The sequence below is a fragment of the Capnocytophaga sp. G2 genome (genome assembly GCF_035282625.1).
Taxonomy (GTDB): Bacteria; Bacteroidota; Bacteroidia; order Flavobacteriales; family Flavobacteriaceae; genus Capnocytophaga.
In genome coordinates this window covers 1-47,378 of the sequence record NZ_JAYKBU010000020.1, presented here as the reverse complement: position 1 = coordinate 47,378, position 47,378 = coordinate 1, and the positions used below count along the sequence as shown (strand labels likewise).

The 47,378-nt window shown below is 34.8% G+C and carries 42 protein-coding genes and 2 pseudogenes; 14 read left to right on the top strand and 30 right to left on the bottom strand.

Going from position 1 to position 47,378, the window contains the following annotated elements; translation table 11 throughout:
- Window positions 1-4,628: hypothetical protein (locus VJJ03_RS10560; RefSeq protein WP_323975517.1), on the bottom strand; the 4,628-nt coding region annotated here is incomplete at its 3' end.
- A gap of 445 nt (window positions 4,629-5,073) precedes the next feature.
- Here VJJ03_RS10560 and lipB point away from each other — a divergent pair.
- Window positions 5,074-5,769, top strand: a complete 696-nt coding sequence (gene lipB, locus VJJ03_RS10555) for a lipoyl(octanoyl) transferase LipB (RefSeq protein ID WP_009746149.1) — start codon at window positions 5,074-5,076, stop codon at window positions 5,767-5,769.
- A gap of 8 nt (window positions 5,770-5,777) precedes the next feature.
- Here lipB and VJJ03_RS10550 read toward each other — a convergent pair whose 3' ends face one another.
- On the bottom strand, window positions 5,778-7,457 hold the full coding sequence (locus VJJ03_RS10550; RefSeq protein WP_323975516.1) for a L,D-transpeptidase family protein: 1,680 nt from the start codon (window positions 7,455-7,457) through the stop codon (window positions 5,778-5,780).
- A gap of 105 nt (window positions 7,458-7,562) precedes the next feature.
- On the opposite strand from VJJ03_RS10550, the gene VJJ03_RS10545 reads away from it, so the two are divergent.
- Both VJJ03_RS10545 and VJJ03_RS10540 read left to right on the top strand, forming a co-directional pair.
- Window positions 7,563-10,553 carry a VIT domain-containing protein gene (locus tag VJJ03_RS10545; RefSeq protein WP_323975514.1) on the top strand — a complete coding sequence of 997 codons (2,991 nt, stop codon included), beginning with the start codon at window positions 7,563-7,565 and terminating at the stop codon, window positions 10,551-10,553.
- A gap of 5 nt (window positions 10,554-10,558) precedes the next feature.
- Window positions 10,559-11,305, top strand: coding sequence for a hypothetical protein (locus tag VJJ03_RS10540; protein WP_323975512.1), 747 nt, complete (start codon window positions 10,559-10,561; stop codon window positions 11,303-11,305).
- Between the two features lie 91 nt (window positions 11,306-11,396).
- Here the strand turns inward: VJJ03_RS10540 and VJJ03_RS10535 are convergent.
- Window positions 11,397-12,965 (bottom strand): annotated as a pseudogene (locus tag VJJ03_RS10535) (flotillin family protein).
- Window positions 12,966-13,025: 60 nt separating this feature from the next.
- The gene (locus tag VJJ03_RS10530; RefSeq protein ID WP_009746154.1) at window positions 13,026-13,589 is read right to left on the bottom strand and encodes a hypothetical protein; all 564 of its coding nucleotides are present in this window, start codon (window positions 13,587-13,589) and stop codon (window positions 13,026-13,028) included.
- A 234-nt stretch (window positions 13,590-13,823) separates the two neighbouring features.
- On the opposite strand from VJJ03_RS10530, the gene cdd reads away from it, so the two are divergent.
- The 3 genes from cdd to VJJ03_RS10515 are packed head-to-tail and all read left to right on the top strand — an operon-like array spanning window position 13,824 to window position 16,715.
- Complete coding sequence (cdd, locus tag VJJ03_RS10525) at window positions 13,824-14,303, top strand: cytidine deaminase (protein WP_009746156.1); 480 nt, start codon at window positions 13,824-13,826, stop codon at window positions 14,301-14,303.
- A 51-nt stretch (window positions 14,304-14,354) separates the two neighbouring features.
- Entirely contained in the window at window positions 14,355-15,998 is a 1,644-nt protein-coding gene (bshC, locus tag VJJ03_RS10520) for a bacillithiol biosynthesis cysteine-adding enzyme BshC (RefSeq protein ID WP_009746157.1), read from the top strand.
- Window positions 15,999-16,016: 18 nt separating this feature from the next.
- A complete protein-coding gene (locus VJJ03_RS10515) occupies window positions 16,017-16,715 on the top strand; it encodes a metal-dependent hydrolase (RefSeq protein ID WP_009746158.1) in 699 nt (232 codons plus the stop codon).
- 117 nt (window positions 16,716-16,832) lie between these two features.
- Here VJJ03_RS10515 and nadD read toward each other — a convergent pair whose 3' ends face one another.
- The 6 genes from nadD to rplM form a co-directional block, all read right to left on the bottom strand.
- Window positions 16,833-17,420 (bottom strand): nicotinate (nicotinamide) nucleotide adenylyltransferase, encoded by a 588-nt coding sequence (nadD, locus tag VJJ03_RS10510; protein WP_323975509.1) that lies wholly within the window; start codon window positions 17,418-17,420, stop codon window positions 16,833-16,835.
- 14 nt (window positions 17,421-17,434) lie between these two features.
- Window positions 17,435-18,004: a guanylate kinase gene (gmk, locus tag VJJ03_RS10505; protein WP_323975507.1), complete on the bottom strand. Its 570-nt coding sequence runs from the start codon at window positions 18,002-18,004 to the stop codon at window positions 17,435-17,437.
- Window positions 18,005-18,096: 92 nt separating this feature from the next.
- Window positions 18,097-19,062 carry a translation elongation factor Ts gene (gene tsf, locus VJJ03_RS10500; protein WP_323975505.1) on the bottom strand — a complete coding sequence of 322 codons (966 nt, stop codon included), beginning with the start codon at window positions 19,060-19,062 and terminating at the stop codon, window positions 18,097-18,099.
- 74 nt (window positions 19,063-19,136) lie between these two features.
- Window positions 19,137-19,865 (bottom strand): 30S ribosomal protein S2, encoded by a 729-nt coding sequence (rpsB, locus tag VJJ03_RS10495; RefSeq protein WP_323975503.1) that lies wholly within the window; start codon window positions 19,863-19,865, stop codon window positions 19,137-19,139.
- 128 nt (window positions 19,866-19,993) lie between these two features.
- A complete protein-coding gene (gene rpsI, locus VJJ03_RS10490) occupies window positions 19,994-20,380 on the bottom strand; it encodes a 30S ribosomal protein S9 (RefSeq protein ID WP_009746163.1) in 387 nt (128 codons plus the stop codon).
- A complete protein-coding gene (rplM, locus tag VJJ03_RS10485; protein ID WP_323975500.1) occupies window positions 20,380-20,835 on the bottom strand; it encodes a 50S ribosomal protein L13 in 456 nt (151 codons plus the stop codon). Before rplM ends, rpsI begins: the two co-directional genes overlap by 1 nt.
- Before the next feature lie 201 nt (window positions 20,836-21,036).
- Between rplM and VJJ03_RS10480 the strand changes: the two genes are divergently transcribed.
- Genes VJJ03_RS10480 through hemW form a run of 3 tightly spaced genes read left to right on the top strand, consistent with a single transcriptional unit; the run spans window position 21,037 to window position 23,702 of the window.
- The gene (locus tag VJJ03_RS10480; RefSeq protein WP_009746165.1) at window positions 21,037-21,999 is read left to right on the top strand and encodes a type I phosphomannose isomerase catalytic subunit; all 963 of its coding nucleotides are present in this window, start codon (window positions 21,037-21,039) and stop codon (window positions 21,997-21,999) included.
- A gap of 14 nt (window positions 22,000-22,013) precedes the next feature.
- A complete protein-coding gene (gene ruvC / locus VJJ03_RS10475) occupies window positions 22,014-22,559 on the top strand; it encodes a crossover junction endodeoxyribonuclease RuvC (protein WP_009746166.1) in 546 nt (181 codons plus the stop codon).
- Between the two features lie 9 nt (window positions 22,560-22,568).
- Entirely contained in the window at window positions 22,569-23,702 is a 1,134-nt protein-coding gene (hemW, locus tag VJJ03_RS10470; RefSeq protein WP_009746167.1) for a radical SAM family heme chaperone HemW, read from the top strand.
- Between the two features lies 1 nt (window position 23,703).
- Here the strand turns inward: hemW and VJJ03_RS10465 are convergent, their stop codons facing one another.
- From VJJ03_RS10465 to VJJ03_RS10380, 18 genes and pseudogenes are all read right to left on the bottom strand, one after another.
- Complete coding sequence (locus VJJ03_RS10465) at window positions 23,704-24,729, bottom strand: DUF3078 domain-containing protein (RefSeq protein ID WP_009746168.1); 1,026 nt, start codon at window positions 24,727-24,729, stop codon at window positions 23,704-23,706.
- 23 nt (window positions 24,730-24,752) lie between these two features.
- A complete protein-coding gene (locus tag VJJ03_RS10460) occupies window positions 24,753-25,349 on the bottom strand; it encodes a DUF5683 domain-containing protein (protein WP_323975496.1) in 597 nt (198 codons plus the stop codon).
- Window positions 25,339-26,241 carry a ParB/RepB/Spo0J family partition protein gene (locus VJJ03_RS10455; protein ID WP_009746170.1) on the bottom strand — a complete coding sequence of 301 codons (903 nt, stop codon included), beginning with the start codon at window positions 26,239-26,241 and terminating at the stop codon, window positions 25,339-25,341. Before VJJ03_RS10455 ends, VJJ03_RS10460 begins: the two co-directional genes overlap by 11 nt.
- Before the next feature lie 9 nt (window positions 26,242-26,250).
- Window positions 26,251-27,015, bottom strand: a complete 765-nt coding sequence (locus VJJ03_RS10450) for a ParA family protein (RefSeq protein WP_009746171.1) — start codon at window positions 27,013-27,015, stop codon at window positions 26,251-26,253.
- Window positions 27,016-27,150: 135 nt separating this feature from the next.
- Complete coding sequence (gene fabG, locus VJJ03_RS10445; protein ID WP_323975493.1) at window positions 27,151-27,903, bottom strand: 3-oxoacyl-[acyl-carrier-protein] reductase; 753 nt, start codon at window positions 27,901-27,903, stop codon at window positions 27,151-27,153.
- A 22-nt stretch (window positions 27,904-27,925) separates the two neighbouring features.
- Window positions 27,926-28,621 (bottom strand): carboxypeptidase regulatory-like domain-containing protein, encoded by a 696-nt coding sequence (locus VJJ03_RS10440; RefSeq protein WP_323975491.1) that lies wholly within the window; start codon window positions 28,619-28,621, stop codon window positions 27,926-27,928.
- 465 nt (window positions 28,622-29,086) lie between these two features.
- The gene (locus VJJ03_RS10435; protein ID WP_323975489.1) at window positions 29,087-29,443 is read right to left on the bottom strand and encodes a hypothetical protein; all 357 of its coding nucleotides are present in this window, start codon (window positions 29,441-29,443) and stop codon (window positions 29,087-29,089) included.
- A 156-nt stretch (window positions 29,444-29,599) separates the two neighbouring features.
- Window positions 29,600-30,109, bottom strand: coding sequence for a hypothetical protein (locus VJJ03_RS10430; RefSeq protein WP_323975487.1), 510 nt, complete (start codon window positions 30,107-30,109; stop codon window positions 29,600-29,602).
- Complete coding sequence (locus VJJ03_RS10425) at window positions 30,106-30,918, bottom strand: hypothetical protein (RefSeq protein WP_323975485.1); 813 nt, start codon at window positions 30,916-30,918, stop codon at window positions 30,106-30,108. Before VJJ03_RS10425 ends, VJJ03_RS10430 begins: the two co-directional genes overlap by 4 nt.
- Window positions 30,919-30,923: 5 nt before the next feature.
- Window positions 30,924-31,241 carry a hypothetical protein gene (locus tag VJJ03_RS10420; protein ID WP_323975483.1) on the bottom strand — a complete coding sequence of 106 codons (318 nt, stop codon included), beginning with the start codon at window positions 31,239-31,241 and terminating at the stop codon, window positions 30,924-30,926.
- A pseudogene (locus VJJ03_RS10415) lies at window positions 31,169-31,428 on the bottom strand (hypothetical protein); the annotation flags it as partial. The gene VJJ03_RS10420 and the pseudogene VJJ03_RS10415, both read right to left, overlap by 73 nt.
- Window positions 31,429-31,729: 301 nt before the next feature.
- Window positions 31,730-32,548, bottom strand: a complete 819-nt coding sequence (locus VJJ03_RS10410) for a hypothetical protein (protein WP_009746181.1) — start codon at window positions 32,546-32,548, stop codon at window positions 31,730-31,732.
- Window positions 32,549-32,693: 145 nt separating this feature from the next.
- A complete protein-coding gene (locus VJJ03_RS10405) occupies window positions 32,694-33,248 on the bottom strand; it encodes a hypothetical protein (RefSeq protein WP_323975481.1) in 555 nt (184 codons plus the stop codon).
- Between the two features lie 53 nt (window positions 33,249-33,301).
- On the bottom strand, window positions 33,302-34,381 hold the full coding sequence (locus tag VJJ03_RS10400) for an LptF/LptG family permease (RefSeq protein WP_323975479.1): 1,080 nt from the start codon (window positions 34,379-34,381) through the stop codon (window positions 33,302-33,304).
- Window positions 34,382-34,403: 22 nt separating this feature from the next.
- Window positions 34,404-35,534 (bottom strand): tRNA guanosine(34) transglycosylase Tgt, encoded by a 1,131-nt coding sequence (tgt, locus tag VJJ03_RS10395; RefSeq protein ID WP_323975477.1) that lies wholly within the window; start codon window positions 35,532-35,534, stop codon window positions 34,404-34,406.
- Between the two features lie 43 nt (window positions 35,535-35,577).
- Window positions 35,578-36,618: a DUF445 domain-containing protein gene (locus tag VJJ03_RS10390; RefSeq protein ID WP_323975475.1), complete on the bottom strand. Its 1,041-nt coding sequence runs from the start codon at window positions 36,616-36,618 to the stop codon at window positions 35,578-35,580.
- 31 nt (window positions 36,619-36,649) lie between these two features.
- Window positions 36,650-37,525: a hypothetical protein gene (locus VJJ03_RS10385; protein WP_323975473.1), complete on the bottom strand. Its 876-nt coding sequence runs from the start codon at window positions 37,523-37,525 to the stop codon at window positions 36,650-36,652.
- A gap of 5 nt (window positions 37,526-37,530) precedes the next feature.
- Window positions 37,531-38,130 carry a riboflavin synthase gene (locus tag VJJ03_RS10380; protein WP_323975472.1) on the bottom strand — a complete coding sequence of 200 codons (600 nt, stop codon included), beginning with the start codon at window positions 38,128-38,130 and terminating at the stop codon, window positions 37,531-37,533.
- Window positions 38,131-38,200: 70 nt separating this feature from the next.
- On the opposite strand from VJJ03_RS10380, the gene pdxA reads away from it, so the two are divergent.
- Entirely contained in the window at window positions 38,201-39,271 is a 1,071-nt protein-coding gene (pdxA, locus tag VJJ03_RS10375; protein WP_323975470.1) for a 4-hydroxythreonine-4-phosphate dehydrogenase PdxA, read from the top strand.
- A gap of 29 nt (window positions 39,272-39,300) precedes the next feature.
- Window positions 39,301-40,977: a putative transporter gene (locus VJJ03_RS10370; RefSeq protein ID WP_009746189.1), complete on the top strand. Its 1,677-nt coding sequence runs from the start codon at window positions 39,301-39,303 to the stop codon at window positions 40,975-40,977.
- 37 nt (window positions 40,978-41,014) lie between these two features.
- Here the strand turns inward: VJJ03_RS10370 and VJJ03_RS10365 are convergent, their stop codons facing one another.
- The gene (locus VJJ03_RS10365) at window positions 41,015-41,776 is read right to left on the bottom strand and encodes a class I SAM-dependent methyltransferase (RefSeq protein ID WP_323975468.1); all 762 of its coding nucleotides are present in this window, start codon (window positions 41,774-41,776) and stop codon (window positions 41,015-41,017) included.
- Window positions 41,776-42,582: a type I methionyl aminopeptidase gene (gene map, locus VJJ03_RS10360; RefSeq protein ID WP_323975466.1), complete on the bottom strand. Its 807-nt coding sequence runs from the start codon at window positions 42,580-42,582 to the stop codon at window positions 41,776-41,778. Before map ends, VJJ03_RS10365 begins: the two co-directional genes overlap by 1 nt.
- A 220-nt stretch (window positions 42,583-42,802) precedes the next feature.
- Here map and VJJ03_RS10355 point away from each other — a divergent pair, with 220 nt between their 5' ends.
- The 3 genes from VJJ03_RS10355 to VJJ03_RS10345 form a co-directional block, all read left to right on the top strand.
- Complete coding sequence (locus VJJ03_RS10355) at window positions 42,803-44,998, top strand: N-6 DNA methylase (protein WP_323975464.1); 2,196 nt, start codon at window positions 42,803-42,805, stop codon at window positions 44,996-44,998.
- 3 nt (window positions 44,999-45,001) lie between these two features.
- Complete coding sequence (locus VJJ03_RS10350) at window positions 45,002-46,501, top strand: hypothetical protein (protein ID WP_323975462.1); 1,500 nt, start codon at window positions 45,002-45,004, stop codon at window positions 46,499-46,501.
- Window positions 46,502-46,509: 8 nt separating this feature from the next.
- Window positions 46,510-47,378 (top strand): restriction endonuclease subunit S (locus VJJ03_RS10345; protein ID WP_323975460.1); only part of this gene is annotated, 869 nt, incomplete at its 3' end.

The following is a 47,378-nucleotide window of genomic DNA, read 5'->3' as shown; positions in this document are numbered from 1 at the left end:
TCTACTATCGCTCGCATCTTCCCATCATTCACCCCATAACAACTCTGCGCTACTTCTTGATGTGATGAGATCTTGAATTTCTTGCTTTCTGTCTTCTCTACATGAACAGTAAGATCAACATAACTGCTAGCACAGGCTTTAGGTTCTTGATATACATAAATATCATCTAAAGCAAGGTCATTACCACTAATAACAGGGCTCATACTAACAATTTCTATACGAAGTGAAGTAACTCCCGGAGATGCTAATTCTCCAGAGAACTCATACCAAGCATTTGGGTCATGTCCGTTCAATGGTGGAGCTAAGGTAGAGGAAGGAGGTACCAAATTAGCTCCTGTTACCTTATCTACCACACGTATCTGGAAAAGAGGTGCACCACAGGAAGTACAGAAACATAAATTATACACATACATCTTGAACTTAATAGGTTGTGTAGGGACTACATCTTCTACTTCTTTAGTATATATGGGCTTATTATATCCTATACTTCCCACATTCATTGCTAGATAGCGACCATTAGGGAGTCCTGTATGGTCACGTGGAGTTGTCCAACAGCCATTTGCTAAAGTATTCTGATTATTTTCAGCAGAAGTAACTACATAATAACCATCATGTATAACAGAATTAAGTACACATCCATAAGCTGAATACACATTAGGGTCACATCTGTTAACTCCCTGACCAAAATCTTCTTGTAATAATACTATAGGATTTGGTGAAGCAGTTTCCTTATAAAACACCCTAATAGTTTGATTACCTGAAGAGGTAATGTTAGGGAAGGTAGCCGGAGGCACTGTACCAGCAGTAAAGCCTGATGGAGGCACTGTAGGCAGAGTACCTGGTGTATGAGAGAGGCTATAACTATACGTTCCTTTATCGGTGGTAATATTTGCCCTAGCAATACCGTCACAGTCATATTTGATACTTGCATTAAGCGTAGGACGAGCAATAGGAGCCATCACCTGTATATCTTTGTTCCATTCACAGACAGGCCCTCCTGGAGTAGCAGGTACATTCTGCACTTTTACATGATAAAGACCAGGAGTAAGATTATCAAAAGTATTAGAAAGCTGCCAAGTAACACCATTATCTATACTATATTGATAAGAATTAGTAGTTCCTCCTTTTACATTTGCTACACGAATAGAAGCAGAGTTTGCCGGAGTTTCACAAGCAAGCTGTATTACTCCAGCAAAGGCACGAATAGGTCCATTTCCTTCAGAGATAGTTTGCTCTATGGGATCTGTATGAGGTGGGTTACATTCAGTATGTGTTCCTCCTCCATGTACAGTATAGGTAATACAATCCTCTGGATAGTGACAGGTAATAGTTCCCTTAGTATAATAAATCCGCGCTTGATACTTTCCTACTGCTAAATCACGGAAAGTATTATTTGACTGACGTATTTGACTATCCCAATCAGGCCAAGTACCATCAGCATTTTGCTTACGTATAACATACTGTACCTGTGTATAATCGGAAGCATGGAAATTGGTATTAGTAATACTTACCTTGAGTTGTCCTGAAGTAGCACTACATACGGCATCTACTACTTTATCAAGAGTAAAGATAGGCTTTTCTTGATATTCATAGGTGATTTCCTTGGTGGCTTCACAATTATTTTCATCATATACAAATACCTTATATATTTTGGAGCCAGGACCTACCCAAGTATCCTTTACTTTTAAAGTATAAATATGTACTACAGGGGTTCCCCCTGCACCTTCAAACACCTCTACATCATCATAGGTGATAGTACCTGCTTGATTCTTTACAATAAAAGAATACCTACCATTAATAGGATTAAGCTTACCTCCTTGTACTTTGATAGTTATTTCTTTCTCCAGACCACAGGCAATACTTTTAGCTCCCCCTGCATTTATCTTTAGTTCAGGAACTTGATCAATAGTAATATTATTGTGAGTTACAGAACAGCCTGTACGATAGGTAGGCTCCACAACCACCTTATAATTATTAGCTGCTGGTAAGGCATAGAGAACATTCCTTACCGTAGGAATATTATCAGAATTAAGTTTGGTAGTATTGTCCACCACATAACTTGTCACTATAGTAGTTCCCTGGGTTACAGTTACTTTTACCGGTAGTGTAACATCAGAATTCACCACTACACGAAGTTTCCCAGAAGCAGGATTACTACTTACACACTTGACTTCTTCCACTTGGGTAACAGTGAAGGCAGTGTCATCAGTAACAGAAGCTACATCTACATCCTTTATATATTCACATACATTCTCTTGGAAATTTGCCACCTTAGCACGTATATATACTTGATAAGCTCCTGCTTGGGTTACTGGAATATCAAAATGAGTAGTGCCTGCAGCCAAATCTGTATAGGAAGTAGAGCCTGCAGGACCGGAAAGTTTCCATTGATAAGTTCCATTAGGCAAACCGGCAACTTTTATCTTTCCTATGCCACAGATAATATTCTCTACCGTAGCACTATAGGTAAGGTCTCCCTTATAAGCACGGAAGTGATAGGTAAGTGGACAGTTAGGATGACCTATTCGTACGGCATATTCAGAACCATTAGCATGTATATCTACCGCCTTAAGAGTAAAGGATTTCCCTGTATGTACAAGTTGCCACTGACTATCAGATTGAATGCTCCCCCCTAAAACAACAGGTGGGCAACCATCAGTAGGTTTGGGACGCTGTATCTTATATTTATACCAAGTTACTTGTCCATCAGTAAGGGAGGCATCGGTAATAGTGAGGATTTGTTGACCATTGCACACAGCAATACCAAGATACTCTTTACCATCAATATTACATACCTCGCGTTCGGTAATATAAGGAGCATTTCTCAAAGGGTGTAGTTCATCTCCTGTACGGTTATATACATCATACTTAATACGCAATGTATTATTACAGCGATTACCTCCTGGAGGAGGAGTACGCTCTACCCAATACACTCCAGCAGAAGAAATAGGTAAATCCTCAGTGGTAGCAATTACACCTGCTTGCCCCTCCTTAGTCCATTTCCATGAAACAAAGCCGGAACCTCCTTTAAGCACCATACCCCCACAAAAAGGAAGACGTTGTGAAGCACAGGAGTCATCCTTAACAAAAAAAGTAGTCGCTTCTTCACTATTCTGATCACAAGCACCTCCTGTATTAGCAAAAGAACCTGTACGATACTCCTTATTGTCCAACGAAGCATGATAGAGCATTTCTGCTTGATTCTTCATCTCATTAGAACAAAAATCAATAAGATCAGCACAATCAGGATTTACCTTTACATTAAGCACTATAGGAGCTGAAAAAGGAGCCGTAGGAGAGTACTGTAGAAGTGATGGATCTACCTGGAACTTTATCATGGTACGTCCTGTGTTATTATAATTAGGAGTAGCAGAAATAAAGGTTACTCCCGAAGGCAAAGGTTGTTCAAAATTCTCATAAGTAATCCCCTTCGGAAGTAAATCCTCAAGAATAGCATCACGTACATTGTCATTTCCTATATTACGAAATTTTAAACGATATTTGAGCGCATCGCCAAAAGCCACTTGTTTATTAGTAAAATCCTTCCACTGTCCTGCCTCCAAGCCAAGTACTTCTTTTTGAGTCTCTACATGCGGAGCTATCGCATCCACAGAAAAGGGAACTACAAAAGTAATATAAGCATCTTCTGCCACAAATTCAATATTTAAAGAAGTTGCTCCATTAGCAATAACTGTATTATTAGGATTAGAAATATCAAAAACATCTATATCTACAAAAGTTGTTCGCAATGGAGTAATGGGATTTCTTGGCATGGCTGTCAAAGAGTGATTTAAGGAGACTGAAGCATCCATAAAGTCATCATTTCTATTAGGAACTGAGGTTCCATTCCCTTGTACATGCCCATTAATTTTTAATTGGTCAAAAGAATCCATATTTCCAGCCCCTGTGAACAGACCTATACGTGCTTTTATAGGAGCAGGTGCAGGGGGTGTTTGAAATCCTGTAATAGGGATTGTGCGTGTCTGCTTTCCTGCATACTGAAAGAAATTCCAACGAGAACTATCATATATGTATATACGTTTACTTGTATTTGCATTTACATCCTCATATACTACAACTAAATTCCAGCCTCCCCATCCCTGATCAAATTCATCAGAATAGATATCTCCAACAACATATTCTCCATTATTGAAATTAGAGCCAATACTTTGCAATAAGGAAGTTACGTCCTTAAAAGAATTATAAGCATCTTCTATATTTGCAAAATTAGATTGCATGTGTACATCTGCCGTAAGACTATGATAATAATTTTGACCTGGTAATTTAAATTTGACCTGTCTTTTTCTAACATCATTATTTCCCATTTGTACAGGTGCAGCCCAATATAAGCCAGCCCATTTCACACGTAGACAAGAACTTGGAGAAGATATTCGTAAGGTTGCTGCACTTGCATTCATCGTAGGTCTATTTCCATGAGAAGGATCTGAAATATTAATTAGATTTCCTCCCACTTTACGTAAATTACCTATAAGCATAAAATCTCCTTTGATAGCCTGTCCATTATTATCCCATCGCAATTTTATAGGAGTATCTGCCACCTGCCCTCTCATGTTATCAGTTAAAAAGAAACAACAAAGAGCCACTAAAAGATATAAATACTTTTTCATAATGATTATGGTATTCGTTACGGTAAAGATTCTAATATATTATGTTAAACAACTGATTTATAAAAAAATAAAAAAGAATTTTTTTCTTAAAATATCTTTATTTTATATAAGTATATACAAAAGTAAAAGTATTAAAAAAATTCAATTAAAAAAAATAATTTTCTTTTTTTTTCATGAACTGTATTATTTCATACACTAATGGAAAAAATGTTAAGAATAAATATAAGAAAGATTCTAACTACTTTTCATAGCTATTATAATTATTTTGATATGACTTTATTTATAATAAGTAGTAAAATTATCTACAGGTATTTTCTTCTTAAAAAAGCCTCACTATATAATACTTTGCAAATTAACGATAGCCAAGAAACAGGATTATACCTTTTTAGTTAGGAAGATTTCCTATTTTTATGTACTTTTGCAATTCTTTATCACAATAGATGTTATGAATAAGAAAATTACTCTAATAGACTGGGGATTAAAAGATTATAAGGAAGCTTGGGAGGCTCAAGAGGAGTTATTCCAATCCATTATTACTCAGAAAATGACCAATAGAAACCTCCCCATACCTATCCCTACCCCTAACTATCTGATTTTCGTAGAACATCCCCATGTACTTACCTTAGGAAAAAGTGGAATAATGGAGCACTTGCTCATGAGTGAGGATTTCCTAAAACAGAAACATATCTCTTTCTATAAGGTAAACCGTGGAGGGGACATCACCTATCATGGGCTGGGACAGGTGGTTGGTTATCCTATCTTAGACTTAGATAATTTTTTCCCTGATATCCACCAATACCTACGCTATTTAGAAGAAGTAATCATCCTTACCCTTGCAGACTATGGACTCAAAGGGGAACGTAGCAAGGGAGAAACGGGAGTCTGGATAGATGTAGGTACTCCTTTAGCTCGCAAAATATGTGCAATGGGTGTAAGAGCTTCTCGCTGGGTTACCATGCATGGTTTTGCCCTGAATGTAAATACAGATTTATCTTACTTTAATTATATTGTCCCTTGTGGAATTGCCGACAAAGCAGTTACCTCTCTTGAAGCAGAACTTGGACATTCTGTTTCTTTAGAAGATGTTAAGGAGCATATTATCCACCATTTCTTAGAAGTATTCTCCGCCACGCTCAACTGAGAGAACAGTTACATAGTTTTATAGTGATTAAGTACCTTAAGTTGTTCTTTGTCAAACTGATAAGGATCATTACGGATAATAAGATTCCCCTTCTTATCTACCCAAGCAGTAAGATAGGATATATCTATCACAAAGTGCTTCTTGGGATGCACTCTGTACTGGTTTTTCCCTGTATCCATTGCCTCTCTGACCTTCTGTTCATCCCAATCTTCAGAGGATTTGAGTAGATAAGTAGCAAATTGATCAGGATATTCTACACGAATACAGCCATGACTATAGGTACGCTGTGTATTTCCAAAAAGTCGCTTGGAAGGGGTATCATGCAGGTAGATACTCATATCATTATAAAGGACAAACTTCACCAAACCTAAGGAATTACGTTCGGAAGGATCTTCTACAAAATAGAAAATACGTTTATGTAGCTGATCATCCTTCCAATTAACTTGAGTGGGATCTATCTCCCTATTATTCTCATAAAGTTTATATCCACGCTTAGCATATTTAAGTGAATCTCCACTACTTATAATATTAGGTATCATTTCCTTACGTACAATACTCTGTGGTACCGACCAAGTGGGACGAAACTCTATATACCTAAGACTGTCAGAGAAAATAGGGGTAGGCGTTTTAGGATTACCTACCACTACCCTAGTTTCAAACATTAAAGAATCCTTATGAAATAGGCGTAGGCAATACTCAGGAATATTCACCAATATATAATCCTCTCCTAAATCTTTATTTTGCCAACGTAAGCGCTCCATATTCAGGAGTAACAAATCACGTTTCTGCTTAATGTTCATCTGCAAATAATTCATAGTTAATGCACCAGGTATTCCATCTGCAGGAATCCCTATACTCCTTTGAAATTCTTTAACTGCTTCTATAAGTAAGGAATCTACCTGTTGAGGTTCACCTTGTACAGGAGATTTATAACCTTTATACTCCAAATGAGCTCGCAGGGCCAGAATTGTGCTATCGGCATAACCTATGCCATAACTCTTCAAATCTGTAATAGAAAAAAGAGGATAAGTAATAGCCGTATCTTTTTCTAATTCTCTATATTTCTGTGCCATTGCTTTATAAAAAGATTGCTGCGGTTGAAGAGCATCTATAATTAAGGAAAGATTATCATCATCCTTAAGCTTTAAAAGGAGCTCTACATTATCCAAATAAGGGCGATTACGCCTCCAAATACGCTTTTCATCTCCTACCTTAGGAATACGTCCTCTTGTCAAATGATTAGTAAAAAGTAAAAAAGAAGCTGTAATTTCTCTATCTAAACCTTCTAATTGCTCTGAAGAATAAGAATACTTATACAGAGAATCTACTTGATGAGCGAGTCTTTCTTTATGATAATTCTCCGGAAAAAATCCATAATCTACAAATTCATCAAGAACCTTTATATAAGAAGTAAAAAGAGCAGATGGTTTATTCTGATATAACCAACGAGTTCTATAATCATATTTTTTATAAAAGTCCACAAGTTCTCGCTCTATTACAGGTCTATAGATGTGATCCTTGATAGTTACCTTCTTAAGAGACGCCGCCGTTGTATCTTGCAAAGATACTGCTTGATAGGATTCATTAACCTCTCTATTGGAAATCTCCTTCACTATTGCTTTGGAATCCCTTCGCCTGCACCCCAAAAGAAGCAATGAAAATAGAAGGATATACAAATATTTTAACATATTATCATTTTTAGGGACAAAGATAAATATTTTTTAAGATAATAAGCAAAATATTGGCATGTTATTTGTATAATATTTTATAGCAATTTTTTAATAAATAGAAAGATGAAAAAGTTTCTATCATTTCTCATACTGTTTTACTCTTTAAATCCCTTAATAGCCCAAAAAACTATTATTCCTCAGGTAAAAGTAGTTAATGAACACAATGCTAATCCCATGATCTTACAAGAACTTTCTATAGATATATTGGTAATGGGACAAACAGCAGTAACTACTATGGAAATGAGTTTCTATAATCCCAATAGCCGTGTAATGGAAGGCGAGTTTGAGTTTCCTCTCTCCGATGGGCAACAAGTCTCTCGTTTCGCTCTGGATATTAATGGAAAGCTCCGTGAGGGTGCTGTAGTGGATAAGGCTCTGGGACGCAAGGCTTTTGAGGACATTGTACGCCGTGGTGTAGACCCAGGTTTGTTAGAAAAAACCGAAGGAAACAACTTCCGTGCCCGTGTATATCCTATGCCCAGAAGAGGTTCTCGCCGTATACTTATCGCATTCGAGCAAGAACTCTCCCAAAAGGACGGACAGGATTTCTTTTTCCTCCCTATCGCTACGGCTATGAAACTTAAGAAATTTAGAATACACACCGAAGTAGTCTCCCGTTTTGTAAAAGCCAATATACAGAATTCACTACAACTGGATTTTACTCAAAGTCGCAATAGCTATATCAGCGAGGTAGAGAAGACCAATTATACCTTAGATAAAAACATCGCTCTTACCTTTCCAAAGATAGACAAACCCCAGCTCATCAGTGCCTCCAAAGGAGATAAAAGCTACTTATATGGAAATATCGCTTTAGAAAAACTACCTCTGAGAGCTAAAGAAGCTCCTAAAAATATAGGAATCCTTTGGGATATATCCTCCTCAAGTGAGAAAAGAGATTTTGCCAAAGAATATGCTCTCTTGGATGCCTATTTCAAAGAGGTAAAGAATGTAAAAGTGACCCTCACTACCTTTCATATTCGTACTTCCAAGCCTATTTTCTTTGAGGTAAAAGACGGTAATTGGCAAGAATTAAAACACTGTTTAGAAAATCAAACCTATGATGGAGCTACCGACGGAAATGCGATGATATTCCCTCATGGAGCAGATGAATATTTCCTATTCTCCGATGGTATCTTTAATTTTGGCAAAGAAGAGTTCAAGATCAATAACTTAGTCAAAAACCTTCACACTCCTGTTAATATCATTACCTCCCAACTTGTGGCGAATATGGACAAACTACAATATTTAGCAGGAACCACAGGGGGTAGTTTTATCAACCTCAACACTCAAGAGCCCACTAAAGCACTTAAGTCATTACGTTATCAGTCCTTCCAGCTCTTAGGATATGAAGTAAAACAAGGAAAAATAACACACTTATACCCTGAAAAGGGTACCTTGATAGAAGAAAATTTCACTTTCTCAGGCGAACTTCTCTCTCAGGATGCCACATTGCTTATTTCTTTTGGCTATCCAAACAAAACAATCATACAGAAGGAGGTTATTTTTTCTAAAACCTCAGAGGCAAATATACATGAATTCTCACTTTTACGCCATATATGGGCAGAGAAAAAGATCTCACAGCTCCAAAGGGAAGGTTCTAATACTAAAAAGATAGATGCAGTAGGTCGGGAATATGGTATTGTAACCGAGGGCAACTCCCTGATTGTATTGGAAACAGTAGAGGATTATCTTCGCTACCAAATCACTCCTCCTGAAGAACTCCAAAAGGAATATTACCACCATGTAAACAAGGAAAAACAAGATAAGGAAAAAGCAAAGAAGGAACACCTGGACTATATTGTAAGACTATCCGAGGCCCAAAGCAAATGGTGGAATACTGACTTCCCTATTGTAGGTACCAAACCTGAGAAATCTAAAAAAGAAGAACAAGATGGAATGCAAATAGTGAGAGAAGAACATGCTGTGGCTGCTGGAGTACAAGCAAGAGCTGTAGCATCACAAAGTAATGCTTTAGTTATAAGAGCAGATCGAAGTTCTGTCTCAAGTAATAATGATGCTCAACTCGCTGATGTAGTTGTAACAGGGCATAGGGCTTCTAAGAAAGAAAGAAGACAAGCCAATAAAATAACACAAGCCAATATGAGCGGAGTAATAACTTATTCTGAGGAGGAAAACACCTCTAATACAAATCCTTCTAAAATAATCCTAAGCAACTATAACCCAGACACCCCTTACCTAAAAGTAATGGAATATGCTGACCCTGCTAAAGCGATAGAGACTTACTACAAACTCAAGAAAGAATACGGACAGACCCCTTCTTTCTATGTAGACGTAGCAGATTACTTCTTCAAAAAAGGAGATACTGAGCAGGCAGTATTAGTGGTGTCCAACTTAGCCGAACTTGGCTTGGAAGATGCACAACTGCTTCGCATATTAGGCTACAAGCTCAGCAACTACAAGGCAAACCAAGAGTCTATAGAGGTATTTCGCAAGGTGCTCTCTATCCGTGAAGAGGAGCCACAAGCCTATCGCGATTTGGGACTTGCCCTTGCGCAAGATAAGCAATATCAACAAGCAGTAGAAACATTATACAAGGTAGTTAGTCATCCTTGGGATAGCCGATTCAGAGAGGTGCAACTGATCGTGATGAATGAAATTAATAATATCGTAAATACCCAAAAGGGTATTCGGACATCCTTTATAGACAAACGACTACTCAAAAAAGAGCCTGTGGACATCCGTGTAGTTCTTACTTGGGATACGGACAACTCCGATATGGACTTATGGGTTACCGACCCTGAGGAGGAAAAATGTTTCTATGGACATAGACGTACTTTCTTAGGAGGTACTATGAGCCAAGATATAACCCAAGGATATGGACCAGAGGAATTTATGCTTAAGAAAGCACCTAAGGGCAACTATAAGATAGAGGTAAACTATTATGGGAATCGCTCTCAAAAGCAACTCTTCCCTGTAAGCCTCCGAATTACTTTCTTTACCCATTATGGTACCTCTCAAGAAAAGAAACAGGAGACTACAGTACGTCTCTCTAACAAAAGAGAAGTCATAGAAGTAGGTAGCTTTGAATTCTAATAAATATGAGACGCTTATTAGCATTCTTTGTAGCCTTATGGGGACTTAGTTCCTGTACAAGTGATATTACCTTTACTTTCCATAAGAATACCTCTTCTTCTTTTTTGGTAGAAGTGAATATGGAACGATTGATATATTTCTTGGGAGATAGCATCATGAAATCGTATGCAGAGAAAGATCTTGATAAAAAATGGAAAAGTATTTATGAAATATCAAAAGAGAGAAGAAAACCTCTTACAGGAAAGGACACCATAAATTTAGGTAAACGTACGTTTATCAAAGGACTTTACAAGGATGATAGTAATATTCCCTATGGATTTGCCTTGAAAGGAGATCGCTTGTCTCAGAAAGAATGGGCGACTTTAGGCAAAACTGGTCAGGCTGAAGAAAGTATCACCCAGTACGGAAGTTCTTTTTCCTCTATTTTCCAATGGGATGGAAAGACCCTCTTTTTCTTTCCTGAAGAGTTACTTAGAATTGGAACTGAGAAAACCTCAAATAACTCCTCAAATGAAAAAGACATTGATGAGGAGGAGGAACATTCTGAATCTGAATTAAGTAAGAAAATAAAAAGTCTTTATGTAATAAAAACTAACCTCTTTTGTAAGTTTGATCGAAAAATAAAATCCATACAAGGAAACCATCCTTACCTCAGGCAAATAGATGACCATACATTACAATTTAGTTTTGATGCATTGGAGGAACATCCTAAGAAAGAATTTGATTCCAAGATCATTATCATAACTAAATAAAAAATGAAAAGGTATAGCTAAGTTTGAATTTTCTTAGCTATACCTGTTATCTATTTACTCACATATCCAAGCCTTTTTGCTTGGGCTTTATCTATTTTTTATTTTTTTTTCCTTCTGAGGGCACTTCCTCTGTAGGAGTATCTTGGGAAGTTTCATTAGCCTTTGCTAAATAGTTTGGCAAATTGAGTCCAGCCATATTGAAGAGATCATTGAGTGGCGGTACGGTCTTCATCATACCAGAGACAAAGTTAGCTGTAGAACTATTGCCATTCTCTCCATTTCCGGAATCCCAAACAGTAATTTTATCTATTTTAATATTCTTTACTGCCTCTACTTGAGTTTTAACTAATTCAGGAAGTTTCTCTATTAACAGTAATTGGAATGCCTTAGTAGGATCGCCGCCTGCAGCACCAACCACATCCTTGTACCCTTGTGCCTGCTTAGTTAGGATTTCAAAGAGCCCCTTGGCTTCGGCTTCCATTTTCGCATAGATAGCGTCGGCTTCCCCTTTAGCATTTTCGCGCAAGCGATCCGCTTCTGCTTGAGCTTCTATAATCACACGCTGTTTAGCAATTTCAGCAGGAACAATGATATTTGCCTGTTGGGTAGCACGCTCCCTATCGGCACGAGCTGATTCAGCTTTTTCTTCTGCAGAATATGCCTCTTCTAAGGCTTTAGCTTGTTGTACCTTTTCAGCAGAAATAGCAATACGCAAGGATTCAGCTTCTTTTTCCCTACGTAGTGCATCTGAATTAGCAATTTCTATCTTAGCTCCATTCTCTCCTTTGATAGCAGATGCATTGGCTTCTGATATCTTGATACGGCTATCACGATCGGCTTCAGCTTTTCCTATTGACTCATCCTTCTTAGCTTCAGCAATTCCCACTGTCTCATCTTTCTTAGCCTGAGCAATACTAATTTCTTTATTTTTCTGAGTAATAGCAATCTTTACATCTCTATCTCTCTGTGTCTCTGCTATTTGAGTATCACGTTCTCTATCGGCAAGCGCCTTTCCTGTTTCTCCAATTTTCTCTTGTTCAGCTACACTAATCTTAGCTTCATTAATAGCTTTAGCGGCAGCCTCCTTTCCAAGAGCTTCTATATAACCGGATTCGTCCTTAATATCAGTAACATTAACATTTATAAGCTTCAGACCTATTTTTTTAAGTTCACTATCTACATTCTTAGAGATATTCTCTAAAAATTTATCACGGTCGGAGTTAATCTCTTCTATTGTCATGGTAGCAATAACCAGACGCAATTGTCCGAAGAGGATATCCTTTGCAAGTTCTTAAATTTGCTCAGGAGAAAGCCCTAAGAGGCGTTCTGCAGCTGCATTCATATTCTCAGGCTCAGTAGAAATGGCAATAGTGAAGCGGCAAGGCACATCTACTCGAATATTCTGACGGCTCAAAGCATTATAGAGATTTGCCTCAATGGAAAGTGGACGCAAATCCAAATAAGCAAAATCCTGAATTACAGGCCATACAAAAGCGCCTCCACCATGAATACAACGTGCTGAGGTACCCCCTGTACGCCCATAGATAACCAATATTTTGTCCGATGGACAACGTTTGTATCGTGCAGTAAGAGATACAATGGTTACAAACAAAACGATTGCAAATATAGCAATCAAACTAATGGGAGATGAAAAATCCATATATAATTAATTGTTAATTACTATTGTTGGTGACTATAATATCCAGAATCAAAAATTATCTTAGATTTTTTCTACAAATAGAATTTCATCTTTTACTTTAACTACTTTTACAGTTACATTAGAAGGAATCTTTTCTCCTTCTGTCATCGCATCTAATTCCCTGAGAGAACCACGTATGCTTAAAGTTACCTTTCCCCTGCCTGATAAGTATTCAGGAATAGGAATATACACCTGTGCTACTTTACCCAAAGTCTCTGTTATCTTAAAGGAATTATCTTCGGCAAGTTTCATCAAAGCTTGAATAGTTAAGAAGAAAATATATACAAATAAACACCCTATAATCACTGAAAACACAATTAATAGTACTTTGTTAGAGATTAACTCATAAAAAGAAATACCCGTCCAACTGAATCCTAACAGAAAATTAACTAAATTGCGAAGAGAAAAAAGTTGAAAGGGAGCATCTGTCCCAGAAAAATCTCCATCAAAATCCGCCTCTAATCCATCAGAAGCATTTGCTCCTACAAAGGTCATTATCGTTTGGATTACAAAAATAATAGATACTGGAATAGCTATAAACCAGAATCCTCTTAAATAAGCATCCATTGTAGTAAATATTTCCATGAAAATATACTTTATTATCTGGCAACAAAAATACAAAAAACAATCAAATAAATAATTTTTTTTGATTGTTTTTTATCAAGAAAATTAGCTTTGAAAAGAAATTCTATTTTTTTATAGGTTTTTATTTTATTTTTTTCTATCTTTGCTTCTCAGTTTTTCGTTCTAGTATAAAACTATTTTCCTATACTTAGTTATTATATATTGTTTATTATATTTCTTTTATATCAATAAATTATGAGTGAACAAATCTACCAATTTAGTTATAAAATCCATGATCTGAATGATATGCTTGAACAAGACAAAGCACTCATTTATAAGGCTATGGAAATAAGAGAGAAAGCATATGCACCTTATTCTTCCTTTTGGGTAGGAGCTGCTATTCTCTTGAGTAACCAACAGATTATCACAGGAAATAATCAAGAAAACGCAGCCTATCCTTCTGGATTGTGTGCTGAACGCACGGCTCTTTTCTATGCAAAAGCTAATTACCCAGAGGAAAAGATTATAAAAATTGCTATTTGTGGAGATAATAATAAAGCTCCTAAAGGGGAAATTACTACTCCCTGTGGTAGCTGTAGACAGGCTCTCTTAGAATATGAATGTACCCAAGGAGCCCCTATTACTGTTTTTTGTGCTAGCTCTCAAGGGAAAGTACTAGAAGTTTCCTCTATCAAAGAGCTACTTCCTTTCTGTTTCGAACTCTTGTATAAATAATTACCTATAAGATATTTGTAGATTTTTCTCTATTCCTCAAAAAATATTTTTATGACTGATTATATTCCCTACAAGGATACAGGATATTTTTCTGAATTCATTACTGATTATCTATCTCAAAAAGAAGAACTACGATGTTTGTACCATCGTTTCCCCCTTATAGATAACTTTTTGTCTCAGTTAAATGAAAAACAAGTCTATTTTTCTAAGGAAAATAGGAGGATCCTTGTAGAATCATTAGAGAGTCAATATAAAAACCTATCCATTTCTGAAAAGACACATCAGAATATACAATCTTTAAAGGAAGAAAATACCTTCACAATCACCACTGGACATCAATTAAGTCTTTTTACAGGTCCTTTATATTTTATTTATAAAATTATTTCCACTATTATAAGTTGCCAACAACTCAAACAACTATATCCTCAATACCAATTCGTTCCTATCTATTGGATGGCTACAGAGGATCATGATTTTGAGGAGATTAATCATTTTACTTTACAAGGACAAAAACTCTCATGGCATTCAGAACAAAAAGGAATGGTAGGAGATTTCTCCACAGAGGAACTCTACAAAGTTGCTAATATACTCAAAATAACCTTAGGTAAAAGTCATGAAGCACAATATTTAACAGATTTATTTGAAAAAACTTACACACAACACTCTAATCTATCTGCTGCTACCCGTTACTTGGTTAATGAACTTTTTGCTCAATATGGTTTAGTAATTATTGATGGAAATGATAAATCTCTCAAAAAGTTATTTTTTCCCTATTTCAAGAAGGAACTCACAGAGCACATCTCTCAAAAGAAAATAGAAAAAACACTTCTCTACATTAAAGGAATTAATAGAAATTACCCCGAACAAGTGCATCCTCGTGAAATTAATATTTTCTATGTAAAGAAAGGGTTAAGAGAACGTATTGTAAACGAAAATGGAAAATATAAAGTGCTTAATACGAACATACAATTCACTGAGGAAGAAATTCTAAATGAACTAGAGGATTTTCCTGAACGATTTTCTCCCAACGTAATTCTTCGTCCTTTATATCAAGAAATTATACTACCTAATTTAGCTTATATAGGAGGAGGAGGGGAAATTGCTTACTGGCTGGAACTCAAAGAAATGTTTACCTCCTACAAGGTACCTTTTCCTATTCTTATGCTTCGTAATTCTGTACTTCTCATTAGTGAAAAGCAACAAAAAAATATAGATAGATTAAACCTTACTCATTATGACATTTTTTTGAAAAATGACCTTTTGACAAGTAAAATTACTAAGAGAATTTCTGAAATTCCCATTGATTTTTCTGAACAAAAACAATTCTTACAAAAGCAATTTAATGACCTTTTTCAAATAGCCTCCCATACTGATAAGTCCTTCTTAGGAGCAGTAAGGGCACAAGAAGCAAAACAACTTAAGGGATTAGAACACTTAGAAAAACGTCTGCTTAAAGCTCAAAAAAAGAAATATAAAGATCAATTGGATAGAGCAATTTCCTTGCGTATTAGCTTATTTCCTAAAGAATCTCTACAGGAAAGAGTGAATAATTTTAGTGAGTATATGATAGAGACACAAGGACAACTTATCAAACTCTTAATCAGACATCTCAATCCTTTTGATTTCCGCTTTGTTATCCTCTGCTATGAGGAGTATTTCCAAAAACAAGGTGAATGCATAGAATACTTTAAATAATAACCAAATAAAATAATCATGAAAGTAACTTATTTAGGACATGCATGTGTCAATATTGAAATTGAAGGAACATACTTCCTTATAGACCCCTTCATTAGCGCTAATCCTCTTGCCAAACATATCAATATCAATAATATAAAGGCAACATACATCCTTCTTACCCATGCTCATGGTGACCATATTCTTGATACAGAAACCATTGCAAAACATACAGGAGCACAACTAATTACAAATCCTGAAATTCTTGATCATTACCGAAAATTAGGGATAGATGGACATGATATGAATATAGGGGGATCTCATCGGTTCCTTGATGGGAAAGTAAAGATTAAAATGATTAAAGCTGTCCATTCTTCTTCCTTCCCTGATGGAAGTTATGGAGGTAATCCTGCAGGATTTCTTATCAATTATAAAGATGAAACCATCTATGTATCAGGAGATACAGCCCTTACATTGGATATGAAAATCATTCCTCATCAATATAGAGTTGATTTGGCTATTTTCCCTATAGGAAACAACTATACGATGGGCGTAAGGGATGCGCTTACTGCCGCCAAATTCGTAGAGACCAATAATGTATTAGGAGTACACTATGATACCTTTGAAGTAATAAAGATTGACAAAGAAGCCTCCAAGCGCAAGTTCAGTGACGCCCATAAACGATTACACCTATTAGAGATTGGAGAATCTCTAGAAGTCAATAACTTGATAAAATAATTTAATAAAAAATAGTACTAATACTCTATAGTAACTATAAAATCAGAAATATTAAAACATGTAGGAGAAAGTGTAAGAACTTTCTCCTATTATTGTAAAGTTCAGTAAACTATTAATTCATTTGTAGAATCCCCACTTATCTATATAATTCCATACCTCTGAAGATAAAAGGGGTTGTACATTTCTGTTTTTAGCAATATCCTCCCTTATAGCTGTTGCAGATATTTCTATAATAGGTGCTTTCACATATATGATATGAGGATTCTCCTTAAATTGCTCTGGAATATTTCCTTCAACAATCCGTGGATATACATAAATGGAATATCTATTTAAGATAGCCTCATAATTCTTCCATTTATGAAAAGATTTTAGATTATCTTCCCCCATAATCAAAGAAAACACATGTTGAGGATACTTCTCTTCCAAATGAATTAACGTATCAATAGTATAATTAGGCTGTGGAAGATAGAATTCTATATCACAAGCACATAATTTCTCATATTTTTTGAGGCAAAGTTGTACCATTTCAAGACGATAGGAGTTCCCCAATAAAGTTCTCTTATCCTTAAAGGGATTCTGTGGTGTTACAACAAACCATATTTCATCCAGATCATTGTGTTCCACTAAATAATTAGCCAAAATAAGATGACCTACGTGAATAGGATTAAATGATCCAAAATAAAGACCTATCTTTTTCTGATTCATAATGAATTATTACATTACTTACTAAGAAAATTGCGAATCATTTGAAGTGCTTCATTTACACTTTGAGACAAATCATCATTAATAATAAGCCTATCAAAATGGGATGCCTGTTCCATCTCATATTTAGCTTTAGCAATACGCATTTCAATCTTTTCTATAGTTTCTGTATTACGCTTCTCAAGACGCTTTTTTAGTTCTTCAAGACTAGGGGGCTGAACAAATATAGAAAGTGCTTGCTCCTTAAAATGCTTTTTAAGATTAATTCCTCCAAATACATCCAAATCAAAGATAATATTTTTTCCTAGAGAAAAAAGCCTATCTATTTCACTTTGATAAGTCCCATAGTAGTTGCCAGCATATACTTCTTGCCATTCTATAAAAGCCTTTTCTTCTATCTTTTTTTTGAAATCATCAACCGAAATAAAATAATATTCTACTCCATGTTGCTCATTTCCTCTGGGAATACGTGAGGTAGTAGAAATGGAAAAGGCTAAATTTAAATCCGGATGTTTCAGAAGTTCTCTGATGATAGTTGATTTTCCACTTCCTGAAGGCGCTGAAAAAATAATAATTTTAGAAGTCATACTCAAGCTTTCTTTTAAAATAAAAGGGTTTCCTTAGAGTTAAGAAAACACCTTTTATTTTATTTAAATAATAATACTTTATATAAGAGAGACTACACGAGTGAAACTCTTTTGAATCCTGTAATTTCTACATTAAAAGCCCTTACATAGTCAGCCACCTTCTTACTCTCATCCTTGATATAATACTGATCAAGCAATGCTTTTTCTAAATCTAAAGTAGTATTATCATCAATGAACCGTTGTATTTTTCCGGGAAGGATTCTATCCCAAATCTTTTCAGGCTTACCCTCTGCTTTAAGTTCTGCTTTGGCATCTTCTTCAGCTTGTTTGAGTACCTCAGGAGTAAGTTGGAGAGCAGAGATATACTTAGGTACATGCTTTTCTGTCTTTCCAAGACGTCTTAGCTCTTCATTATCTTTCACAATAGCAGCAATACGTGCTTCAGTTTCGCTAGCTACATAAGCAGGATCAAAATCTTTGCTTGAAAGCACAATAGCCCCCATAGAAGCCACCTGCATACATACGTTGCGAGCCACCTCATGAGCCTTGTCAATAGCTGCAGAAAGTGATACTAAGGCCGCAATCTTGTTACCTGCATGAATATAGAGATCCACATAGTTACCTTCTAAAACTTCAAACTGTCCTATCTCAATTTTTTCACCAATAACTCCTGTTTGCTCAGTAAGTTTTTCAGCTACAGTAATTCCCTTAAAAGGAGCTTTTAGGAATTCTTCTTTGGTTTTATAGTTAAGAGCTACTTCAGCTAATTCATTTGCTAAAGCCACGAAAGATTCATTTTTAGCAACAAAGTCTGTTTCACAGTTGAGAGAGATAATAACTCCTTTGGTATGATTAGCATTTACTTTTGCAATAACAGCCCCCTCAGCAGATTCTCTATCAGCACGTTTTTCAGCCACTTTTTGTCCTTTTTTACGAAGAATTTCAATAGCTTTATCAAAATCCCCTTCAGCTTCTACTAAAGCATTTTTACAATCCATCATTCCAGCTCCAGTGGCTTGTCTGAGTTTATTCACCTCAACAGCAGTAATTTTTGACATATTTTTCTATATTTTTTTAAAAAAGTGATTATTTAATACAGAGTTTTTAAATAATCACTTTATAAATTTAACAATTAATTTTCAGTAGTCTTTTCTTCTGACTTTTCTGCTTTCTTATTGTCTTCAAGACCTTCTTTGATAGCCTCTACTACATAAGAGAGAATTTTTTCAATGGAACGAGAAGCATCATCATTGGCAGGAATTACATAATCCACTTCACGAGGATCTGAATTAGTATCCACCATAGCAAAAATAGGAATGTTTAACTTTTGCGCTTCTCTTACAGCAATGTGTTCTCTTAAAGTATCCACTACAAAAAGAGCAGAAGGAAGGCGAGTCATGTCCGCAATAGAGCCCAAATTTTTCTCTAATTTTTCTCTAAGACGAGTTACATGCAATTTTTCTTTCTTGGAAAGAGTATCATAAGTACCATCCTTTTTCATCTTATCAATAGATGACATTTTCTTCACTGCCTTACGGATAGTAACAAAATTGGTAAGCATACCACCAGGCCATCTTTCAGTAATGTAAGGCATAGATGCAGAAGTAGCTTTTTCAGCTACAATATCCTTAGCTTGTTTTTTAGTAGCTACGAAAAGAATCTTTTTCCCTGAAGCAGCAATTTTTTTAAGAGCTTCACAGGCTTCTTCTATCTTAGCAGCAGTCTTATATAAATTAATTACGTGAATACCATTTCTTTCCATATAGATATATGGCGCCATATTAGGGTTCCACTTTCTGGTAAGGTGTCCAAAATGCACTCCAGCTTCTAATAGGCCTTTTACTTCTATTGAATTTGCCATTTTTTTAATAGTTTACGTTCCGTATGATTTAGCAATAAATGGTGGTCATATTTCGCCCATTGTATTTGGATGCTAAACTAACTTTCCACATAGGGAAAATACGGCAATAAATAATTTTAAATAAAATATTAACGTTTTGAGAATTGGAATCTTTTACGAGCCTTCTTTTGACCGAATTTCTTTCTCTCTACCATCCGAGGATCACGAGTAAGCAATCCTTCCGGCTTGAGTATTGCTCTATTTTCAGCATCTACTTCACACAAGGCACGAGAAATAGCAAGGCGAATAGCCTCTGCTTGTCCTGTAATTCCTCCTCCATATACATTCACATTAATATCATAGGTATCCTCAGTTCCTGACAGAGCAAAAGGTTGCTTTATCTTGTACTGAAGAGTTGGAGTAGTAAAATAATTAGCCAAATCTCTCTTGTTAACGGTAATTTTCCCGCTTCCTTCTTTCATGTAAACACGAGCCACAGCGGTTTTTCTTCGTCCAATTTTGTGAATTACGTCCATTATTTAAGGTCATTTAGATTAATAGAAACAGGCTTTTGCGCTTCATGATTATGAGCAGTTCCTGCATATACTTTAAGATTACGGAATAAAGCTGCTCCTAACTTATTTTTAGGAAGCATTCCTTTTACTGCTTTTTCAATAATTCTCTCAGGAAACTTAGTAAGCACCTGTTTAAAAGATTGAATACGTTGCCCACCTGGATACCCTGTATAGCGAAGATATTCCTTAGTGTCCGTTTTCAGTCCACTGAGTTCTATTTTCTCAGCATTGATAATGATTACATTATCACCACAATCTGCGTGCGGTGTATAACTTGGCTTATACTTTCCTCTAAGGAGCTTCGCTACTTTTGAGGTAAGTCGCCCTAATTTTTGACCCTCAGCATTCACTATAACCCATTGTTTATCCGCGTTTTGCTTATTTACTGAGAGTGTTTTGTAACTTAATGTGTCCACACTTAAATTATTTTAATTAAACATTCCTATTCTGTTAGTCCTTCATTTTTTGAGATTTCTAACAGCGTGCAAAGGTACAACAATTTATCAAACTTGCAAATTTTTTTCCGACCATTCCTATAAATATTTTATAATGGACACTTTGAAAACTTTCACATTGAAAAAAAATTTGTATTTTTGTCCTCTCAAATTTTGATTTAAATGAACCTATATCCACTTATTTTTAATCCTATCTTTAAGGAACGTCTTTGGGGAGGAGATAAACTCAGAGAAGAGCTACACAAATCTATAAACCAACCTCTTATAGGAGAGAGTTGGGAAATCTCCACTGTAAAAGGAGATGTTTCAATCATTAATAATGGAGCACTAAAGGGCACTTCTTTACAAGCACTCATAGAAGAACACCCTAAAGCTACATTAGGAGAAAATGTCTATAAACGATTTGGAACAGACTTTCCTCTGCTTATCAAGTTCATTGATGCGGCTCAAGACCTATCAATCCAAGTACATCCTAATAATGAATTAGCTAAGAAGCGCCATAACTCCTTTGGAAAAACAGAGATGTGGTATATCATGGAAGCAGATCCAAATTCATCCATCATTATCGGCTTTAACAGAGATGTTTCCAAAGAAGAATATCAAGCTCATTTAGAGAAAAAAACACTCACTCAATTGTTAAATTATGAAAAAGTAAAACACGGAGATATGTTCTTTATCCCTGCTGGAAAAATCCATGCTATAGGAGCAGGAGTACTACTAGCAGAAATACAACAGACCAGTGATATTACCTATCGTGTGTATGACTTTGACCGCAAGGATAAAAATGGTAATTACCGAGAGCTGCATACAGAACTTGCCTTAGATGCTATTGATTTTCAAAGAAAAGATGATTTTCATAAATTCTATAACAAAACTGAAAATATTGAAAACCAAGCTGTCAATTCCCCTTACTTTACTACTAGCTACCTAAAGATTACACAAACTACCTCTTTTAAGCTTCCGCAGGATTCCTTTCATATATACATGGGAGTAGGAGGGAAAGGAAGCCTACAATACAAAAACATAGAACTTCCTTTAGAAAAAGGGAATACCCTGCTTGTACCTGCTTGCTGCTCTGAGATTACTCTTACAGGAGCTGTAGAAGTATTACAGGTACATTGTTAAAAAGAAAAAACAGGATGGAAAAAATCATTTTAGGTATTGATCCTGGTACTACAGTAATGGGCTTTGGCATTATTCAGGTAATAAAAAATCAAATGAAATTTGTTCAGATGAATGAACTATTATTAAATAAATATGATAATCATTACTTAAAGCTCAAGCTCATTTTTGAACGTACTACTGAGCTCATTGATAATTATAAACCTGATGAACTAGCTATTGAAGCTCCTTTTTTTGGGAAAAATGTACAATCCATGCTTAAACTTGGGCGAGCACAAGGTGTAGCCATGGCTGCTGGACTCGCCCGAGAAGTACCTATCACAGAATATGAACCTAAGAAAGTAAAAATGGCGATTACAGGCAATGGAAATGCAACCAAGGAACAAGTAGCCAAAATGCTACAGCAACTTCTAAATTTTAAGGATTTTCCCAGCCATTTAGATGCTACTGATGGACTTGCTGTAGCTGTATGCCATTTCTTCAATGGAGGAAAGATGGAAAAAAATAAAAGTTACTCCTCATGGGAGGCTTTTATTAAGCAAAATGAAGATAGAATTTCCTAATTCTCCCCTATGTATAGCCTCTATATCCATATTCCTTTCTGTCGGCAAGCTTGTCATTATTGTGATTTTCATTTTTCTACAACCCTAAAGCGAAAACCTCAAATGATCAAAGCTTTATGCAAAGAATTGGAAATGAGAAAAAAAGAAGCTTCTCAGACATTACAGACTGTCTATTTAGGAGGGGGAACACCATCAATACTTACCTTTGAGGAACTTAATGAAATATTGACTACTATCCATTATCACTACACTGTAGATCCTAATGCTGAGATTACTATTGAAATAAATCCTGATGATTTTACTCTTTCCAAAAAAGGGATTTCTTTAGAGCAGTTAAAAGAATTAGGGATTAACCGACTAAGTATAGGTATACAATCCTTCTTTGAAGAAGACTTACGGCTAATGAATAGAGCCCATACAGTATCTCAAGCAAAAGAACTTTTAGCAAAAGCTATAGGATTATTTGACAACATCTCCATTGATCTCATTTATGGAATCCCTAATTTGTCTCATAAGCGATGGATTGAGAATATCAATATAGCTCTTTCCTTTGGCATTCCACACCTTTCTGCTTATGCTCTTACAGTAGAGCCTAAGACCGCTTTATATCAATTTATTAAAAAAGGAAAAATTCCTCCTACCAATGATTCTCAAGCAAGAGAACAATTCTACTTACTAAAAGATATATTAGAGAAAGAAGGATTTATTCATTATGAACTTTCCAATTTTGGAAGAAAAGGATATTTTAGTAAAAATAATACTGCTTATTGGGAGCAAAAACATTATATGGGAATAGGTCCCTCTGCGCATAGTTATAATGGCAAAGAACGTACCTGGAATATAGCACACAATATCAAGTATATAAAACAAATTTCAGAAGGTATTCTTCCTCAAGGGAAAGAAGTGCTCTCCTTAAAAGACCTATACAATGAACGTATTATGACAGGGCTTAGAATCCAAAAAGGTATCTCTCTTGAAAGCATTCAACAAGATTTTGGAGAATTCTATGTTACCTACCTAAAAAAAGAAGCCTTTCCCTATATAGAAAAAGGCTTACTCATTTATTATAATAATCACATTATCACATCAAAAAAGGGATTATTTCTTTCCGATGGTATCGCATCAGACTTATTTATGTTATAACTTAAAAAGTATACTTCAACCCTACCCCTAATATTTGCTTGAATTGTACACGTGGACTATACAAATGTTTTACTCCATTAGGTAATGTTTCTTCCTTGAACTTAATATCATCATCATACTTAAGATGAGTACCTATACGTGCCTGCAAAAAATCATTAATTTTCATATCAAAAGAAAGTTGCCAATCCACATCTACATTTCCAAAACTCTTATCATATTGCGTATAGAAAGATACCTGATTAACCATATTAACATTCTCATAAAGTTCTATTTCATGTTTTCCTGATAACAGGAAGCCTACTTCAATAAGATATTGTTTAGCATGTTTTAACAAATTACCTATATTATCGTATTCAGCAGGGGCTAGCCCAAAAGAACCTTTATCAGCTAAATTTTGATCCATTACAAATGTTGCTTTCATCGTCAAGGGAGAAATAAAAACAGTTACTTTTTCTTTTTCAGGAGCATATTCCATACCAATTCCTAAATACAGATACCCCGGTGCCATAAAACGAGAAATAGGGTCTGCATCAGGATCTCTGGGATAATCATATCCATCACTAAACTGGGTATTGAATGAAATTTTGGATGAATAATACCAATCTCGGAATCCCGTACGGTAACCAAAAGAAGAACTCACAAGTACCTGATCATCTGTTTTCCGTAATCGTTCCCCTGTTTGGATATTAATTCCATAGTTAGCAATCAACTCATTATCCCAAAAATAGTTCTCCACTAAGTAACGACGACGAAATTTTGCATCTGCTAAGAAAGATACAGAATTTACCCCTCCAGCACTCCAATTGGAATAAGCTACTTCACTCATATTAAGTCCTACAGCATTGTACTTATACCAACGTTGATTTTGAAGTTTAATTTTCTCAAAGGTATAATTTAATTCATTTTTTGCAAAATCTAATTTGGTAATTTCAATTACAGGAGGCCTCATCTCTCCTCTTACCTTTCTCACTTGTGCTTTCAAAGAAAAGGGAAGCAGTAGAATTGCAAATAATGCCAGTTTTTTCATTTCTCTTGTTTTTAATTTTATTATTAAAAGTTATAGGTAAGTGAAATTCCTATATATGAATTATTAAATCTATTTTGGTGAAGGAAGGGTTCAATAGAAAGATTCTCATCTACATTAAATTGTTTAAGGTGAGCATCTACATTAGCTTCTATAATATTCAGTGCATAGAATCCTATAGCAAATAGCATTGCCATTTCTTTATTCCTGCGATATAAATCCTGAGCACGGCGAAGAGCATCTGTACTAAGGCGAGGATTTCCATCCGTACGTCCTCCATAAAATTCATCATCTGTGCGCCCATCTAAACGACTTTTATAGGCTGTTCGATAACGGTCAAGTTCTTTATCATTACGAAAATACAAATATGTAGGAATTCCAATAGCCAAATACACTATAGGTATTTTCCAATAGCTTTTATTATAAGCTTGACCTAATCCTGGGAGAATAGAAGAATAGAAAGCCGCCCGCGCCGGTGAAAGTGGATCTGTATTCCATGTCTTTAGAATAACTGTTTGAGGCACAGTTATGGTATCCTTAACCCTCACTGAAAGCGTGTCCGTTTGTCCCCAAACTCTTATACCCAAAAGGGAAACTATTCCTATCCAAAAACTAACCCTCACCGTATAGTATTTTTTGTATGCGTTTGAATTCTTCTTCTGTTTTGAAAGGAATCTCTACTTTTCCTTTTCCTGTTTTATCTATCCTAATTGTTGCATTATTCCCAAAATGCTGGCGCAATCTCTCCATTCCTTCAGCAGCAAATGCAGGTATTTCCTTTGCCCGTTTAGGTACTATAACCGCTACTTTTTGAGGATTTTTAAGTTGTTGAACTGCCATTTCTGTCTCACGAACAGAAAGGTTCTGTGCTATAACACGATTATATATAGCCAATTGTTCTTCCCTATCCTCAACATTAATCAAAGCACGTCCATGTCCCATAGAGATAAATCCATCTCGGATTCCTGTTTGAATAATAGGGTCAAGCTTCAGAAGTCGTAGGTAATTGGTAATCGTAGAGCGCTTCTTCCCTACTCTATCACTCATCTGTTCTTGAGTGAGACTCAGTTCCTCTATCATTCGATTATAACTCAAAGCTACTTCAATAGGGTCTAAATCCTGCCGCTGAATATTCTCTACAAGAGCCATCATAAGAGACTCCTCATCATTGGCTATACGAATAAAAGCCGGTATTGAAGTAAGTCCCGCTAACTTAGAAGCGCGTAACCGGCGTTCTCCGGAGATAAGTTCATATTTTTGAGCAGCTATCTTCCTTACTGTAATAGGTTGAATTACACCCAATTCCCTAATAGAAGAAGCTAACTCATTTAGGGTCTCCTCGTTGAAGACAGTCCGTGGTTGATAAGGGTTTTCAGTAACTTGATCTAGAGGGAGCTCTAATATATTTCCTATAAGTTTATCGGCATTAGTATCAGAAGCTGATTGAATATCTTCAGTAGGAAGTAATGCTCCTAATCCTCGTCCTAATCGTTGTCCTTTATTTACTTTTCCCATAATTATGTCCTAACTATTCTTTTTGATAATTTCCTCTGCCAGACTAATATAATTGGCAGCTCCCTTACTAGCTGCATCATAACTAATAATAGTTTCTCCAAAACTAGGTGCTTCACTAAGGCGAATATTTCGTTGAATAATAGTTTCAAAAACCATTTCACTAAAGTGTTTTTGTACCTCTTCCACCACTTGATTAGAAAGTCGTAAACGAGAATCATACATGGTAAGGAGTAATCCTTCTATATCCAATGCAGGATTATGTATTTTTTGCACACTTTTGATAGTATTAAGAAGCTTTCCTAATCCTTCTAAGGCAAAATACTCACATTGAATGGGAATAATTACTGAATCTGCTGCAGTAAGTGCATTCAAAGTAAGTAATCCTAAAGAAGGAGCACAATCAATAATAATATAATCATATCGATCCTTAATAGGAGCTAAAGCTTCCCTGAGCATATACTCTCTTCGTGGTCTATCTACCAATTCAATTTCAATAGCTACCAGATCAATATGTGCTGCAATAAGATCTAAGTTAGGAGAATTCGTCTTGAGGATAGTACTTTCTGCTGTTGCAGAATGCTCCAATACTTCATACGTTCCTCGCTCTACTCCTTCTACTTCTATTCCTAATCCAGAAGTAGCATTCGCTTGTGGATCGGCATCTATTAGGAGTACTTTTTTTTCCAAAACACCTAAGGCAGCCGCTAAATTAATAGAAGAGGTAGTTTTCCCAACACCTCCTTTTTGATTGGCTATGGCTATGATTTTGCCCATAATATCTTGTTCTTTTTTCAGAGGGTAAAAGTACGGCGATTTTTACGATTGGCAAAACAAAGTTATTAACACATTTGTTAAAAAATATTAAACTGGCATGAGATGATTTCTCATGCCAGTAAATATTCCTTTACATTAAGCAGTTATCATTCCCCCATCTATACGGAGTACTTGTCCTGTAATATAGGAACTCATATCAGAAGCTAAAAATACACAGGCATTGGCAATATCTTTTGCAGTTCCTCCTCGCTTAAGTGGAATAGCATTACGCCAACCTTCCACTATTTCAGGAGCAAGTTTTGCTGTCATTTCAGTCTCTATAAAACCAGGAGCAATGGCATTACAACGAATATTTCGAGAGCCTAATTCCAAAGCTACTGACTTGGTAAAACCCAAAATACCTGCCTTAGAAGCAGCATAATTAGCTTGTCCAGCATTACCTTGTACCCCTACCACACTGCTCATATTGATAATGTTACCACTGCGTTGTTTTAGGAATATCTTCTGTACTGCCTTAGTCATATTAAAGATAGACTTAAGATTTACAGCAATCACTTTATCAAAATCTGCCTCACTCATACGCATCAGTAAGTTATCCTTGGTAATTCCTGCATTGTTTACCAAAATATCAATTCCTCCAAAGTCTTCTAGTACTTTATTAATAAGTTCCTCGCAAGACTCAAAATCAGCTGCATTACTCTGATAGAAAGCTATTTTAGCTCCCTTACTATTGAGTTCTTGTATCTCAGCCTCTGCTTCTTCTACAGCAGTTCCATAGAAAGTAAAAGCTACATTAGCTCCTTGTTCTACAAAAGCCTTTACAATTCCAGCTCCTATGCCACGACTACCTCCGGTAACAATAGCGGTCTTTCCTTTTAGTAAATTCATTTTTATCTATTTTATACGTTAATTACTTATTTATTGCCTTTAGCCTAAAAAAATACTTCTCGAATTCTTCAACACAATACCTGCCTTTAATTTTTGGATGGTTCATCTCTATTTGAAGGATACTATCAGAAACAAACTGATATTTTCCATAGTAAGTTGTGTCCTTAGTCATTTCTTCATCCAAATATTCATAAAAGCACAATTCATTTTTACTAAACAACATACTTGTTGCTGGATAAAATTTTCTTTGTCCTGAATAACTCTCCTCTTTCTTATATTTAAATAACTCTCTTTTATTATTTACTTTACGAGTGGGAGGTATATTTTCCTTCTCTACATTAGGGAATCCCATAAGTTCGTTACCTTCTTTTACATAGACTATCTCCCATTCTATATCCTCAATTGCTTTCTTTATTGGTATTTTTTCTCCTATTCGTTTTAGATAAATATCGTATGCTTCCCAAACAGTTCCCTTCTGGGCAGCTCCTCCAAATGGGTTGTACATAACTATTGTATCCGATTCATAGCCTTCTTTTCTAACTATCAAATTCACAAAAACAGGAGGAGCTTCAAATCCGATAAAGGTAAATTCGTGATATCTTTTTTCAGGAATTCTAAAATATCCTTCTTTATCTGTAAGAAACTCTCCTACTTGACATTGTTCAATAGGATTTCCTGCATAATCCAATATCCGCCCTGTTATAATAGGACTTGCCATTCGTGAAACCAAACACGAAGAGGAGAATATACATATCAAAAATAGCCAACAACCTTTCATATATCCCAATTTATAATTATTTATGACATTATATGATTCCTATCCAAGACTTCTGACAATCAAACAAAGCCATTGTATTTACAACAGGTTCATTTGACAATCTAATTTTACCGATCGATCTATTTTTACATCGTCTTACTCTCAAATGATGTTATTTTTTTCTAAGCAACAAATTTTGACAGTCAAAATTCCCTTTATCAACTGAATCTACCTTTTCATAGAATTATGTCTATTTTAGTTAGCTATAACCTATTATTCTTTTTTAAAACAATGGTATCAAGGTCTGAAAAAGACATCCATCACCCAACCTCTTCTGGTGATTATCTTATCTGTGGGCATTTTCGTATTATAACAGTCTATTAGTATAGATTAGAAAAATAATGCTCTCATAGGATTATATTCATTTTAGTTAGCCTTTATTTCCTTTTTCAGAATAATAGTATCAAGGCCTGAATAAGGGAACCATTTGCCTCTTATCTCACTAAAAACATAATACCTTATTATGTCTGTTATATAATTAGCTCTTTGAAAGAAAACATCATCATGAAGAATATGCTCTTCTTCATGTATCTCAAAATACCCATTTTTATTAGAATAAGCCAAAATCTCATTTTTGAAATTTGAAATTTCTACACTATCCAAAGGATTTCCGACTATATCCATTACCCACCCTCTTCTGGTGATTATCTCATCTGTGGACATTTTTGTATTATAACAACCTGTCAGTAATATAAATATTGATAGGAAAAATAATGCTTTCATAAGATTATATTCATTTTAGTTAGCCATAATAGTCCTTTTAAATCTTCTTCAGAAAGAATGTATCATAATATCTATTACTTGGAACAACCTATTGAGTGATTGTATCCTCTATAACTTCCTATTTAAGAGAATTGACAAGAACTTGCTGCTATCTATTTATTTCATGACATCATAATTTATAAGACTACTCTTTTTAACAAAATTCCATTTTTTATCAAAGAAAAGTGAGTTTGCACCCTCATATATTGTAACAGGACAATTATAGATCATTATTTTTTCTCCTGTAATTGGATGTGTAATATATTCTTTTGAAAGAATTCCAAAAGAAGTATCTATTCTAAATACTAAAAAATAATAAGTTCCTTTTACATCAACATAACGATTGGAGTTTACTACCTTTAGAGAACCTATTTTTTCTTCTACTAAGTTATCAGAAGGAATAATTTTTAAAACAAAATAATTTTCTTCTGTATCCAACATTAGAAATATATCATCGCTTGTTTCCTTAACTTTTTCTATTTCTTGAGCTACTATAGATAAAGTTTCTTCTTTCATTGGAAAATGATATTCTAATGAATTTGCACTGGTAGGCAATTCTCTTTTTATAGTATTAATAGTTGTCTTACATGAAACAAATAATATTAGAAAAATAAATACTTTTTTCATCTACCTATTTTTAAGTTGAGACATTCTAATCCTATATTTACCATATTATTTGCTTCTCCATTTCCTTTAGTGGCACCTACTTTCTTCATAATACCTGTAGGTGAAACTCTATAGATAGAAACTTTTGATGTCTTTTTATAAAAGTTCCAACTATCTAATTCATAGACATAAATGTGTAGATCATGTGCTAAATCAGCGTCTTCTTTTGATGTTCCATAATCATTAACTCTATCATTTTCATTATATAACATTTCTCCACCAGGTATATGTTTTTCTCTTAGTGTTATAAAAGGATGAGTATGAACTTGTCCTAATAAAGCCATTTTAGTTCCATTCACATCTACAACAGTATTATTATTAACTTTTGAAGAAGGAATAAAACAATTTCTTTCAGTTCCTATTGGTCCTAAGAATGATTTTATTATAGCAGAAGAGCTTTCTAAACATATAAAAACCTGATGTTCTTTTCCTTTTTCTTTTGAATAATTGGTTTTTACATGTATTTCTTGTAGCATATCTTGTATTTGTCGATCATCTACTTCCACTTTTTTACTATTTTCTAATAAAAAGCTATTTCTTTGATCTAAAGAAAGATCTTTGCTTTTATTCCAGTAGGAAGAATCTATAGATCTCACTTGACCATCTTTTTTACCATAATTGATATAGACCTCTGCTGTAAAGGAATCAATGCAAATATCTTCTATAGCATTCTTTTTTGATACGACATTTGGAAACTTTATTTCCATTTGATTTCCTCTACCACTACTAAAACGAACGATAGCTGTATTTGTTTTTTTATTCTCTCCCATAACTTCTATTTTTTAGGTTCAACTGTCTTTAATTTTATACAAGTAGTATCTCCTAATATGGAGATATCCTTTAGTACATCATTTTCTACTATTTCTCCCTCATATTCATAATCCAACCGTGGATCATTCAGAGCTATGGTAAGTGTTTGATCCAAAGCATTTTCAGTCTCAAGATATAAGTATATTTCCATATCAGGTTCTAATTCATCTTGACTTATCCGATTTCCTTCCAAATCCTTAAAGTAATATCCTACAATTTCCGGCTCTTTGGATACTTTTTTAGGTCTTTCAATCTCCCCCGTAAGATACGCACCAAAGCGCATATCTGTGAACGATTGATTCTAAAACTATACTCCGCCAAATAACAGTTATATTAAGCTCTGAAACCTAAGAGTATATATCTCTTATCCAAGATTTTACTTGGTGTATTACTTTGTGTAGTGTAGGAAAATTCTTTCCGACATTACTTAGTTTTTGTGTTATATTATAGTCCTTTATAGGTCTATAGCCTTATATTTATTAGACGCTATCCATATAGAACTTTTATAATATTTCTAATAGAAGTGTAAATAATAAAAATATTAAATAGAATAAAAAACAAAGATAATATCCTTCTTACTTTACAAATAAAAAATATAAGAAAAGCTACAATAACTATAGCGGGGATATATATAGATAAAATATAATACATATAATCATTCATATATTTTTTCCAATAACAAAGATATAAGAATAGAAATAAAACAGAAATAATATCTGTTATAACGAGAAATTTATAAATTTTTTCATTATTTTTCTTTAATTTCATTTTTTACTTATTAGAAGGGTTTGATATTTCTTCAATTGTAATGGGAGTAGAAAGATTTTCCCATCTTGGTTTAAAATTTAATACATCTTCTGAATCAGAGTCACTGGGTCTGAAAATAGGTAGTTTTCTATTCTTTGCTATCATTACAGCATCTTTTCCTTTTTTAAAGTTAATAATATCTTCAATTATAAAATATTTTAAATCATTATCAATAGAACGATGATTTGAACCAGGAGATAGTATATTGACCCCTTTTGTTTTTTGGGGATTAATTATTTCTATTTTTTCTCCTCCAATACCCGTTTTTTCTCCCTCTTGATAGTAGTTTATAACATTTTCTACATTTTCATTTATATTATCATCATCTATTGAAAGTATACCATATGATGTTGCATCTTTTATATCAAGTAAAATAATAAAATTAAATATGATATCTCTATTTTCTTTTGTTAATTCTACAATATTATCAGCCCCCATACTATGACCAACCATTATAATTTTTATGCTTTCATCTACTTTCCTTAAATCTTTAATTTCTCTTAAAACAGCATTCTTTGTATTCTCTAATGTAGAAGAGAGATAGATATTAACTATTGTGTCTTGTGATTCTAAATTTTTAATTTTCCCTAATCCTTCATAATCTATATCTGTAGGATAAACAGCTTTTTCTTCTCCAATCTCAGGATCCTCTTTGAGCAGCCCTTGTATTACAAAAATAGCAAATCTGATCTTCTTTTCAATCATCAAATTTATAGTCCTCTCATATCCTATACAAGGTACTTGCAGAGTTATTCCTACCTTTTCTATAATTTTTTCACTCATGATTATTTGCTTTAGGTTCAATGATTGTCAGTTCAATACTTTCAAAATCTTTTGTCATTTTAAAATCTCTTAGAATATCATTTTCAAGTCGTTTCCCTTGATACTCAAAATCTACTTCTTTTTGATTTAGATTTAGGATTATTTTTTATCCTATAAGATTTTCACTATTAATATTAATCCAAATTTTTTCTCCTATATGACTTTTTAAATTATCTTTAAAGATATTTTGATGTTTATCCGTCAAATAATAGTCTATTATTTTTGGAGTTGTATCCTCTTTTTTCTTCTTAGGTCTTTCAATCTCCCCCGTAAGATACGCACCAAAGCGCATATCTGTATAATATACCTCATTGGTGATCATGGTAAGAGCATCAATCACTAAGAGATTCTTGGAACCTCTTTGATGGTCAAAGAGAGTTTCGAACTTTAGAGGAGTACAATAAATCAGCTCAAAACGCTCTACCACCCGTTTCCAGCGAATGTCATAAAGAACTATTTCTACCCGTTGGCTTTCTTGCTTGACCATCCAACGAGTAAAAAATTCATCTCCTTTTTCAAGATCAAATTCCAACTCAAAAGTCATTTCATTTGGAAAGGTCGGTACTTGATTTCCAAAGCCTCCCCCTCTTTTCATTTCAAACCAATATGAGGAAAGTGTTCTTTCTCCTCCATCAAAGTATAATTTAGCAATTACTGACATGATATTATAGTTTTGAGTTACTAACCTCTGAGTACTAATAACTAACCACTGACTTACCTCCTTGATTTCCGTATCATATAAACTGCCAATAAGGCAAACATTGCATTGGGGATAATGACTGCCATAAGGGGGGTGATTCCTGATTTTTCTGCCATAATTCCAAAGATACGCTCGAAGAATACATACGAGAATCCAATAAGTACCCCAAAAGCCAAATTCACTCCCATGCCTCCTCTTTTCTTAACAGAGGAAACCGCTACTCCTATAATAGTCAATATAAATACATTAAAGATAGCTGCCCAACGGCGATAGTATACCAGTTCATAAATGCGAATGTTTGGTGATCCTTTTTGACGCTCTTCAGCAATAAATTTGTTCAATTCAAAGAAGTTCTTAGTTTCCGCTGCATATTCTATAGGCAGTAAGTCTGTTGTTTTGAAATTTAACAATGTATCCTTTTGAATCACCTGTTCATAAATATCATCAAGCTCTCCCACTTTGCGATGTGTATAATAGGAAAGGCGGTAAGTCTTTACGCTATCATTCTCTATCCATTGAATGTTACTTGCTGTAATTTTGTCAGTCATCTTTAGTCCATCAAAGCGTTCTAGAACAAAATCTGAACCTTGATTGTTATTTGCATCAAAACTACTAACATAAATATATTCATTCTTATTGACCTGATTATATAGGCGAGAGCCCTTAGAGTAAAGGTTAGGCGAAAGATAAGTGCCATAAAATTCATTATACACTCCACTGGAATAAGGGACAACAAACATCCCCATTATCAAGACAAATACTGAAAGTATAGTCGCTCCATAGAAGTATGGTCGCAAGAATCTATTATAAGAAATACCTGAGCTAAGCATCGCTACAATTTCCGTTTTCTCAGCTAATTTAGAAGTGAACCATATCACCGAAAGAAAAAGAAAAATAGGAAAAAGAATATTAGCAAAATGTATTACAAAGTTAGCATAATACTTAATAATAGCCTCTGTAGGGGCGTGATTGTCAGTCATTTTCTGATTCTTCTCAGCAAAATCCACCAAAATCCCAATGGGAATAAACATCAAAAAAAGAGCAGAGTATGTTAAGAAGTAGCGCTTGAGTATATATCTGTCAATTATTTTCATTCCTCATAAGTTTATCTATGCACTACAAACGGTTATTCATCTGGCTAACCATTTGATTTTTCCATTGGAGAAAATCTCCTTGTAAAATATGTTTTCTTGCCTCACGTACCAGCCATAAGTAAAAGCCTAAGTTATGAATCGTAGCTATCTGCTTCCCTAGAAATTCCTCTGCTGCGAAAAGATGACGAAGATAAGCCTTAGTATAATAAGTATCCACAAAAGTATAGCCATCCTCATCAATAGGAGAGAAATCATTTTCCCATTTTTTATTTTTGATATTAATAGTTCCATAAGCGGTAAAGAGCATACCATTACGAGCATTACGGGTAGGCATTACACAATCCATCATATCTACTCCTAAGGCTATATTTTCTAATATATTAATGGGTGTTCCTACTCCCATAAGATAGCGAGGTTTTTCTTTAGGGAGGATATCACATACAAGCTCTGTTATTTCATACATCTTCTCTACAGGTTCCCCTACGGAAAGCCCTCCAATAGCATTTCCATCTGCTTGTTTCTCTGCAATATATTCCGCAGAAATCTTACGTAAATCTGGATATACAGAGCCCTGAACAATAGGGAATAGTGACTGATTATAACCATATTTAGGAGCATTTTCTCGTAAATAAATAATGCAACGGTCTAACCAACGATGGGTCATGTGCATAGAGCGTTTTGCATACCCGTATTCACATGGATAAGGAGTACATTCATCAAATGCCATCATAATATCTGCTCCTATACTCCGCTGAATCTCCATAGATTTTTCAGGAGAGAAAAAATGATAAGATCCATCAATATGACTTTTAAACTTTACTCCTTCTTCTTTTATTTTTCGAGTGCTTGAAAAAGAATAGACCTGATAACCTCCACTATCGGTAAGGATATTCCTGTCCCAATGCATAAACTTATGTAAGCCCCCTGCTTGCTCCAGTATGGAAGTAGTAGGTCGTAAGTAGAGATGATATGTATTTCCTAATATAATATCTGCATTAATATCATCACTAAGTTCTCGTTGCTGTACTCCTTTTACAGAAGCCACTGTTCCTACAGGCATAAAAATAGGTGTCTCTATCACCCCATGATCTGTAGTAATACGCCCCGCACGAGCTTTGGTTACCTCATCGGTCTTTAATAACTCAAAATTCATACATGATTGTTTTCAAAGTGCAAAGATAGTCAAAATTCAGCTCTTAGAAAAATTGTGTAAGAAAGTAAATAAACAAACCTACTAATCCTCCTACTAAAGTACCATTAACTCGAATAAACTGAAGATCTTTCCCTACTTCCAATTCCAATTTTTTACTCAGTTGCTTTCCTTCCCAATTCTCCACTGTATTGCTAATGAGCATCCCTACTTCTTCCTTATTTTTCAAAACAAATTGATATACCATTTTTTGCGCCCAAGCATCTATCTGATTTTGTAACATCGTGTTATCCTGCAATTCTTGAGTAAAGTATACTACTCCTTTTTGTAATAAGGTTATGAATTGTTGCTCCCAATAAGGGGTATTGAAGGCTTGAGAAAGCTGATAGAACTCCTGGGTAATCTCAGTTCTAATAGGGTGATGAGCATCCTGAGACATTTTCAATAAGTACAGATAGAATCCTTCACTTACTTTCTTTGCAATAGCTTCTCTAATGAAAGTAGGTACTAATAATGGAAACTGCCCTTCTATTTCTCTCTGTAGGGAATCCTGATGCTTTTGAAGATAAATAGCTATTTTTTCAAGAGATTGTGAAAGGATAATTTCATATTTATCTCCTTCCAAAAACTGAACCAAGAACTCTCTTGCTTTCGTGTGAATTGGATATGTTTTTAGAAAACCATTCATTTGAGAAGGAGTATTCTCTCTGGAGAGCCACTCAAGCACAAATGATGATAGCTTAATTTTAATAATATAAGGACGTATCTGTTGGGGTTTGAGAAAGTTTTCTACCACAAAACTTCCCAAGTTCTCTCCTATATCATTCTTTCGCTCTTCAATGAGATTTGTATGAGGAATATTCAGTCCTAAAGGTTTGTGAAAAAGGGCTGTTACAGCGAACCAATCAGCAAGAGCTCCCACCATAGCAGCCTCTGCAAAGGCTTTTATATAGCCTACGAAAACAAGTTCAGGAGCTTTTCTCTGTCCTATAACAGCACCTATATAGATGCATAACATTAACAGTAGTAAGCCTAAAGCAATATTCTTATGTCGCTTAAGCTTTTTTTGTTTGGAATTGTTGTCCATTGTAAATGAGATAGCTTGTTATTCCCTATTCTTAAGGTTCATCATATTTTGTTTCAGGAAAGTCTAAATAGACGGCACTATACATATCTTTTTCTTTGGTTATAAGCACTTTATAATCGGTATATCCTTCTTGAAAATCTCTATGTATAGCAAGGACAATACCATTAGGGGTTTGTGTTGCTTTTTTCACTTTATCACCAAATCCGTCATTATCAGCAAGTTCAAAGAAATCTACTTTCTTTCTTGATGGATGGTCATACCCAAAGGCTTCAAGAGCGAAATCATTTTTCTGTAAAGTAACTAATCCCTTGAACCCATCTACAGAAACCAATACTGCGGGTTCAAAGGGCGCACCACAGCCTGTAAGCCCATCGTCATCGGACACTCTTACTCCGTAATAGTCGGCATGATAGATCTTAATGGCTTGAGAAGCGCCAAACACTTTTTCAAAAGGTTTCTCTAAGAGCTTATAGACACGCCTTCCGTCTAAAATAAGTGGCTCTCCATTGGGTAATTCGGCCTTTACAAAATGATACTCATTACAATACTCTTGGGTATCATTATACATCAGTTCCGAAATAGCCTTGATCGTAACAAACTTCCGATCTATATCCGTGCGATATTCCAAGAATCTTCCTTTTTTATCATAGGTAGTAATGGTATCCCCCATAAGGATTGCCTCCCCCTTCTCCCTTTTGAAGACAATATTACTCTCCCCATCGGGAATATTGGGGCTATAATCAGGCACAGTATCCACCTGTGGATAGCCATCATCTTCTTGTGGATAATCACCTGCCACAATAGGGGGCTCTTTTAACTCCTCTGAGGTAGTTTCTTCAGAAGTCTTTGAAAAAAAATGACAACTAAAAAAAAATAGAGTTGAAAGAAAATAGATGATTTTTTTCATAAATCTTAATTTTTAAGTTTCAAAGCATTTACCTTTGCCAAGACATACTTGCCTATGACATCAAACTCCAAATTCACCACATCTCCTTCTTTAAGAGTATAAAAGGACGTATGTTCGTAAGTATAAGGAATTACTGCCACAGAGAAAACACCTTTCTGAGAATTTACTACCGTAAGGCTCACTCCATTGACAGTAATAGAACCTTTCTCTATGGTCATATTGCCAAGAGAAGGATCGTAGTGAAAGGTAAAGACACGACTTCCCTGAGCGTCCTCTATAGAGTGGCAAACGCCTGTCTGATCCACATGCCCCTGTACAATATGTCCGTCCAAGCGGTCACCGAGTTTCATAGCACGTTCCAAATTGACCATGTCGCCTACCTGCCAAGTACTAAGACTTGTTTTTTGAAGCGTTTCATTTATAGCCACTACTTCATACTGCTGATTTTCAATTCCTACTACCGTAAGACAGACTCCATTATGAGCCACACTTTGGTCTATTTTAAGTTCGGCAGCAAGCTGGCTTTCTATAAAAAAGTGGCAATTTTTACCTTGAGGAGTAATTTTTGCTATTCTACCAATTTTTTCAACAATTCCTGTAAACATTTTCAATAAAATTACGTATTTTTGCACTTCCAAACGCATGTGCTGAAAGGCGATGCAAATTAACAAAAAAATGACAGAAAAAACAAATATTCGTATAGGAGTTTCTGTGGGTGATCTCAATGGTGTAGGTTTAGAAGTAGTAATGAAAACATTTGCTGATGAGCGCATGTTGGATTTCTGTACTCCTGTCCTATTTGCTTCTAATAAAGTGATAGCTTTTGGGAAAAAGCAATTTGGGATAGATTTTGCCTACAATGGAATCATCCATTTGAGTTCTATCATTGAACACAAAATCAATGTAATGAATATCTGGCGGGAGCTCCCTCCTATTCAGTTAGGAATTCCCACTCCTGAGAGTGGCAAGTGTGCCTTAGAATCCCTCACAGCTGCCGTTTCAGCACTCAAAGAAGGCGCTGTGGATGTATTGGTTACAGCTCCTATTAATAAGAAAAATATCCAATCTGAGCACTTTCATTTCCCTGGACATACGGACTATTTAGCTCAAGAATTGGAAGGGGAAAGCCTTATGTTCATGGTATCAGATGAACTCCGCGTGGGACTCCTTACCGATCATCTTCCTTTAAAAGATGTCGTAAAGAATCTCAATCAAGAACTCGTAGAGAAAAAGATCCGCCTGATGGAAACTTCTCTACGCATGGACTTTGGCATTATTCGTCCTAAAATAGCTGTATTAGGGGTCAATCCTCATTGCGGAGACCAAGGGGTTATTGGTGATGAAGAAGAAAAAATTGTTCATCCTGTAATACAGAAACTTTATAATGAAGGAATCTTGGTTTTTGGCACTTATAGTGCTGATAGTTTTTTTGTGTCAGATTACAAGTATTTTGATGGAATTATTGCACCTTATCATGACCAAGGACTTATTCCTTTTAAAGTAATGTCTTTTGGTAAAGGGGTCAACTTCACTGCAGGACTTTCCAAAATACGTACCTCTCCCGATCATGGTACGGCTTACGGAATTGCCGATAAGGGGATCGCTGATGAAAGTTCCTTCCGACAAGCCGTATATACAGCCATTGACATATACAGGCAACGCATTGAAAATGAAGAGCTATTAGCAAATGCTTTAGATACTAATAGCTTAGATAAGGGATTTTTATCTAAAGAAAAAGGAGATTAAATTAATAATTAATTAACAGTTTGTATTTTATGGAATGGTTTTTAAATTTGATGACCAACCATGAGAGCGTAGCCTATACGGTAATCATCTATAGTATTGTAATTGCTGTAGGGGTAGCTCTGGGGAAAGTTCGTGTCTTTGGAGTTTCTTTTGGAATTGCTTGTGTTCTTTTTGCAGGAATTGTAGCTTCCCATTTTGGGTTTACAGTGAATGCACATGTGCAGCATTTCATGAAGGAATTTGGACTTATTTTATTTGTTTATACCATTGGTTTGCAAGTAGGACCTGGTTTCTTTGCTTCTTTCCAGCGAGAAGGAATTAAGCTCAACGCTTTTGCCATATTAGTGGTACTAACCTGTATGTTAACAGTTATTATTATTCACTACTCTACAGGAATAGATATGGCTACTATGGTAGGGATTATGTCCGGAGCAGTTACCAACACTCCTGGACTGGGAGCTGCTCAAGCAACACTCAATGACCTATCCTCCAATGTATCTGACTCGGTACTCTCTACCGGATATGCTGTGGCTTATCCTTTCGGAGTATTGGGAATTATCCTTGTAATGTTGGGAATGAAAGCATTCCTCAAAATCAATATAGAAGCTGAAAAACGCTTACATGGCTTTAAACACCGTGCAGAACATTCCACCATCGTACGTGTTGCTCTAAAATTAGAGAATCCTGCCTTATTTGGTAAGAAGGTAAGTACCATTCACCAGACATTAGAATTTAACTTTATTTGCTCTAGAATCTTCAAAAATGAAGAAGTTATTTTAGCCAATGATTACATTATTTTAGAGAAAGGGGATATTATTCTTTTTGTGGTAGATAAGCAATATGCAGAGAAGTTAGAAACTCTTATAGGAGAACCTGTTAAGATAGAACAATTTTTTCCTGAAGAAAGAAAAGAGAAAAAATTTATCTCCCGTCGTATTAATGTTACTCAGAAAGAGGCTTACACCAAAAAATTAGCCGAAATGAATGTGTACGGACGTTTTGGTGTTACTGTAACACGTGTATATCGTGCAGGAATTGAATTCATTCCATCCCCCGACACCAAACTACAATTCGGAGATACCATCACTATTGTAGGTGATGAGGAACATATTAAAATAGCAAGCAAAGAATTTGGAAATTCTAAAAAACGATTAAGTACACCTCATATAGCAGAACTCTTCTTAGGAATCACCTTAGGAGTATTGGTAGGAAGTATTCCATTCCATATTCCAGGCGTCCCTGTCCCTGTGAAATTAGGATTAGCAGGAGGTCCTTTGATTGTAGCTATTCTCATTAGCCGTTACGGAGGTCGTTTCTCAGTAACGCACTATGTATCGCAAAGTGCGAACCTAATGATACGAGAGATTGGAATTGTGCTCTTCTTAGCCAGTGTAGGTTTGGAGGCAGGACAAAATTTCATCAATACCCTTACAGAAGGAGATGGTTTCTTCTGGATGGGATTGGGAGCTATCATCACCTTAGTGCCTCTTATAATTACAGTGTGGATATCTCGCTGGCGAGGTAAGCTCAATTATTTAGAAACTTGTGGGCTCTTAGCAGGAGCCTCTACCGACCCACCAGCGCTTGCCTTTGCCAATGATATCACCTCTTCTGATATCCCCGCTCTTACTTATGCAAGTGTATATCCGCTCACTACATTTCTGAGAATTATGGTGGCACAGCTATTAATTGTTTTCTTTGTGTGATTTCTCAATCTTGTAAAAATATTAAAACTCCCTACTGTTATTTCTTACAGATAGGGAGTATTTCATTTTTCACTAAGCAATATTTTTCTATCTCTTTGTCAGTAGCAATATCCGTACAAGGCATGGGGTGTACTTCAAAACCAATTTTATGAAGTTTATCAAAATAATCCCTACCATAAATACGTACATGATCATATTGTCCAAAAATACGTGCCCGCTCCTTAGGATCTGTAATAGAATCATCTGAGAAAGTCTTCTCCCTGTCTAATTCTTGTGGTACTTGGAATATTCCCCACCCTCCTTTTTTCATTACTCGATAAAGTTCCTTCATCGCTTGAGTATCATCAGGAATATGCTCAAGAACATGATTACAAAGAACCACATCAAATTGTCCCTCTTCAAAAGGTAAACTACAAATATCTGCCTTTACATCCGCTAAGGGTGAATATAAATCAGAGGTAATATATTGTAAGTTGGGTTGTTTCTTAAATCGCCTATAGAAAGCCTGTTCAGGTGCAATATGTAATACTTTCAAAGACTTTGAGAAAAATTGGGTATTTCTCTGCAAATATAGCCACAATAAGCGATGCCTTTCTAAAGATAAGGTAGAGGGAGAGAGTACATTCTCTCTCACTTTCCCATAACCATACGGAAGAAAGGTACGAAAAGTACTACCATCAATAGGATCAGTATACCTATTCCCTTTGTAATAATATACCAAGACAGGACGTATCCAATAGCTCATCCGTATGAGCCAAGGACGTGGAATAGTATTGAGAATTGTCTTAATCAACCTCATTATTTATACAGAAATTCATCCTCTTCATGACTTTCTATTCCCAAAGCCTCATAAATGTACTTAAAGGTAGAAAGCAACTTAGGCTGTCCTTCTACTAAGGCTACATCATGTTCAAAATGCGCAGAAGGTTTTCCATCGCGAGTGAGGATAGTCCATCCATCACGGAGTTGTTTGATATTCTTGGTTCCCAAATTAATCATAGGTTCTATAGCTACCACCATCCCTTCTACAAATTTCTTTCCCTTTCCTTTTCTTCCATAATTAGGCATCTCAGGATCTTCATGCATTTTAGTTCCTACTCCATGACCTACGAGTTCTCTTACCACTCCATAACCATGCCTTTCACAATAAGTCTGTATAGCATATCCTACATCTTCCACCCTATTACCAAGCTTGAATTCTCGTATACCTATATACAAGGACTCCTTAGTTACCTTCAAAAGTTCTGCCACTTCTGGAGCTACTTCTCCCACAGGGAACGTATAAGCATGGTCTCCATAATAACCATTTTTTAAAGCACCACAGTCCACTGAAATAATATCCCCTTCTTGTAAAGGTTTGCTATTAGGAATTCCATGTACAACCTGAGCGTTAGGGCTTACACACAAAGTATTAGGAAAATCATATAAGCCCAAAAAACCAGGCTTCGCTCCTTGTGAACGTATATAGTCCTCCGCTAATTTATCTAAGTATAAAGTAGTTACCCCAGGTTTTATTTCCTTGGCAAGCATTCCCAATGTACGAGAAACTATCTGAGCACTCTCATACATAATCTCTATTTGTTCTCTTGTTTTTGGTTTTATCATGAGTTGATTCTTTACAAACATGCAAAGGTACGAAAACAATTATTAATGATCAATTATTAATGATTAATTAACACATAGGATGGAAATACCTCACTCTCTTACCTAGACACTTCTCATACTCCTTTTCCTTGATTTTTGCATAAAAAGTGGTATCTTTGCAGGAGCTAATCTAATGAGCTAATTGGATCACTGACAGATCATAGTAACATAAATAAAAACAATGAATCGGATCATACAAGAAGGTATAAGAAAAGGACTGATTTCCATTTCAGAAGATGAAAAAACAATAACATATATTCATCAAAACAAAATTAGAAATTTCACCAATCCAGAGGAAAAGGTGCAAGTTGAGGCTTTTATTTTGTTAGTAAACAAGTATAATTACAAGCCCGAACGAATAAAAATGTTTGTCCCAGTAAAAATGGGAGTAGAAACAAAAGAGGCTGATATAGTGGTGTATAATGATGATGAATGCACTGAGCCGCATATTTTAGTAGAATGTAAAAAAGCAGATATTACAGACCCAGCATTTAATGAAGCTATAAATCAAGCATATAGTTATGCTTATGCAATGCCCAACAATGTGAAATATGTTTGGGTAACCTCTTCTGATAATAATAAATACTTTGAGGTTAATAAAGATACAAACATAAAAAAAACTCTACCTGATATTCCCCAATTTGGAGTAAAGAAGTTAGCTAACTATAAATTTGTTTATGAAGCTAAATCTATAAAACAAAGAGAGGGAATGCAAAGTTTTTTTGATTTACAAGTTATTGAACAAGCCGCTCTTACTAATCGCTTCAAAAGGGCTCACGATGCTCTTTGGGGAGGGGGACAACTCAATCCTTCAGAAGCTTTTGATGAGTTAGACAAACTCATATTTTGTAAAATTTGGGATGAAAGAAAAGACCGAAAAGCAGGGCAACCTTATGATTTTCAAATCATAACAGTTGATGCTTCTGAAATTAAGAATTTTAAAAAGTTGGGAGAAAAAGAGTTGACAAAATCTATTCAAGAAGAGGAAAACAAACGTTTATTTGATAGAATAAAAGAATTATACGAAGAAGGAAGAAAAAAAGATCCTGAAGTTTTTAGAGATAATATCCGCCTTACTCCTGAGAAAATTAGAACTGTAGTAGAGTACCTGCAAGATATTAATATTGGTGAGACAGACTTGGATGCCAAAGGGCGCGCTTTTGAAACTTTTATGAATTCTTTTTTTAGAGGTAATTTCGGACAATATTTTACCCCTCGTGAAATTGTAAAATTCATTGTAGATGTATTGCCTATTACTAACGAATCAATTGTTCTAGATACCTCGTGTGGAAGCGGTGGTTTTCTTTTATATGCTCTTAATAAAGTAAGAGAACAAGCTAATGAGTGGTATCCTAACTATAAAACTGATGTAAAGCAATACCCAAAACACTTTAAGCATTGGCACGACTTTGCTGAAAAGAATCTATATGGTATAGAAATTAATGAACAGATTTCGAGAGCTGCCAAAATGAATATGATTATTCACGATGACGGACATACCAATGTGATTACTTCTGATGGACTTTTAAGCCCTGAAGAAATTCAAAAAAACACAGAAAACAAAGGTTTTAAATACAATCATTTTGATTTTATCATTACCAATCCCCCTTTTGGCAGTATCATACGCCAAACAGAAAAAGCCTATTTGAAAGAATACAAGCTAGGTAAGAAAGAGGAAGACTGGTTGGCTGTAAAGCAACCTCCTGAAACTGTACGAGAAAATCAAAGTACTGAAATATTATTCATTGAACAATGTTATAACTTCCTAAAAGAAGAAGGCTATTTAGCCATTGTCATTCCTGATGGTATTTTAACTAATAGCTCTTTGCAGTATGTACGCGATCATATAGAAGAAATTTTTAGAATAGTTGCCGTAGTTTCTATGCCTCAAACGGCTTTCTCAGCTAATGGGGCAGGAGTAAAAAGTTCTGTACTGTTCTTGAAAAAATATGCTGAAACTGAAACACAACAAATCAGAAACTTAAAGAAAAACTCAAAACACAGCCTGCTCTCCTCATATCAGTACAAAGAAAGGGTGACGCAATTAGAAAATGAGAAAAAACAAGCTATAAAAGAGCTCGAAAAACAATACAAAGAAAAACATCCTTCTCTTGACAAAAAAGGGTTAGCCCCTCTTATAGCTGAAGAGAAGAAAGAAATTCAAGACGAGTTTTCGGAAAAAGTGAACAACCTCAAAGAGGAATTGCAAGATGCCTTTTTAACAGAGAAACAGAAGAAACTAAAAGACTACCCTATTTTTATGGCGATTGCCGAAGAGATAGGTTATGATGCTACAGGCAAAAAGATTGCTGTAAATGAATTGGAGATTATAGGTATTGAATTGAAACGATTTATAAAATTCATTGAAAATAAATAAGCTATGGTAATACGAGGTATATTAGATAATTCACTTAGTGGACAATTATGTATCAGAGGTTTTGCCCCTATTAAAGAATTAGCCAAAATTTCTTGTGCGGATTATAACTATCAAAGAAATCCTATTGAAGGAAGAGAAGATATTATTACTTTTTTAGAAACAGAAACATATTTATTTTTCCCTGAGATTATTTTAAGCTATAAAATCAGACATGACTCTGTTAAAAAATCAAATGACAGTCCTTTAAGGGCTATTCAATCAGGAAATAAATATAAATCAAATAAAGATAATGTTGAAATAAGAATAAAGAAAATTTTTAATTCACCAACTGATGAAGGAGTGAAAATCATTGAACTTATTATTGCTGATGAATATATTAATTCTAAACCTTTTCATAGAATTGATGGCAACCATAGGTTATTAGCGGCAGAAACATCTACTGCTGATAAGGTTGAGAGAATGGTTGCGCCTTTTTGTATTATTTTAGGAGAAGAATTTTATGATGGAGATAGGTTAATCGAAACTCAAGACACAAAAACTTTTGACAAGGCAACTAAAATATTTTTCCACAACATAAACACCAAAACAATTCCATTAACATCAGAAGAAAATTTAAAAGTAATCATTGATGACAAAAATAATTTTCCAGACACCGAGTTAGAGGTAATTTTAGGAAAAGCTGGAATTAAAACAAGAGAGTTGATAAATAAAATAAGGGCTGATTATTTTACCGGCATCAAACATATTATTTCAAATCAGTACAGAACTTACTGCATAAAAATTTTTAATGTATTATTAGAAAACAGCAATGAAACAGACCATATAGTTGATGATGTTCTTGAAGCGTTAAAATGTATTGATGTTATGTATTTAGAAAATAAAAAATTAAAAAATAATTCAAGCTTTGGACTCCTTACAGCATTTCTATATTACAAAGTTACAAATAATACAAGTAAATTCGAATTTTTTAAAAACTGGGTAATCAAAAATCATATTTTTGATATTAAAGAAATCAAGGCAGAGAGTATTATCAAAATATTTGACAAAATAGTAGAGCAAGAAATAAAGGTTTTTGTTGCAATGCCTTATTTTCAAGGCGATCCAAACATTGTTGAAGAATATAATACAATATATAGAAATGTAATCAATGAAATAAGTAGAGATTATGGAGTAAAGATTTCTCTTTATCCTATAATGCAAAATAAAGGAGAAACTCAAGACCAAATACAAGATATTATAAATAAAATTCAAAATTGTCATATTTTCATTGCTGATATCTCTGATAATAATGCAAATGTACTATATGAGACTGGTTGGGCAAGAGCCCTGAAAAAACCTACTCTTTTATTTAGGGAAAAATCTTCAGCTCCTCCTAAATCAGATTATGTTAATGACACATATCATATCTATAATAATGAATATAGATCTAATAGCTTATCTGAAATAGCAAGAAAAAATATTTTAGAGATATTGAATAAAAACTACGGTATACCTTTAGAGTAATATTTTATATGTTTAAACTATCAGAAAATATAGATCCTAATAAGGTTTTTATTGTTAATCGTTCAGAATTGGAGGGGAGAATTGACCCTATATTTTACGCCTCTGATTTAGCAAAATTTAATACTAATATATTCAAAAGTGTATTACTAAAGTCAATTGTAAAATACTTTAAATCAGGATTTGGAGCTGGAAAGCAAGAGCAAACTGATGCTAAAAATGGTATTATACAAATTAGACCTACAAATATTGATGAAAATGGTTTTTTGAAATATGACAAAAACATTTATCTTCCTATTGATAAAAATAGTATTAGAATAGAGGTTAATGATATTTTATTTAATAATACTAATAGTCAAGAACTAGTAGGAAAAACAGCTATTTTAAAAGAAAATAAAGAGCTTACTTTTTCAAATCATATAACTATTATAAGAGTTAGAAAAGAAGCTATATTACCAGATTATTTATGGATAATTCTAAATATGTATCAAAGAAATAGAATTTTTTATTCTATTTGTACTAACTGGAATAACCAATCAGGTATAGGTTTAGAACTCTTAAAAAAATTAAAAATACCTCTCCCTCCTTTAGAAATACAGCAACAAATAGTCGATTTATATGAGAAAGCCTATACTGAAAAACAGCAAAAAGAAGCTGAAGCTCAAAGGTTGTTGGATAGTATTGACGATTATCTTTTAGGAGAGTTAGGTATTACACTACCCAAAGAAGAAGAGCATTTACCGCAAAGCACTGATAAAAACAGTAGCTATAACTTAGATAATGATAACCCGTTAGTAAAAAAGGGGCGTTTGTTTTTGACAAATCTATCAGAAGTAACTGGAGAAAGAATTGACCCTGATTATTATTCTATATATTATAA

Coding starts and splice junctions, on each gene's coding strand:
- lipB (WP_009746149.1), top strand. CDS start 5,074: ATGAATAAGAAAATTACTCTAATAGACTGGGGATTAAAAGATTATAAG.
- VJJ03_RS10550 (WP_323975516.1), bottom strand. CDS start 7,457: ATGTTAAAATATTTGTATATCCTTCTATTTTCATTGCTTCTTTTGGGG.
- VJJ03_RS10545 (WP_323975514.1), top strand. CDS start 7,563: ATGAAAAAGTTTCTATCATTTCTCATACTGTTTTACTCTTTAAATCCC.
- VJJ03_RS10540 (WP_323975512.1), top strand. CDS start 10,559: ATGAGACGCTTATTAGCATTCTTTGTAGCCTTATGGGGACTTAGTTCC.
- VJJ03_RS10530 (WP_009746154.1), bottom strand. CDS start 13,589: ATGGAAATATTTACTACAATGGATGCTTATTTAAGAGGATTCTGGTTT.
- cdd (WP_009746156.1), top strand. CDS start 13,824: ATGAGTGAACAAATCTACCAATTTAGTTATAAAATCCATGATCTGAAT.
- bshC (WP_009746157.1), top strand. CDS start 14,355: ATGACTGATTATATTCCCTACAAGGATACAGGATATTTTTCTGAATTC.
- VJJ03_RS10515 (WP_009746158.1), top strand. CDS start 16,017: ATGAAAGTAACTTATTTAGGACATGCATGTGTCAATATTGAAATTGAA.
- nadD (WP_323975509.1), bottom strand. CDS start 17,420: ATGAATCAGAAAAAGATAGGTCTTTATTTTGGATCATTTAATCCTATT.
- gmk (WP_323975507.1), bottom strand. CDS start 18,004: ATGACTTCTAAAATTATTATTTTTTCAGCGCCTTCAGGAAGTGGAAAA.
- tsf (WP_323975505.1), bottom strand. CDS start 19,062: ATGTCAAAAATTACTGCTGTTGAGGTGAATAAACTCAGACAAGCCACT.
- rpsB (WP_323975503.1), bottom strand. CDS start 19,865: ATGGCAAATTCAATAGAAGTAAAAGGCCTATTAGAAGCTGGAGTGCAT.
- rpsI (WP_009746163.1), bottom strand. CDS start 20,380: ATGGACGTAATTCACAAAATTGGACGAAGAAAAACCGCTGTGGCTCGT.
- VJJ03_RS10480 (WP_009746165.1), top strand. CDS start 21,037: ATGAACCTATATCCACTTATTTTTAATCCTATCTTTAAGGAACGTCTT.
- ruvC (WP_009746166.1), top strand. CDS start 22,014: ATGGAAAAAATCATTTTAGGTATTGATCCTGGTACTACAGTAATGGGC.
- hemW (WP_009746167.1), top strand. CDS start 22,569: ATGTATAGCCTCTATATCCATATTCCTTTCTGTCGGCAAGCTTGTCAT.
- VJJ03_RS10465 (WP_009746168.1), bottom strand. CDS start 24,729: ATGAAAAAACTGGCATTATTTGCAATTCTACTGCTTCCCTTTTCTTTG.
- VJJ03_RS10455 (WP_009746170.1), bottom strand. CDS start 26,241: ATGGGAAAAGTAAATAAAGGACAACGATTAGGACGAGGATTAGGAGCA.
- VJJ03_RS10450 (WP_009746171.1), bottom strand. CDS start 27,015: ATGGGCAAAATCATAGCCATAGCCAATCAAAAAGGAGGTGTTGGGAAA.
- fabG (WP_323975493.1), bottom strand. CDS start 27,903: ATGAATTTACTAAAAGGAAAGACCGCTATTGTTACCGGAGGTAGTCGT.
- VJJ03_RS10440 (WP_323975491.1), bottom strand. CDS start 28,621: ATGGCAAGTCCTATTATAACAGGGCGGATATTGGATTATGCAGGAAAT.
- VJJ03_RS10435 (WP_323975489.1), bottom strand. CDS start 29,443: ATGAAAGCATTATTTTTCCTATCAATATTTATATTACTGACAGGTTGT.
- VJJ03_RS10430 (WP_323975487.1), bottom strand. CDS start 30,109: ATGAAAAAAGTATTTATTTTTCTAATATTATTTGTTTCATGTAAGACA.
- VJJ03_RS10425 (WP_323975485.1), bottom strand. CDS start 30,918: ATGGGAGAGAATAAAAAAACAAATACAGCTATCGTTCGTTTTAGTAGT.
- VJJ03_RS10420 (WP_323975483.1), bottom strand. CDS start 31,241: ATGCGCTTTGGTGCGTATCTTACGGGGGAGATTGAAAGACCTAAAAAA.
- VJJ03_RS10410 (WP_009746181.1), bottom strand. CDS start 32,548: ATGAGTGAAAAAATTATAGAAAAGGTAGGAATAACTCTGCAAGTACCT.
- VJJ03_RS10405 (WP_323975481.1), bottom strand. CDS start 33,248: ATGTCAGTAATTGCTAAATTATACTTTGATGGAGGAGAAAGAACACTT.
- VJJ03_RS10400 (WP_323975479.1), bottom strand. CDS start 34,381: ATGAAAATAATTGACAGATATATACTCAAGCGCTACTTCTTAACATAC.
- tgt (WP_323975477.1), bottom strand. CDS start 35,534: ATGAATTTTGAGTTATTAAAGACCGATGAGGTAACCAAAGCTCGTGCG.
- VJJ03_RS10390 (WP_323975475.1), bottom strand. CDS start 36,618: ATGGACAACAATTCCAAACAAAAAAAGCTTAAGCGACATAAGAATATT.
- VJJ03_RS10385 (WP_323975473.1), bottom strand. CDS start 37,525: ATGAAAAAAATCATCTATTTTCTTTCAACTCTATTTTTTTTTAGTTGT.
- VJJ03_RS10380 (WP_323975472.1), bottom strand. CDS start 38,130: ATGTTTACAGGAATTGTTGAAAAAATTGGTAGAATAGCAAAAATTACT.
- pdxA (WP_323975470.1), top strand. CDS start 38,201: ATGACAGAAAAAACAAATATTCGTATAGGAGTTTCTGTGGGTGATCTC.
- VJJ03_RS10370 (WP_009746189.1), top strand. CDS start 39,301: ATGGAATGGTTTTTAAATTTGATGACCAACCATGAGAGCGTAGCCTAT.
- VJJ03_RS10365 (WP_323975468.1), bottom strand. CDS start 41,776: ATGAGGTTGATTAAGACAATTCTCAATACTATTCCACGTCCTTGGCTC.
- map (WP_323975466.1), bottom strand. CDS start 42,582: ATGATAAAACCAAAAACAAGAGAACAAATAGAGATTATGTATGAGAGT.
- VJJ03_RS10355 (WP_323975464.1), top strand. CDS start 42,803: ATGAATCGGATCATACAAGAAGGTATAAGAAAAGGACTGATTTCCATT.
- VJJ03_RS10350 (WP_323975462.1), top strand. CDS start 45,002: ATGGTAATACGAGGTATATTAGATAATTCACTTAGTGGACAATTATGT.